This window comes from Nocardia implantans (genome assembly GCF_035544775.1).
Lineage (GTDB): Bacteria > Actinomycetota > Actinomycetes > Mycobacteriales > Mycobacteriaceae > Nocardia > Nocardia implantans.
In genome coordinates, this window is the sequence record NZ_JAYKYQ010000023.1 from 1 (window position 1) to 47,824 (window position 47,824).

General features: G+C 69.4%; 46 protein-coding genes and 1 pseudogene. 23 read left to right on the forward strand and 24 right to left on the reverse strand.

The genetic code is table 11. From position 1 onward, the window contains the following. Positions 1-170 precede the first annotated feature (170 nt). Together U3653_RS32755 and U3653_RS32760 are read right to left on the reverse strand one after the other, a co-directional pair. Positions 171-458, reverse strand: coding sequence for a 4a-hydroxytetrahydrobiopterin dehydratase (locus tag U3653_RS32755; RefSeq protein ID WP_195082608.1), 288 nt, complete (start codon positions 456-458; stop codon positions 171-173). Between the two features lie 52 nt (positions 459-510). Further along, the gene (locus U3653_RS32760; protein WP_085994939.1) at positions 511-687 is read right to left on the reverse strand and encodes a hypothetical protein; all 177 of its coding nucleotides are present in this window, start codon (positions 685-687) and stop codon (positions 511-513) included. 230 nt (positions 688-917) lie between these two features. On the opposite strand from U3653_RS32760, the gene typA reads away from it, so the two are divergent. The 6 genes from typA to U3653_RS32790 all read left to right on the forward strand — a co-directional run bounded on the left by typA (position 918) and on the right by U3653_RS32790 (position 8,607). Next, positions 918-2,816: a translational GTPase TypA gene (gene typA, locus U3653_RS32765; RefSeq protein ID WP_195082609.1), complete on the forward strand. Its 1,899-nt coding sequence runs from the start codon at positions 918-920 to the stop codon at positions 2,814-2,816. Positions 2,817-3,711: 895 nt separating this feature from the next. Beyond that, complete coding sequence (locus U3653_RS32770; RefSeq protein WP_323124755.1) at positions 3,712-5,439, forward strand: ABC transporter family substrate-binding protein; 1,728 nt, start codon at positions 3,712-3,714, stop codon at positions 5,437-5,439. Next, positions 5,436-6,320, forward strand: coding sequence for an N-acetyl-1-D-myo-inositol-2-amino-2-deoxy-alpha-D-glucopyranoside deacetylase (gene mshB / locus U3653_RS32775; protein ID WP_195082611.1), 885 nt, complete (start codon positions 5,436-5,438; stop codon positions 6,318-6,320). Before U3653_RS32770 ends, mshB begins: the two co-directional genes overlap by 4 nt. Positions 6,321-6,508: 188 nt before the next feature. Further along, positions 6,509-7,978, forward strand: a complete 1,470-nt coding sequence (locus U3653_RS32780) for an amino acid permease (protein WP_195082612.1) — start codon at positions 6,509-6,511, stop codon at positions 7,976-7,978. A 36-nt stretch (positions 7,979-8,014) separates the two neighbouring features. After that, on the forward strand, positions 8,015-8,173 hold the full coding sequence (locus U3653_RS32785) for a hypothetical protein (protein WP_169332723.1): 159 nt from the start codon (positions 8,015-8,017) through the stop codon (positions 8,171-8,173). Next, positions 8,170-8,607, forward strand: coding sequence for a hypothetical protein (locus tag U3653_RS32790; RefSeq protein WP_323124754.1), 438 nt, complete (start codon positions 8,170-8,172; stop codon positions 8,605-8,607). Before U3653_RS32785 ends, U3653_RS32790 begins: the two co-directional genes overlap by 4 nt. Position 8,608: 1 nt before the next feature. Here the strand turns inward: U3653_RS32790 and U3653_RS32795 are convergent, their stop codons facing one another. The 3 genes from U3653_RS32795 to U3653_RS32805 all read right to left on the reverse strand — a co-directional run bounded on the left by U3653_RS32795 (position 8,609) and on the right by U3653_RS32805 (position 12,593). Further along, positions 8,609-10,441: an APC family permease gene (locus U3653_RS32795; protein WP_435406615.1), complete on the reverse strand. Its 1,833-nt coding sequence runs from the start codon at positions 10,439-10,441 to the stop codon at positions 8,609-8,611. 62 nt (positions 10,442-10,503) lie between these two features. Next, positions 10,504-12,099, reverse strand: a complete 1,596-nt coding sequence (locus U3653_RS32800; RefSeq protein WP_195082614.1) for a PH domain-containing protein — start codon at positions 12,097-12,099, stop codon at positions 10,504-10,506. Further along, positions 12,096-12,593 carry a PH domain-containing protein gene (locus U3653_RS32805; RefSeq protein ID WP_195082615.1) on the reverse strand — a complete coding sequence of 166 codons (498 nt, stop codon included), beginning with the start codon at positions 12,591-12,593 and terminating at the stop codon, positions 12,096-12,098. Before U3653_RS32805 ends, U3653_RS32800 begins: the two co-directional genes overlap by 4 nt. A gap of 377 nt (positions 12,594-12,970) precedes the next feature. Here U3653_RS32805 and U3653_RS32810 point away from each other — a divergent pair, with 377 nt between their 5' ends. From U3653_RS32810 to pruA, 4 genes are all read left to right on the forward strand, one after another. Next, positions 12,971-15,586 carry a bifunctional FO biosynthesis protein CofGH gene (locus U3653_RS32810; RefSeq protein ID WP_195082616.1) on the forward strand — a complete coding sequence of 872 codons (2,616 nt, stop codon included), beginning with the start codon at positions 12,971-12,973 and terminating at the stop codon, positions 15,584-15,586. Positions 15,587-15,870: 284 nt separating this feature from the next. Beyond that, a complete protein-coding gene (fdxA, locus tag U3653_RS32815; protein ID WP_014987978.1) occupies positions 15,871-16,194 on the forward strand; it encodes a ferredoxin in 324 nt (107 codons plus the stop codon). A gap of 8 nt (positions 16,195-16,202) precedes the next feature. Further along, positions 16,203-17,312 carry a succinyldiaminopimelate transaminase gene (gene dapC, locus U3653_RS32820; protein ID WP_195082664.1) on the forward strand — a complete coding sequence of 370 codons (1,110 nt, stop codon included), beginning with the start codon at positions 16,203-16,205 and terminating at the stop codon, positions 17,310-17,312. A gap of 120 nt (positions 17,313-17,432) precedes the next feature. Then, on the forward strand, positions 17,433-19,067 hold the full coding sequence (gene pruA / locus U3653_RS32825) for an L-glutamate gamma-semialdehyde dehydrogenase (protein WP_195082617.1): 1,635 nt from the start codon (positions 17,433-17,435) through the stop codon (positions 19,065-19,067). Here pruA and U3653_RS32830 read toward each other — a convergent pair whose 3' ends face one another. Further along, positions 19,068-19,931 carry an oxygenase MpaB family protein gene (locus U3653_RS32830; protein WP_195082618.1) on the reverse strand — a complete coding sequence of 288 codons (864 nt, stop codon included), beginning with the start codon at positions 19,929-19,931 and terminating at the stop codon, positions 19,068-19,070. It lies immediately after the preceding gene. A 168-nt stretch (positions 19,932-20,099) separates the two neighbouring features. On the opposite strand from U3653_RS32830, the gene U3653_RS32835 reads away from it, so the two are divergent. Then, positions 20,100-20,732: a TetR/AcrR family transcriptional regulator gene (locus U3653_RS32835; RefSeq protein WP_195082619.1), complete on the forward strand. Its 633-nt coding sequence runs from the start codon at positions 20,100-20,102 to the stop codon at positions 20,730-20,732. A gap of 1 nt (position 20,733) precedes the next feature. Here the strand turns inward: U3653_RS32835 and U3653_RS32840 are convergent, their stop codons facing one another. After that, positions 20,734-21,453 carry a hypothetical protein gene (locus U3653_RS32840; protein WP_195082620.1) on the reverse strand — a complete coding sequence of 240 codons (720 nt, stop codon included), beginning with the start codon at positions 21,451-21,453 and terminating at the stop codon, positions 20,734-20,736. A 99-nt stretch (positions 21,454-21,552) separates the two neighbouring features. Then, positions 21,553-22,404: an oxygenase MpaB family protein gene (locus U3653_RS32845; RefSeq protein WP_195082621.1), complete on the reverse strand. Its 852-nt coding sequence runs from the start codon at positions 22,402-22,404 to the stop codon at positions 21,553-21,555. Positions 22,405-22,541: 137 nt separating this feature from the next. On the opposite strand from U3653_RS32845, the gene U3653_RS32850 reads away from it, so the two are divergent. Together U3653_RS32850 and U3653_RS32855 are read left to right on the forward strand one after the other, a co-directional pair. After that, positions 22,542-23,957, forward strand: a complete 1,416-nt coding sequence (locus U3653_RS32850) for an acyl-CoA synthetase (protein ID WP_195082622.1) — start codon at positions 22,542-22,544, stop codon at positions 23,955-23,957. 47 nt (positions 23,958-24,004) lie between these two features. Then, a complete protein-coding gene (locus U3653_RS32855; protein ID WP_195082623.1) occupies positions 24,005-24,391 on the forward strand; it encodes a PPOX class F420-dependent oxidoreductase in 387 nt (128 codons plus the stop codon). Positions 24,392-24,459: 68 nt separating this feature from the next. On the opposite strand, the gene dapD is transcribed toward U3653_RS32855, so the two are convergent. Then, on the reverse strand, positions 24,460-25,407 hold the full coding sequence (gene dapD, locus U3653_RS32860; protein WP_195082624.1) for a 2,3,4,5-tetrahydropyridine-2,6-dicarboxylate N-succinyltransferase: 948 nt from the start codon (positions 25,405-25,407) through the stop codon (positions 24,460-24,462). Positions 25,408-25,718: 311 nt separating this feature from the next. Between dapD and dapE the strand changes: the two genes are divergently transcribed. The 6 genes from dapE to U3653_RS32890 all read left to right on the forward strand — a co-directional run bounded on the left by dapE (position 25,719) and on the right by U3653_RS32890 (position 32,276). Next, a complete protein-coding gene (dapE, locus tag U3653_RS32865) occupies positions 25,719-26,822 on the forward strand; it encodes a succinyl-diaminopimelate desuccinylase (RefSeq protein WP_195082625.1) in 1,104 nt (367 codons plus the stop codon). Between the two features lie 262 nt (positions 26,823-27,084). Continuing rightward, positions 27,085-27,894 (forward strand): LOG family protein, encoded by an 810-nt coding sequence (locus U3653_RS32870; protein ID WP_195082626.1) that lies wholly within the window; start codon positions 27,085-27,087, stop codon positions 27,892-27,894. Then, complete coding sequence (locus U3653_RS32875) at positions 27,888-28,457, forward strand: LOG family protein (protein ID WP_435406614.1); 570 nt, start codon at positions 27,888-27,890, stop codon at positions 28,455-28,457. The genes U3653_RS32870 and U3653_RS32875 overlap by 7 nt, the downstream gene beginning before the upstream one ends. A gap of 4 nt (positions 28,458-28,461) precedes the next feature. Beyond that, a complete protein-coding gene (locus U3653_RS32880; protein ID WP_195082628.1) occupies positions 28,462-30,231 on the forward strand; it encodes a long-chain-acyl-CoA synthetase in 1,770 nt (589 codons plus the stop codon). A 225-nt stretch (positions 30,232-30,456) separates the two neighbouring features. Continuing rightward, positions 30,457-31,341: a dihydropteroate synthase gene (gene folP / locus U3653_RS32885; protein WP_195082629.1), complete on the forward strand. Its 885-nt coding sequence runs from the start codon at positions 30,457-30,459 to the stop codon at positions 31,339-31,341. After that, positions 31,338-32,276: a glucosyl-3-phosphoglycerate synthase gene (locus U3653_RS32890; protein ID WP_195082630.1), complete on the forward strand. Its 939-nt coding sequence runs from the start codon at positions 31,338-31,340 to the stop codon at positions 32,274-32,276. Before folP ends, U3653_RS32890 begins: the two co-directional genes overlap by 4 nt. A gap of 28 nt (positions 32,277-32,304) precedes the next feature. Here U3653_RS32890 and U3653_RS32895 read toward each other — a convergent pair whose 3' ends face one another. The 7 genes from U3653_RS32895 to sigE all read right to left on the reverse strand — a co-directional run bounded on the left by U3653_RS32895 (position 32,305) and on the right by sigE (position 38,353). After that, complete coding sequence (locus tag U3653_RS32895; RefSeq protein ID WP_195082631.1) at positions 32,305-32,640, reverse strand: hypothetical protein; 336 nt, start codon at positions 32,638-32,640, stop codon at positions 32,305-32,307. 413 nt (positions 32,641-33,053) lie between these two features. Further along, positions 33,054-33,422 carry a hypothetical protein gene (locus tag U3653_RS32900; protein ID WP_195082632.1) on the reverse strand — a complete coding sequence of 123 codons (369 nt, stop codon included), beginning with the start codon at positions 33,420-33,422 and terminating at the stop codon, positions 33,054-33,056. Between the two features lie 486 nt (positions 33,423-33,908). Then, positions 33,909-34,766 carry a hypothetical protein gene (locus tag U3653_RS32905; RefSeq protein WP_195082633.1) on the reverse strand — a complete coding sequence of 286 codons (858 nt, stop codon included), beginning with the start codon at positions 34,764-34,766 and terminating at the stop codon, positions 33,909-33,911. Between the two features lie 52 nt (positions 34,767-34,818). Next, entirely contained in the window at positions 34,819-35,235 is a 417-nt protein-coding gene (gene tatB, locus U3653_RS32910; RefSeq protein ID WP_067804157.1) for a Sec-independent protein translocase protein TatB, read from the reverse strand. Positions 35,236-35,684: 449 nt separating this feature from the next. After that, complete coding sequence (locus U3653_RS32915) at positions 35,685-37,223, reverse strand: S1C family serine protease (RefSeq protein WP_195082634.1); 1,539 nt, start codon at positions 37,221-37,223, stop codon at positions 35,685-35,687. A 10-nt stretch (positions 37,224-37,233) separates the two neighbouring features. Then, positions 37,234-37,632, reverse strand: a complete 399-nt coding sequence (locus tag U3653_RS32920; protein ID WP_195046890.1) for a hypothetical protein — start codon at positions 37,630-37,632, stop codon at positions 37,234-37,236. Positions 37,633-37,693: 61 nt separating this feature from the next. Beyond that, positions 37,694-38,353, reverse strand: coding sequence for an RNA polymerase sigma factor SigE (gene sigE / locus U3653_RS32925; protein WP_323124753.1), 660 nt, complete (start codon positions 38,351-38,353; stop codon positions 37,694-37,696). Between the two features lie 286 nt (positions 38,354-38,639). On the opposite strand from sigE, the gene U3653_RS32930 reads away from it, so the two are divergent. The 3 genes from U3653_RS32930 (at position 38,640) to U3653_RS32940 (ending at position 40,043) form a co-directional block, all read left to right on the forward strand. Further along, positions 38,640-39,272 (forward strand): O-methyltransferase, encoded by a 633-nt coding sequence (locus U3653_RS32930; RefSeq protein ID WP_371855915.1) that lies wholly within the window; start codon positions 38,640-38,642, stop codon positions 39,270-39,272. 75 nt (positions 39,273-39,347) lie between these two features. Next, on the forward strand, positions 39,348-39,581 hold the full coding sequence (locus U3653_RS32935) for a hypothetical protein (RefSeq protein ID WP_195082635.1): 234 nt from the start codon (positions 39,348-39,350) through the stop codon (positions 39,579-39,581). A 231-nt stretch (positions 39,582-39,812) separates the two neighbouring features. Continuing rightward, on the forward strand, positions 39,813-40,043 hold the full coding sequence (locus U3653_RS32940; RefSeq protein ID WP_195082636.1) for a hypothetical protein: 231 nt from the start codon (positions 39,813-39,815) through the stop codon (positions 40,041-40,043). 16 nt (positions 40,044-40,059) lie between these two features. Here the strand turns inward: U3653_RS32940 and glgC are convergent, their stop codons facing one another. After that, on the reverse strand, positions 40,060-41,274 hold the full coding sequence (gene glgC / locus U3653_RS32945) for a glucose-1-phosphate adenylyltransferase (RefSeq protein WP_195082637.1): 1,215 nt from the start codon (positions 41,272-41,274) through the stop codon (positions 40,060-40,062). A 137-nt stretch (positions 41,275-41,411) separates the two neighbouring features. On the opposite strand from glgC, the gene glgA reads away from it, so the two are divergent. Continuing rightward, positions 41,412-42,566, forward strand: a complete 1,155-nt coding sequence (gene glgA, locus U3653_RS32950) for a glycogen synthase (protein ID WP_195082666.1) — start codon at positions 41,412-41,414, stop codon at positions 42,564-42,566. Between the two features lie 9 nt (positions 42,567-42,575). On the opposite strand, the gene U3653_RS32955 is transcribed toward glgA, so the two are convergent. The 7 genes and pseudogenes from U3653_RS32955 to U3653_RS32985 form a co-directional block, all read right to left on the reverse strand. Next, a complete protein-coding gene (locus U3653_RS32955; RefSeq protein ID WP_195082638.1) occupies positions 42,576-43,451 on the reverse strand; it encodes a putative RNA methyltransferase in 876 nt (291 codons plus the stop codon). Next, complete coding sequence (locus U3653_RS32960; RefSeq protein ID WP_011211259.1) at positions 43,452-43,619, reverse strand: DUF3117 domain-containing protein; 168 nt, start codon at positions 43,617-43,619, stop codon at positions 43,452-43,454. A 141-nt stretch (positions 43,620-43,760) separates the two neighbouring features. Then, positions 43,761-44,345 (reverse strand): DNA-3-methyladenine glycosylase I, encoded by a 585-nt coding sequence (locus tag U3653_RS32965; RefSeq protein WP_323124756.1) that lies wholly within the window; start codon positions 44,343-44,345, stop codon positions 43,761-43,763. A gap of 5 nt (positions 44,346-44,350) precedes the next feature. Further along, on the reverse strand, positions 44,351-44,671 hold the full coding sequence (locus U3653_RS32970; RefSeq protein ID WP_195082640.1) for a DivIVA domain-containing protein: 321 nt from the start codon (positions 44,669-44,671) through the stop codon (positions 44,351-44,353). A gap of 284 nt (positions 44,672-44,955) precedes the next feature. Then, a complete protein-coding gene (locus U3653_RS32975; RefSeq protein ID WP_195082641.1) occupies positions 44,956-46,092 on the reverse strand; it encodes an Mrp/NBP35 family ATP-binding protein in 1,137 nt (378 codons plus the stop codon). Between the two features lie 19 nt (positions 46,093-46,111). Continuing rightward, positions 46,112-46,969 (reverse strand): lytic transglycosylase domain-containing protein, encoded by an 858-nt coding sequence (locus tag U3653_RS32980; protein ID WP_195082642.1) that lies wholly within the window; start codon positions 46,967-46,969, stop codon positions 46,112-46,114. A 113-nt stretch (positions 46,970-47,082) separates the two neighbouring features. After that, a pseudogene (locus U3653_RS32985) lies at positions 47,083-47,824 on the reverse strand (lytic transglycosylase); the annotation flags it as partial.

Here is a 47,824-nt window from a genome sequence, read left to right on the forward strand (position 1 = left end):
CCAGCCACACGCAACCACAGGTTTCGAGCGACGATAGACCTAGAATCCGCCGTTCGCGGCCCGGCTCGCGTCCGAGTGACCGCCGTGTCCGCGACGAAGGAGCAAGCGGCGGTCACTCGGACGCGAGCCACAAGGGGCCGCGAACACGCAGCGCCGCAGGCGCTGCAAATTCAACACAGCCGATCTATTTCGTGTGCCAGCGCGACGTCCAAGGCGGTGAGGCCGCCCGCGGAGTGGGTGGACAAGCTGAAGGTGACCTTGCGCCAGCGGATATCGATGTCGGGATGATGGTTGGCCTCCTCCGCGACTTCGGCGACCCGGCGCACCAGCTCGATGCCCGCGGGGAAGGTGGCCGCTTCGACGGTGCGGATCAGGGTGTCCCCTGATCTGGACCACTCCGGCAATTCGGTGAGCGCTTCGGCGATTTCGGTATCGGAGAGCAGTGTCTGCTGCGCCATAACACTCCTTACTACTCGCCTCGGGCCGCCCCGGAAAGGGTGGCGGCGGGGGTCAGGCAGCGCGCGCCTGCTTGAGTGCCTTCTTCAGATCCTTGCCGGTCACACCGGCCGCTTCGCACTTCTTCATCCGCATGATGACCACGGGGCACTTCAGGCAGCGCGTCTTCTTCCGACAGCACTTCTTCTTCGGTTTCAGGCTCGAAACCTTCTTGGCTTTGACCTTGCCCACGGCGGTTAGCATACCCTTAGTACAAAGGCTGAAACGGTGCCACGAGTGGACTGCCGGTAGGGTGTAGTTCGCCGCGATGCCTGGTGAGTTTCGATTCTCCCCTGTTCTGCAGGGAGCCCGGCGCGTGCGTCAGGCCCCGGAGGCGGCAGCCTGCGTAACCACGGAGAGTCCGTGCGCGCCGGACACCGAGCACCGTCGGCTCCAACACCGAACAGCAGGAGGATTCAGGCGTGTCGTCTGCACGCGATTTTCGCAACGTCGCCATCGTGGCCCACGTCGACCACGGCAAGACGACCCTGGTCGACGCCATGCTGCGCCAGTCGGGCGCCTTCGCCGAGCGGGCCGAGCCCGTCGATCGCGTGATGGACTCCGGCGACCTGGAACGCGAGAAGGGCATCACCATTCTCGCCAAGAACACGGCGGTGCACCGGCACCACCCGGACGGATCGGTCACCGTGATCAACGTCATCGACACCCCCGGCCACGCCGACTTCGGTGGCGAGGTCGAGCGCGGGCTGTCCATGGTGGACGGCGTGGTGCTGCTGGTGGACGCGTCCGAGGGGCCGCTGCCGCAGACCCGGTTCGTGCTGCGCAAGGCGCTGGCCGCGTCGCTGCCGGTGATCCTGGTCGTGAACAAGACCGACCGTCCCGACGCCCGCATCGAGGAAGTCGTCGAGGAGAGCCACGACCTGCTGCTCGACCTGGCCTCCGATCTGGACGACGCCGCCGCCGAGGCCGCCGAACTCGCGCTGGATCTTCCGGTGCTGTACGCCTCCGGGCGCGAAGGCAAGGCGTCCAAGGAGCGTCCGGACAACGGCAACGCTCCGGACGCGGAGAACCTGGACGCGCTGTTCGACGTGCTGCTCGAGCACATCCCCGCGCCGAAGGGCGATCCGTCCGCGCCGCTGCAGGCGCACGTCACCAACCTCGACGCCTCGGCGTTCCTCGGCCGCCTCGCGCTGGTGCGCATCCACAACGGCGAACTGCGCAAGGGGCAGAACGTCGCGTGGATGCACGCCGACGGCGTGAAGCAGGTGAAGATCACCGAACTGCTGCAGACCGTCGGCGTGGAGCGCAAGCCGGGTGAGCTGGCCGTCGCGGGCGACATCGTCGCCATCGCGGGCATCCCGGAGATCATGATCGGCGATACGCTCGCCGATATCGACAACCCGGTCGCCTTGCCGCGCATCACCGTCGACGAGCCCGCCATCTCGGTCACCATCGGCACCAACACCTCGCCGCTGGTCGGCCGGGTGCAGGGGCACAAGCTGACCGCCCGCATGGTGAAGGCGCGCCTGGACCAGGAACTGGTCGGCAACGTGTCGCTGCGCGTGCTGGACATCGGGCGCCCCGACGCCTGGGAGGTGCAGGGCCGCGGCGAGCTGGCGCTGGCCATCCTGGTGGAGACCATGCGCCGCGAGGGCTTCGAGCTGACCGTGGGCAAGCCGCAGGTGGTCACCAAGCAGGTCGACGGCAAGGTGCACGAGCCGTACGAGGAGCTGACCATCGACTGCCCGGAGGAGTACCTCGGCGCGATCACCCAGTTGCTGGCCGCGCGCAAGGGCAAGATGGTGCAGATGAGCAACCACGCCGCGGGCTGGGTGCGGATGGAGTTCATCGTTCCCTCGCGTGGCCTGATCGGCTTCCGCACCGACTTCCTCACCGAGACCCGAGGCACCGGCATCGCCAACGCCGTGTCGCACGGTTACGCGCCGTGGGCGGGCGAGATCCGGGCCAGGCACACCGGCTCGCTGGTTTCCGACCGGGCGGGCACGGTGACGCCGTTCGCCATGATCCAGCTCGCCGACCGCGGCCAGTTCTTCGTCGAGCCGGGCGCGGACACCTACGAGGGGCACGTCGTCGGCGTCAACCCGCGCGCGGAGGACCTGGACATCAACGTCACCCGCGAGAAGAAGCTGACCAACATGCGCAGCTCCACCGCCGACGTGATCGAGACCCTGGCCAAGCCGTTGCAGCTGGATCTCGAAGGCGCCATGGAGTTCTGCGCCGCCGACGAGTGCGTCGAGGTCACCCCGGAGGTGGTGCGGGTGCGCAAGGTGATCCTCGCGCAGAACGAGCGCGCACGGGAACTGTCGCGGCGCAAGGCACGCGACCGCGCCGCGCTGTAATCGCTTTCGCCGCAGGGTATTCGGTGTCGCGGCGAGTGGCACCGAATACCGGGCGGAACCGCAGGTCGCGGCCGTGCGCGCCCGTGGTGAGCCGCGGGCTTGCTTTCGATTCGTGCGCATCCGGATGCCGCCGGAATACATCGCGATCAGGAGGCGTCGCGGTGGCGATCGGAAGAATTACGTTGCCGTGATGTGTTGCGGTGAAGCGGGGTGCGGCGTCATCGAAAAGTTCCGGTTGCTCTGTGCATATTTTTGATCAGTTCGGTGTTCCGATGCGGAATCGGCGCCTGCGCACGAATTGGTTCCCGGATACGCTCGACCGGTCGGAAATATTCTGGAATTCTTTACCGCGGCTTGCATTGATGTCTTGCGCGGTTCGATCGAGATAAAAGGGTGGGCGCTTTGCTTATCGCGCCTCGTTCGTCCCGGGTAGTCTCCGCCGCGAGCTTTCTCCGCCGACGGACGACTAGCTGTGGTCGGACCAGGTAGAAGGCGTGGTCGTCCGCCGTACCCGCCGGATGGTGTGCCGGCGAATCGCGGTCGCCTTGTGTTCAGCGTGTCGGCGTGACTGTTCACTTCCAGCTCGAAGTCCATATCGCTCGACGTCGCACGAACGAGCCCGATGCGTATCGAATTGCCGAACCGCTTGCGCACCGGCACGGCCTGCTATTGCATCGGCAAGGTATGCCCGGAATTTGCCGGGGTTCCGGACGGTACGGACGATCCATGCCGACCCCGTGGCGCTGTTGTGTTTCCGCTCCGCGATATCCGCGCGACCGCGTTGTTTCCCTGCCCGGCACAGGAATCTGGGAACGGACTCGAGCGTGCGGTAGAGTTCCCGAGCGTGAAAGTGGGCGCAGGAAAACGCGCAGCGTGGCGCACGTTGTTGCCGGCCGTGGCAGTGCTGACGTTGATCAGCAGCTGTGCGGCGAATCCGCCGCCGCCCATCGAGAGCACCGACAGCCCGAAGACCACCCCGGTCAAACCCGCGGAGACGACCGTGGTCGTCGCGTTGGACACCATCGGCACCGCGTTCAACCCCCACCTGCGCTCGGACCAGTCCGCCGCGACCTCGGCGATCGCGTCGCTGGTGCTGCCGAGCCCGTTCCGGCCGGTGCTCGATCCGGCCCGGCCGGGGGCGACGGCCTGGGTGCCGGATTCGTCGTTGCTGGTCTCCGCCGAAGTCACCGCGCAGGAACCGTTCACGATCACCTACAAGCTGCGCAACGAAGCGTCCTGGTCGGACGGTGCGCCGATCGCGGCCGAGGACTTCCGCTACCTGTGGCAGGAGATGATCTCCGAGCCCGGGGTCGTCGACCCGGCGGGCTACCGGATGATCTCGGACGTCAATTCCTCTGCGGGCGGCAAGACGGTCACCGTCGTGATGACGCAGCCCTACCCGGGCTGGCGCGAGCTGTTCACCGATCTGCTGCCGTCGCATCTGCTCAAGGACGCCCCCGGCGGGTTCGCCAGGGGAATGAACGGTCAGGTCAACGGCGTCCGAGTGTCCGGAGGGCCGTTCGGCATCCGCTCGGCGGATCCCGGCCGCGACGAGATGCTGCTGGAACGCAACGACCGCTTCTGGGGCACACCGGCGATGCCGGGTCAGATCCTGCTGCGCCGCGGCGGCACGCCCGCGCAGCTGGCGGGCTCGCTGCGCACCGGCGACGTGCAGATGGCGCTGGTGCACGGGGGCGTGGCGACCCAGGCGCAACTGGGGGCGATCCCGTCGGTGCGGACCGCGATCATGCCGCAGTCCCGGGTGCTGCACATGGCGCTCAACGGGCGCAAGGGCGATCTGAGCGACCCCAGGGTCCGCTCGGGTGTGCTCGCCCTGCTGGATCCGGCCCTGCTGGCCACGGTCGGCGCGCAGACCGGCAATTGGGTGGAACCCGCTCGCGCGCAGGTGCTCGCCCCGTCCGATCCCGGATATGCCCCGACCGCTCCGCCGCGGCCGTCGGCGGAGGAGGCGTTCGCGCTGCTCGCCGCCGCGGGGTACGGCCGGGCGCCCGAGCCGCCGCCCGTCGCATCCCCGACCTCGCCCGCCCCGCAGCCGCGCACCGTCGGCAAGGACGGCAAGCCGCTGACCATCCGCATCGGCGCGGTCGATCGGGACGCCACCGCGCTGGCCGTGGCCAATACCGCCGCCGACCAGTTGCGCAGCGCGGGCATCGACGCGACGGTGCGCAGCGTCCCCGCCGACGAGCTGTACGGCAAGGAATTGCTGGAGGGCACGGTCGACGCGATCGTCGGCTGGGAGGTGGCCGGTTCCGATCCGGCGACCGTGCTGGCGTCCCGATACGGATGCCCGCCGCCCGCGCTGCCCGGCGTCACCGGCCCGGCGCAGGCCATCGCCGAGGCGGCGCAGCGAGCGCCGAGCAACCTGTCCGGCGTATGCGATCCGACCCTGCAACCCGCGATCGATGACGCGCTGCGGGGCGGCGACGTGGGACGGGTGCTCGCCGAAGCGGAGCCCAAGCTGTGGGCCATGGCGACGGTGCTGCCGATCGTGCAGGACAACGCCGTCGCCGCGTCCGGTCCCCGGCTGGACGGCGCCTCGCTCAGCGGCGCGATCCAGGTCGGCATCTTCGGCGACGCGTCCATGTGGCGCAGGATCCCGTGACCGCGGCGACCGGTGGGCTGCTGCTGGTCCACGCCCACCCGGACGACGAGTCCATCACCACCGGCGGCACGATCGCGCACTACCGCCGTCGCGGGGTGCCGGTCACGGTGGTGACCTGCACCCTCGGTGAGGAGGGCGAGGTGATCGGCGACGAGTGGGCGCTGCTCGTCGCGGACCACGCCGACCAGCTCGGCGGGTATCGCGTTCTCGAACTGACCCGCGCACTGGCTGCGCTGGACGCCGGGCCGCCGCAGTTCCTCGGAGGCGCGGGACGCTGGCGCGACTCCGGGATGGCGGGCACGCCCGCCGCGAACAAGCCACGCACGTTCGCGCGCTCCGGCGACGAGGCGGTACGGGCGCTCACGGACGTGGTGCTTCGCCTGCGACCCCGCGTGGTGGTCGGCTACGACCCGAACGGCGGCTACGGCCACCCGGACCACATCCGGGCGCACGAGATCACCGCGGCCGCGGTGCACGCCGCCGCAGGCGAGGGCTGGGACGTCCCGAAGTACTACTGGACGGTCACCGACGCCGACATGCTGCGTCTGCACACCGCCGCGCTGGCCAGGCGCACGGCCGCAGGCCTGCCGGGCGCGTTGCCGCCCGGATGGCGGCTGCCGGCCGAAGGGGAACTCGCGAGCGTGCCCAGCGACGCGGTGACCACCACGATCGACGTTTCCGAGGTGCTGGCGGCCAAGCGCTCCGCGCTGCGGGCGCACGCCACCCAGATCACCCTCGCGCCGTCGGGCCGGGAATTCGCCCTGTCGAACAACGTCGCTCAGCCGGTGCTTCCGGAGGAGCATTTCATTCTGGTGCGGGGCCGGCGCGGTCCGCTCGGGCCGGACGGGCGGGAGCACGATCTGTTCGCCGGACTCGAGTGACGAAATCAAGCGGTGCCGACGCGGGCGCCGTGCACGATTTCGGACATTTCACATAATTCGCCCGTCTGTTCCGGAACTTGTCCGGGCAGCGTGGTCCTGTACCCCCAGGGCTGGCAGTGGGCCGCATCGAAACGGCGGGTACCGTTCGGCGTGATCTCGCGACATCGAAACGGAGGATCCGTCGGTTCATGACAGCGCCCGGCGACAACGCCCACCTCGGCATCGAGGACCACGGGTACCACAAGAGTCTGAAGCCGCGGCAACTGCAGATGATCGCGATCGGCGGCGCCATCGGCACCGGCCTGTTCCTCGGCGCCGGTGGCAGACTGGCCAGTGCCGGACCGGGATTGTTCCTGGTCTACGGCGTGTGCGGGTTCTTCGCGTTCCTCATCCTGCGCGCGCTCGGCGAACTGGTTCTGCACCGGCCGTCGTCCGGGTCGTTCGTGTCCTACGCGCGCGAGTTCTTCGGTGAGAAGGCGGCGTTCGTCGCAGGCTGGATGTACTTCCTGAACTGGTCGATGACCGGCATCGCCGACACCACCGCGATCGCGCAGTACTTCCACTACTGGTCGGGGTTCTCCGCCGTTCCGCAGTGGCTGCTGGCGCTGGCCGCGCTGGTCATCGTGCTCGGCATCAACCTGGTGTCGGTGAAGTGGTTCGGTGAGATGGAGTTCTGGGCCGCGCTGGTGAAGGTGTTCGCGCTCAGCGCGTTCCTGATCGTCGGCACGATCTTCCTGCTCGGCCGCTTCACCGTGCAGGGCGCCGCGACCGGGCCCAGCGTCGTCACCGATCACGGCGGCCTGTTCCCGACCGGCGTCATGCCGTTGGTCGTGGTGGTGTCCGGTGTCGTGTTCGCCTACGCCGCCGTGGAACTGGTCGGCACCGCCGCGGGTGAGACGGAGCGCCCGGAGAAGATCATGCCCCGGGCGATCAATTCGGTGATCCTGCGGATCGCCGTCTTCTACGTCGGCTCGCTGATTCTGCTCGGGCTGTTGCTGCCCTACACGCACTACACCGCCGACGAGAGTCCGTTCGTCACCTTCTTCACCATGCTCGGCGTCCCCGGCATCGGCAGCGTGATGAATCTGGTGGTGCTGACCGCGGCGTTCTCCAGCCTGAACGCCGGTCTGTACTCGACCGGCCGCATCCTGCGCTCGATGTCGATGAACGGCAGCGCCCCGGGATTCACCGGGGTGATGGGCGGCAACGGCGTTCCCTATGGCGGCATCCTGCTCACCAGCCTGATCGCGCTGGTCGGCATCGCGCTCAACGGCCTCGTCCCGGATCAGGCGTTCGAGATCGTGCTCAACATGGCCTCGCTCGGCATCGTCGCCTCTTGGGCCACCATCGTGTTGTGCCAGTTGCAGTTGTGGCGCTGGTCGGTGCGCGGACGCGTCCAGCGGCCCGCGTTCCGCATGTTCGGCGCGCCGTACACCGGTCTGCTCACGCTGGTGTTCCTGTTCTTCGTCGTCGTGCTGACCGGTTTCGACTATCCGGTGGGGACCTGGACGGTCGCGACCATCGCCCTGATCGTCCCCGCGCTGATCGTCGGCTGGTTCGCCGCGCGTAAGCGGGTGCTGGCCATCGCCGCGGAGCGTGGCGGCTCCACCGGCGAATCCTGCGTGGTCGCCGCCGTGCCTGCCGACCAGGAGAATTGATCATGCGCCCGGTCGAGCCGGAATAGACTCGGCAGTATGTACAACTGGGAGGTCCAGAACGCGATCGCGGCGTTCGTCGACAGCATGCGGCCGCACTGGCAGGAGCAGCACGACCTGTATATGACGGTGCTGTACGCGTTCGCCGACATGCAGAGTCACCTGTTGACCCTCCTCGGCTACCCGCCGGTGCCGTGACGACCACGGTCGACGACCCCGCAGGCGATCGCGCTTCCGTGGCATCCGGCGCCACCCGACTCACCGTCGGCTTGCTCGGCCCGCTGATCCTCGTCGTACTGATCGTGGATGCCCTGCTCACTTTGGCGCTCGAGGTGCTGTATCTGCCGACCTATCTGGGCTCGGTCGCGTTCCCGGTCTCCGCCGTGCTGGCCGGAGTGGTGAACGTCCTGCTCGTCATGGGCGCGCGATCGGTCACGCGGCGTCCCGCGCTGCTCGGCCTTCCGGTCGTCGCCTGGGCATTCGGCTTCCTGGTGTGCGCCAGCGCCGGACCGGGCGGTGACGTTCTGCTCGGCAGTGATTGGCGGACGGCGCTGTTGCTGTTCGCCGGGCTGTTGCCGCCGCTGGCCTATCTCTATATCCAGGCGAACGCGCGCGTCTTCGGCCGAAGCTGACTCACGCGAGCCGGACCGCCAGGGTCGCGATCACGGCTTCGGTGCGAACGCGCAACGCGGCGGTGAGCACCGGTCCGCGCGGATTGTGCAGCGGCCGTTGCCACCAGTGCCTGGCTTCGACGTGCGCGAGCAGCACGGTGACGCCGAGCCCGGCGTCGGTCTGCTTGCGGACGTAGCCGACGAGGGTGGCCACCAGGCTGCGATGCGGGCACGGGAGCACCGCGAGCGGCACGCCCGGGTCCCACTGTTTCCACTGGGCGCTGAGCCGTTTGGTCGTGGCGGGATCGATGTCGGCGGCCACCGCGACGATCTCCCCCCGCATGCGCAAGGCGGCTTCCACGGCGCGATAGGTCACCTCGCTCATGGTGACCACCGGGACGACGACCAGTTCCTTCGCCTCCGGCGCGGGTCGCGGCTTCGGCGGGATCTCGCGCAGCCGCAGCTGGCCGGCGACCTCGCCGTAGTAGTTCTCGATCCGGAAGAAGAGGGTCACCAGCGCGGGAACGATGAGCAGCAGCAGCCACGCGCCCTCGGTGAACTTCTCCGCCAGCAGCACGACGCCCGCGACGGCGGTTAGCGTCGCGCCGAATCCGTTCAGCAGCGCGCGCGGCAACCACCCGCGCTCACGTGCGCGCCACCAGTGCAGCACCAGGCCGCTCTGGCTGATGGTGAACCCGATGAAGACGCCGATCGCGAAAACCGGTAGCAGCCGGTGGGTTTCGGCGTCGACCGCGAGCAGCACCAGCCCCGCGAGCAAGGCAAGGGCGCTGACACCGTATCGGAAGACCGGACGTTCGGACCGCAGCGCGAACAGCGACGGCGCCCTTCGGTCCTCGGCCAGCAGTGCGAGCAGGACCGGAAGCCCGCCGAAACTGGTGTTCGCCGCGAGCAACAGCACGGCGGTGACCGCCAGGTTGGCGAGGTAGAACAGCCAGCCGGTGCCGAACGCCCCTGCCGCCAGCTGGGCCAGGATGGTCACGTCCGGGCGCGGCGTCACGTGGTGCGCGCGGATCAGCACGGCCAGCCCGAGCAGCATCGCGCCGAGCAGGATGCCCAGCGCCACCTCGGTGTGCTGCGCGCGGCGCACGGCGGGGGTGCGGAATGCGGGCACGGCGTTGGCGATCGCCTCCACACCGGTCAGCGATGAGCATCCCGCCGCGAAGGCTTTGAGCAGCAGGACGATTCCGAGCGCCTCGACCGGCTCGATCGGGCCGGGGTCGCCGCCGATCAGCGCGACCGGCTCCGGCCGCAGCAGTCCTACGACGATGACGCCGCCGATGAGGAGGACGAACAGGATCGCGGGCCCCATCAGCACCCGCGCCGATTCCGCCACCCCGATCAGGTTGATCACGGTCAGCGCCGCGAGCCCGATCAGCGTCATCGGCAGCAGTTCGTCGGCCAGGGCGGGGAACGCGCTGGCCAAGCTGGCCGCGCCCGCGGCGAGGCTGACCGCGACGGTCAGCACGTAGTCCACGACCAGGCTCGCGGCCGCGAGCAGGGCGGCGGGCCTGCCGAGCTGTTTCTTGGCGACCGCGTACGCGCCGCCGCCGTCCGGGTGCACCGCGATCACCTGCCGGTAGGAGAGCACCAGCACCAGCAACAGCGCGGCGATCGCGCAGGCCACCGGTAGCGTCCAGGAGACGGCCGCCGCTCCCGCCGCCATCAGCACCAGCACGATCGCCTCCGGCCCGTAGGCCACGCTGGACAACGCGTCCAGCGAGAGCGCGGCGAGCCCGCCCACCGCGGTCAGCCGGAACTTGTCCGCCCGCTGCATCTGCCGGAGCCTGCGGTCGGCGATCCGTGGCTCCGCATGGTGCGGCTCGGTCTTGGTCACCACGGCGTCCATTGAACTCTGCCGTCGATCGGCAACCGATCAGCGACACTTGCCGGGTGGCTTCAGCGCGCGCCGGACAGTCCCGGTGTGACGGCTTCGACGAGTTCCCACGCGCGGTCGGCGGGAAGGTCGACCACCGCGTAGCGTTTCTTGCCCGCGGCGGTGGCCGCGATGACGGTGGCGACTCCTGCGCGGCGTTGGAAGAAGGTCTGGCGCACGGTCCAGCCGATCACGCCGGGGGCCTCCAGGCAGTCGCGGTCGCGGTCGAGCGATCCGGCCCGCGTGATCAGCCAGGCGGGGTTGTCGGTGGTGCGGGGCAGCACCGCGTGCCCGAGGCCGCGGTAACGATCCTCGGCGAGGGCGAGCGCGAGCGGCAGCGCCAAGCCGGGCAGCAGCCACCACCACGGCGAATAGTGCTGCCCCGCAAGCGAGATGACGGCCGGCGCGGCGGCGATGAGCACGACCGGCGCGAGTGCGCGGGTATGTCTGCGTCGCCGGGCGGCCGCGCCGTGCGCGATCAGCGGGGCGCTGCCGGGCGCAGGGACGGTGTGCGCGTCCGCCGCGCCGGCACCGGTGGGCAGCGCGTCCGTACGGACGGGAATGTCGTTGTCGCGCAATTGTTCCGGGGCGAGCAGATGGCCGAGGGTGTGCTCAACGGCGCCGCGCGGGGACTGCGGAAGGATCCGCTGCCGGGGGTTCTCGCCGGTCATGATCGCCTCGAGCTCGGCGCCGCCCGCCAAGCGCAGCAGCAGCGGCTCGGACACCGTCGCTCCGCGCAACCGGGCCCGGTCGAGGGTGATCTGGCGGGTGGTGAACAAGCCGTGGCGCAGCTGCAAGGTCTTGCCGTCGTCTCGGACGCGCAGTCCGAAATACGTGGACAGGTAGTGCGCGCACGCGGCAGCGCTGACCACGACGACGATGACGCCGAGCAGCGCGACCCCGGCGAGCGCGAGGACGAGCACGCCGCCGTCTTCCACGTCGTGCACCGCGTCGGACCGGAAGACGATCTCACCGAGCCCGTATTGCAGCGCGAAGCCGACGATCGGCGCGATGATCGCGAAGCCGGTCAGCGACAGCGGGGCGTAGCGCACCCACGCCGGACGCCAGTGCCCGATCTCGCGCGCCCGGGTGCGCGCTGCGGTGAAACCGCCGGATTCGTTGTGCTGCGGCTGTTTTCGGGCCTCCTCCGCAGCGCCGCGGTCCGCCGTATGGGCGAGCAGCGTGGCGCGCAACGGCGGGACGACGCGGGCGTCCAGCGCGTCGAGCTTGAACTTCTCACCCGAATCCGCCTGCTGGCCGGTACCGATCGCCAGCACCGCCAGCCCGAGGGCCCGGTGCAGCAGGTCGGCTTCGATGTCCACCGAGCGGATCCGCGACCGGGGCACCGACAGTTTCTTGCGTTCCAGCAGCCCGGTGCGCAGCTCGACGTGCGTCGGCCCGACCCGATACGTGGTGGTGAACCAGCGGGTCAGCGCGAACCCGACGATCAACGCGAGCGGGATGACGCTCCACACGTGGTTGCCGCTGCTGGTCCCGAGGATCACCGAACCGATCAGCACCGGGATGAACTTCACCACCTCGGTGATCGGGTGCACCAGCAGCATCCGCTTGTCCAGCCGCTGCCAGGGCTGCCCGGCGTCGGTCGCGTCGGCGCTCATGTCGCGTCTCCGCGGTGCTGGGCGGCGATCCGGGTCAGCCGCGTCACGGTGTGTTCGGCGACCGGCAGGTCCAGCGCGCTGATCTGCACCGCGCCTGCGGAGGACGCGGTGGTCACGGTGACCGTCGCCAGCCCGAGCAGGCGTTCGAGCGGTCCGCGTTCGGTGTCGACGGTCTGCACCCGCGAGATCGGCGCCACACGGCTTTCCTGGGTGAGCCAGCCGACCCGGGTGTACACGGCTTCGTCGGTGACCTCCCAGCGGTGCACCGCGTACCGCCACCACGGCGCGACACCGATGTTCAGCGCGGCGGGCACGAGCGCGACCAGGAAGAATCCGAGCTGCCACCCGCGATGCGCGGAGTCGAGCACCGCCCACACCAGCAGGGCCGCGAACGGGATCACCCACGCGATGGCGGCCTGCACGGTCCACAGGAGCTTCGCCTTCGGACTGGGGCGCCAGGCCGGATCGGCCATGATCGTGCGCGGCTGCGACATGCTGCCAATAGTTGCACGAAGACAGGGTCGCTGTCGCAGTCGACGATGGGCGGCTCATGCTGACACCGCCGCCCGCGCAGGTGGGTGGCCGGGTGCTTCCCCTTGCTGGACGACATCGACTGCGCGCCAACCCGATCGAGCATGACTCCGTCGTCGGTTCGCGGCGCGACAGGAGACCGCGTCGTCCGGGCGGGATCGACTCCCACCGTCGCGGACCGAGCGCGGGGCGGCGGCACGGAATAGCCTCGGCTACCGCGCAGTTGTCAACGCTCGACGGCGCTCCGCGTCCCCGCGTGGGCTCCGTGGCGAGCGGAGCCGTGGCCGGCCCGCTTCGCCGCAACCAGCACTGGAGGGAGACAGTTCCGGATGTGTAGCGCATGATCGAGGGCGTGACCGACCTACCGAACCCGAGCGTCCCATCCGCGCCGCCCAGTCCTTCGGCCATGCGCCGGGCGCTGCGCAGGGCCCGCGACGGTGTCACGTTGAACGTGGACGAGGCCGCCGTGCTGCTGCACGCCACCGGCGACGACCTGGCCGATCTCTGCCGCAGCGCCGCGCGGGTGCGCGACGCCGGGCTGGCCTCAGCCGGGCGTCCGAAGACGATCAGCTATTCCCGCAACGTCTTCATCCCGCTGACCCGGCTGTGCCGGGACAAGTGCCATTACTGCACCTTCGTGACGGTGCCCGGCAAGTTGCGCGCCGAGGGCAAAGGCATGTTCCTCGAGCCCGACGAGGTGCTCGACATCGCCCGCAAGGGCGCGGCACTGGGGTGCAAAGAGGCGCTGTTCACGCTGGGCGACCGGCCCGAGGACCGCTGGCCGGAGGCCGCGCAGTGGCTGGACGAGCGCGGATACGACTCCACGCTGGACTACCTGCGCGCCGTGTCGATCATGGTGCTGGAAGAGACCGGCCTGCTGCCGCACCTGAACCCGGGCGTGATGTCGTGGGAGGAGATCGCGCGGCTCAAGCCGGTGGCGCAGTCCATGGGCATGATGCTGGAGACCACCTCGTCGCGGCTGTTCACCGAGAAGGGCAACTGCCATTACGGCAGCCCCGACAAGGACCCGGCCGTGCGGCTGCGGGCCATCACCGACGCCGGACGGCTCTCGGTGCCCTACACCACCGGCATCCTGGTCGGCATCGGTGAGACGATGGCGGAGCGGGCCGAGTCGATCATGGCGATTCGCAAGCAGCACAAGGCTTTCGGGCACATCCAGGAAGTCATCGTGCAGAACTTCCGCGCCAAGGACGACACCGCCATGCGGGACGTGCCGGACGCGGGCCTGGAGGAATTCCTCGCCACCATCGCCGTCACCCGCATCCTGCTCGGGCCGGACGTGCCGGTGCAGGCGCCGCCCAACCTGGTCTCGCACGCCGAGTGCCGCGCGCTGATCGATGCGGGCATAGACGACTGGGGCGGCGTCTCGCCGGTGACGCCCGACCACGTGAACCCCGAGCGGCCGTGGCCGAACCTGGACACTCTGCGGGAGATCACGGAGGCGGCGGGCTATCAGTTGGTCGAGCGGACCTCCGCGCACCCGAAGTACGTGCGCGCGGGCAACCCGTGGGTCGATCCGCGAATCGGCGCGCACGTCGCCGCGCTCACCGACCCCGCCACAGGGCTGGCGAATCCGGACGCGATCCCGGTCGGCCTGCCTTGGCAGGAGCCGGACGAGTCCTGGGAGTCGGCCGGACGCGTCGACCTCAACACCGCCATCGACACCGAGGGCCGCAACACCGAGGCCCGCAGCGATGCCGCGCTCGGGCAGGACATCGTCGGCGCCTTCGGTGACTGGGACACCATTCGCGAACAGGCTCGCGACCTCGCCGTCGCCCCCGCGCAGCGGCTGGACTCCGACGTGCTCGCCGCGCTGCGCGCCGCCGAACGCGATCCGGCCGGGCTCAGCGACGCCGAGTACCTCGCGCTGGCCACGGCCGACGGCGCGGAACTGGACGCGGTCGCCGCGCTGGCCGATCAGCTGCGCCGCGACACCGTCGGCGACGATGTCACCTACGTGGTGAACCGGAACATCAACTTCACCAACATCTGCTACACCGGGTGCCGGTTCTGCGCGTTCGCCCAGCGCAAGGGCGACGCGGACGCGTTCACCCTGAGCACGGAAGAGGTCGCCGACCGGGCCTGGGAGGCGCATGTCGACGGCGCCACCGAAGTCTGCATGCAGGGCGGCATCGACCCCGACCTGCCGGTCACCGGGTACGCGGACCTGGTGCGGGCGGTCAAGCAGCGGGTGCCGTCGATGCATGTGCACGCGTTCAGCCCGATGGAGATCGTGAACGGCGCCTCGCGCGGCGGTCAGAGCGTGCGGGACTGGCTGGTCGCGCTGAAGGAGGCGGGGCTGGACACCATCCCCGGCACCGCCGCGGAGATCCTGGACGACGAGGTGCGCTGGGTGCTCACCAAGGGCAAACTGCCCACCTCGGCGTGGATCGACGTGATCACCACGGCGCACCGGGTCGGCATCCGGTCCAGTTCGACCATGATGTACGGCCACGTGGACAACCCGAAGCACTGGGTCGGGCACCTGCGGGTGCTGCGCGGCATCCAGGACGAGACCGGCGGTTTCACCGAATTCGTGCTGCTGCCGTTCGTGCATCAGAGCGCGCCGCTGTATCTGGCCGGCGCCGCGCGGCCGGGGCCGACCAACCGGGACAACCGCGCCGCGCACGCCCTGGCCAGGATCATGCTGCACGGCCGGATCCACAACATCCAGACCAGCTGGGTCAAGCTCGGCATCACCGGCACCCGGGTGATGCTCAACAGCGGAGCCAACGATCTGGGCGGCACGTTGATGGAGGAGACGATCTCCCGGATGGCGGGCTCGCAGCACGGCTCGGCCAAGACGGTCGCCGAGCTGGTGGAGATCGCCTCCGGCATCGGACGGCCGGCCCGAGAGCGGACGACGACCTATGGCGTCCCGAAGCACAGGGGATCGTCCGTCTCCCCGGGGCTGCAGGCGGTACTGGTCGACTGATACGCCGATCGCTTCGGGTTCCGGCGACAACAAGAGGTTCCAGCTCGAGGGTGCGGGCGGCCGGGACCGGCGCAATTCCGGCCCCGCCGCCGCGCGCTCCGGCGCTACCTCCCGCAACGTGGTCCCCGGCGCGCACGGCGGGTGGCGGAGTCCGAATCGTGCCTCGCGTCGGCGTGCGCCGGGCCCGAAGTTAGGGCAGGCTGACCAGTAGTAACGTGGGGTGCCGGGATAGGGTTTCGCCGGGCGGACTATCCCGCAGGCGAGGACAGACTAGGAGAGCGGCAGTGCCGTACATCATCGCTGAACCGTGCGTTGACGTGAAGGACAAGGCATGCATCGAGGAATGCCCCGTGGACTGCATCTACGAGGGCGGTCGCATGCTGTACATCCATCCCGACGAGTGCGTGGACTGTGGTGCATGTGAGCCGGTGTGCCCGGTGGAGGCGATCTTCTACGAAGACGACACCCCGGACCAGTGGAGCGGATACGTGAACGCCAACGTCGATTTCTTCGACGAGCTGGGCTCGCCCGGCGGCGCGACCAAGGTCGGCAAGGTCGACTACGACCCGCCGTTCATCAAGGAACTGCCCCCGATGGCGAGTGAGTGAGATCTGACGTGTCACCGCGTGGCCGGGTCAGCAGTCTGCTGCCCGATTTTCCCTGGGACACCATCGCTTCGGTGAAGGCTCGGGCGGCCGCCCACCCCGGCGGGATCGTCGATCTGTCCGTCGGCACTCCGGTCGACCCGGTCGACCCGCTGATCCGGACGGCGCTGAACTCCGTCGCCGCGGTCCCCGGTTACCCGACCACGCACGGCACCCCCGAGCTCCGCACGGCCGCGGTCGACGCGCTGAAGCGGCGCTACGGGATCACCGGACTGGAGCCCGCGTCCGTGCTGCCCGCGATCGGCACCAAAGAGCTGATCGCGGGGCTGCCCCGGCTGCTGGGACTCGGCGCGGGCGACTTGGTCGTCATCCCCGAGGTCGCCTATCCCACCTACGAGGTCGGCGCGCTGCTGGCGGGTGCGCAGGTGCTGCGCGCGGACGGACTCACCCGGCTCGGTCCGCAGACGCCCGCGCTGATCTACGTGAACTCGCCGTCCAATCCCACCGGCCGGGTGCTCGGCGTCGACCATCTGCGCAAGGTGGTCGCCTTCGCCAGGGAGCGCGATGTCATCGTCGCCTCCGACGAGTGCTACCTGGGCTTGACCTGGGAAGGGCGCGGCGTCTCCTTGCTCGACCCCGAGGTGTGCGACGGCGACCACACCAACCTGCTGGCCGTGCATTCGCTCTCCAAGACCTCCAATCTGGCCAGCTACCGCGCCGGATTCGTGACCGGCGACCCGGAGCTGATCGCGGAACTGCTCGAAGTGCGCAAGCACGCGGGCATGATGGTGCCGTTCCCGATCCAGGCCGCGATGACCGCCGCGCTCAGCGACGACGCGCACGAGGCGCGCCAGCGGGAGCGCTACCGCGCCCGCCGCGAAGTGTTGCGCACAGCGCTGGAGGCCGCGGGTTTCCGGATCGATCACTCCGAGGCGGGCCTGTATCTGTGGTCGACGCGCGGGGAGCCGTGCCGGACCACGCTGGAATGGCTCGCCGATCGAGGCATCCTCGCCGCTCCCGGCGACTTCTACGGCCCCGGCGCGAGCGAGCACGTGCGGATCGCGCTGACCGCGACCGACGAGCGGATCACGGCGGCGGCCGAACGGCTGGCCGCGGGCTGACGCCGGCATCGCCCGGCTCCGGCGAGCGCAGCAAACGCTCAGGCGGCTGGTCGCCGCACCACCTTGTGCAGCGGCGTGTCGGCGTCCGCGTCGGCTCTGTCCGGCGAGCTAGCCTGAGGTATGGACGCTGTCACGGTTGTCCCTACGCCCGCCAATGAACCGGTGCACTCCTACGCGCCCGGAAGTCCGGAACGGGAGCTACTGCTCGGCAAGCTCGCCGAGCTGTCCGCCGAGTCCGTCGACGTGCCGCTGGTGATCGGCGGCAAGCATCGGCCCGGTCTCGGCGAACGGCACGATATCGTCGCCCCGCACCGGCATCGGCACGTGCTGGGGACCTACACCCAGACGACGCATTCGGAAGCGCACGCGGCCATCGACGCCGCGACGGCCGCCGCCCCGGGCTGGCGAGCGCTGCCGTTCGAGGAGCGCGCCGCGGTGCTGCTGCGCGCCGCGGACCTGCTGGCCGGGCCGTGGCGGGAGACGATCGCGGCGGCCACCATGCTCGGGCAATCGAAATCCGCCCAGCAGGCCGAGATCGACGCGCCGTGTGAACTGGTCGACTTCTGGCGGTTCAACGTCGCGTTCGCGCGCGAGATCCTGGAGCAGCAGCCCCGCTCCAGCGCCGGGGTGTGGAACCGGATGGACTATCGGCCGCTGGAAGGATTCGTCTACGCCATCACGCCGTTCAACTTCACCGCCATCGCCGGGAATCTGCCGACCGCGCCGGCGCTGATGGGCAACACGGTGGTGTGGAAGCCCTCGCCGACGCAGACGTTGTCGGCCTTCCACACGATGCGGCTGCTGGAGGCGGCGGGCCTGCCGCCCGGCGTGATCAACATGGTCACCGGTGACGGGGCGCAACTGTCGGAGGTGGCCTTGGCCGATCCGCGGCTGGCCGGTATCCATTTCACCGGCTCCACCAAGACGTTCCAGTATCTCTGGCAGCAGGTCGGCGCGAATATCGGTCGCTATCACGGCTATCCGCGCCTGGTGGGGGAGACCGGAGGCAAGGACTTCATCGTCGCGCACTCCTCGGCAGACCCCGGCGCGCTGCGCACCGCTCTGATTCGCGGCGCCTACGAATACCAGGGCCAGAAATGCTCGGCGGCCTCGCGGGCCTACATCGCGCGGTCGGTCTGGCGCGCGATGGGCGATGAGTTCTTGCACGACGCCGACGGGCTCACCTACGGCGACGTGGCGGATCTGTCGAATTTCGGTGGGGCGCTGATCGATCGGCGCGCCTACGACAAGAACGTGGCGGCCGTCCGGCGCGCCGCCGACGCGGGCGTCGCCATCCCGGTCGGTGGAACCTACGACGACAGCGAAGGCTGGTTCGTGCGGCCGACGGTTTTCCTGACCGACAACCCGCGCGACGAATCGTTCGCCACCGAGTACTTCGGGCCGATCCTCTCGGTGTACGTCTACGACGACACCCAGCCCGGCGCCTACAGCGCGATACTCGCCGAAGTCGAGTCGGCGGCGCCCTACGCGCTGACCGGCGCGGTGTTCGCGCAGGACCGGTACGCGATCGAACAGGCCGACGCCGCATTGCGTTTCGCGGCGGGCAACTTCTACGTCAACGACAAGCCGACGGGCGCGGTGGTGGGGCAGCAGCCGTTCGGCGGAGCACGCGCCTCCGGCACCGACGACAAGGCGGGCTCGCCGTTGAACCTGCTGCGCTGGGTAGCGCCGCGGACGATCAAGGAGACGTTCGTGCCGCCCGTCGACTTCCGCTATCCGCACATGGACAGGTGATCAGACCAGCGGCTTTCCCTGTCGCAGGCGCCTGCGCAGGTCGAACAGATAGGCGTTGAGCGGGAACATGCGCGCCGCGCGCGGCAGCCGTCCGTGCACGGCTCCGATGACCCGCAACAGCCGGTCCAGCCGCCGCTGGTCGCGGTCGGTCCAGGTCATGCCCATCTCGTTGCGCAGGTGCTGCGGAAGCAGGCCGGTGACGACGAAACGCTGCAACCCGGCGAAGCCCACCTGCACCGGTCGCGGCATCATCTTCAGGTCGATCAGGCCGTTGAAGTATTCCCGCAGCTCCGGCTCGATGCCGCGCAGTTTCAGGTTCTCCTCCCAGTACCGCTGGAACTCGGCGCGATTCGCCGGCCACATCTCCGGCCGCATCTGGAGGGTAGTGCCCAGGCGCGCGGCGTAGGCGTAGAAGGCGTCGGCGGCCGCGTCGTCCATCGGGCCGTGCATCCGGGTGTAGAGGTCATCGATGCCCCAGTACAGGCACGCCGCGACCCACAGCTGGAGATTCGGGTCGAAGGCGTTGTACTTGACCGGGCTCGCGGCGGTGGAGCGCACCGACCGGTGCGACACGTTGACGGCCTCGCGGTAGGCGTCGCGTTCCTCGTCCGACCCGAGCAGCGCCACGGCGATGTAGGTCAGGGTGGTGCGCAGCCGCTTGATCGGATGCAGGGTGACCTTGCCGCTGTCGACGGTGCTCTCCAGGACGCCCCGGCCGACCGGGCGCAGGCTCAGCTGCATGATGACGTTGGCGGCGCCGCCGAGGAAGGCGGCGATGCCGTCGACGTACTGCGCGGCCGTCTCTGGGGTGAGGGTCTGGCTCGGATCCGGTTCCTGCTCGGCGGTGCGCAGCGGCGCGGTCATCGTCGACCTCGTCTTTCGTGTCCGCCCGATCCCAGCGGATCGGTCGATGAGAAGATTATGCCCTAACCATCTCATCGACTCGGAAGCCTGTCAATCGCCGCGAGGCGGTGGTGACGGTGTGCGATGCTGAAAGTGTCATCGTGTCGCCGTTGCGGATAGGGTTGAGGTATGGCCAGGCTGACCAGACTGCTGCCGTTGGTGCGCAGCGCTGCCCCCGAGGATCGCAACCAGGCGCGGGTGCTCGACGCGGCGCTGCTGGCGTTCCTCGACTTCGGCATCAAGCGGACCAGCATGGTGGAAGTGGCCCGTCGCGGCGGCCTGTCCCTGGCCACGCTCTACCGCCGCTTCGCGAGCAAGTCCGATCTGATCAGGGCCGTCGGGCTGCGGCAGACGCGCGAGTTCATCGAGGAGGTCGACGCCGCGCTCCAGCGTCAGGTCGACCGGGACGCCGGCGCGGAGGAACAGATCGTCGAACTGTTCGCCGCGTTCATCAACGGCCTGCGCGGCAATCAGCTGATCCACCGGCTGCTGGCCACCGAACCCGAACTCGTGCTGCCCTACCTCACCACCCAGGGGGCGCCGGTCATCGAACTCGGCCGGGATTACGTCGCGGAGTTCGTCACGCGTTTGCAGCGCGAAGGCAAGCTGCCCGACTACGATCCGGCGCCGTTGGCCGAGATGATCGCGCGCACCGCGCTGTCACTGGCGCTCACGCCGCAGACCGTCATCCCGCTCGGCGACGACGCGGCGATCCGGCAGTTCGCGCGCGATCACGTGGTGGTGTCCTTCCGCGTGCGCTGACTCAGCGGTGCTGCGGCAGGCCGAACAGCATGGCTCCGAGCGCGGCCATGACGTCCGCGGTCTGCTCGGCCGCAGTGCCGCGGGTGTGCGCGGTCACCGCGAAACCCGGACCGAAGGACGTCGAGGCGACCTCCGGCTCACCCAGATCCGACCAGCCCCACTTGGTGCCCTGGACGAACGGCCACCGGGCGGTGCCCCAGTCCTGTTCGGTGCCGTCTTGCGCCGTCGATCCGGCGGCGGCCATCCATTCGAAGATCGGCGATCCTGGATCGGTGCGCAGTTTCACGGCCAGGAAGTCGGACACATTCGCGACGCTGGTCGCCCCAGCGCCCCAGCCGGGGCCGGGCACGGTCTCGGTGAGTCCGTATTCGGCGGCGACGGCCGCGATGGCCTGGGGATACTTGGCCTCCATCGCGGTCGCGGCTCCGTCATCGGAGTAGCGGATCATTCGCTCACCTAGCGCACGGTCTTCGGGTGAGCCGTCGCCGTGGCGCAGGGCGTAGTCGGTGAGGAAGAGTTTGGCCAGCGACAGGCTCGAACGGGACTCGTGCTCGTTCGGTGTACCCCAGCCGATGCCGATCGCGGTGCGCACGGAGATCGCCGTGCGCGGCGGCACTGCGGCGACCTCGGTTTCGGCCGAGTCCTCCGCACCGGCGACCGGTGCGGACAGCGCCAGGAACGCGAAGGCGATCAGCCCGGTCAACGTCGTTCGGTAGCCCATCGTCTCCTCCTGGCCGGTGGCGCCGGATCGCGTCGCGGGCGCGATCAGCAGTACGAGATGCGATTGCCCAGTGATAACTGTGGTGAAACGACGGACGGTTCAGACCAGCCGGAGCCCGAGGCGGCGCCGGATGCGCATATCCAGCAGATAGGCGTTGAGCGGGAACATGCGGACCGGTCGCGGAAGCCGGGACTGGGTGGCCCCGACGGTGCGCAGGATGTGACCGAGTACGCGCTCGTCGCGGTCGGTCCAGGTCATCCCCATCTCGTCGCGCAGATGCTGAGGCAGCAAGCCGGTCACGAAGAAGCGGTGCAGGCGGCCGAGGGCCACCTGTGCGAGCCGGGGTAGCATGCGCAGGTCGATGAGGTCGTCGAAGTAGGCCCGGACCGTCGGGTCGATGCTGGTCTCGGCGAGATGCGCGGCCCAATACTCGGCGAAGGCGCGGCGGTCGGCGGGCCACATCGCCTCGGGCATCTGGAGAGTGGTGCCGAGCCGGGCGCCGAGACGGTGGAACGCGTCGGCGGTCGCCTGGTCCATCGGCCCGTGCATGCGCTCGTACAGATCCTGCGCTCCCCAGTGCAGGCAGGCCGCGACCCACAGTTGCAGCGTGGGATCGAAGGCGTTGTAGCGCACCGGACTCGCGTCGGTGGAGTGCACCGGACGATGCGAGACGTCGACCGCCTCGCGGTAGGCGGCGCGTTCCTCGTCGGTCCCGAGCGTCGCCACGGCGAGGTAGGTCAGCGTGGTGCGCAGCCGTTTGATCGGATGCAGCATCACATTCCCGCTGTCGACAGTGCTCTCCACGACGCCGTAGCCGACCGGAGGGTTGCTCAGCTGCATGACGACGTTCGCGACGCCGCCGAACAGGCCCGCCACGCCGTCGATGTATTGCCCGATGTCGAAGGAATCCGGCGGTTCGGGACGATGCGTCGCGGGAAGTGGCCTGGTCATCGTCGACCTCGCAGTGCTGAGAAAGCTGTACGACAACGTTCTCACCACGTCAGCGCGAGTGTCAACCGTCACGTTCGACGTCGGTTCAGGCGGGATGCCGCGACGCCGGCGTCCATTCGGCGAAGTAGCGTGAGCGAATGCCGTTCGGTCCGCCGCTGCTCAGCTCCCTGAACCCGCTCGCCGTCGCAGGCGGAGCGGACATCCCCGACGCCGTCACCATCGACGGGACCACCCTCTCACGCAGTGATCTGCTCGGCGCGGCCACATCGGTGGCCGAGCGCGTCGCGCGCGCGGAACGGGTGGCGGTGCTGGCCGAACCGACCGTGCAGACCGTGCTCGCGGTGGTGGGTTGCCTCATCGCGGGCGTCACGGTGGTGCCGGTGCCCCCGGACTCGGGAACCGCCGAGCGGGCGCACATCCTCGCCGATTCGGGTGCTCAGGCGTGGTTGGGGAAAGCGCCCGATGGCGCCGAGCTGCCCGTGGTGCCGGTGCGGCGGCACGCCAGGTCCTGGCACACCTATCCCGAACCCGATGCGGGCGCCACGGCTTTCGTCCTCTACACATCGGGGACCACCGGGCTGCCCAAAGGGGTGATACTCAGCCGCGGCGCGATCGCCGCTGGTCTGGACGCCCTCGCCGAAGCATGGGCGTGGACCGCGAACGACACGCTGGTGCACGGGCTTCCGTTGTTCCATGTGCACGGGTTGATCCTCGGCCTGCTCGGACCGCTGCGGGTGGGCAGCCCGCTGATCCACACCGGCAAGCCGACGCCGCAGGCGTACGCGGCGGCCGAGGGTTCGCTGTATTTCGGGGTGCCCACCGTGTGGTCGCGCGTGGTGGAGGATCCCGACGCGGCGAAGCGATTGGCCGGCGCGCGGCTGCTGGTCTCCGGTAGCGCGCCGCTGCCGGTGCCGGTGTTCGAGCGGCTGCGCGAGCTGACCGGGCACGCGCCGGTCGAGCGCTACGGCATGAGCGAAACCATGATCACGCTGTCCACCCGGGCCGACGGTGAGCGCAGGCCGGGCTGGGTCGGCACGCCGGTGCGCGGCGTGCGCACCAGGATCAGGGACGAGTCCGGGTCTCCGGTGCCGCACGACGGCGAGAGCATCGGCGGTCTGGAAGTCTCCGGGCCCATGCTGTTCGACGGCTACCTCAACCGCCCGGAGGCGACCGCGCAGAGCTGGACCGAGGACGGCTGGTTCCGGACCGGCGACGTCGCCGCCATCGACCCGGATGGCTTTCATCGCATCGTCGGCCGGGAATCGGTGGATTTGATCAAGTCCGGCGGTTACCGGGTCGGCGCGGGCGAGGTGGAGACGGTGCTGCTCGGCCATCCCTCGGTGGCGGAGGCCGCGGTGGTCGGCCTGCCCGACGACGACCTCGGCCAGCGCATCACCGCGTTCGTCGTGCTGCGCGACGCCGCGACCGAACGCGAGCTGATCGACCATGTGGCCGGGGAACTTTCGGTGCACAAACGCCCGCGTGAGATCCGCGTGGTCGACGCGCTGCCGCGCAACGCCATGGGAAAGGTGCAGAAGAAGCAGCTGGGCTGACCGCGAACGATTGACCTCGAGCTAGGTAGAGGTTCTACGGTCGGCGCATGACTGCGACCCTGACCCCCGAACAGATCGACTACCTGAGCACCCAGCGGCTGGGCCGCCTGGCCACCGTCCGCCCCGACGGCTCCCCGCAGAACAACCCGGTCGGCTTCCGCTACAACGCCGACCTCGGCACCATCGACATCGCGGGCTGGAACATGGGCGCCTCGCGGAAGTTCCGCAACCTCGCCACCAACGACCGCGTCGCGTTCGTCGTCGACGACGTCGCGTCGGTCCAACCATGGCGAGTCCGCTGCCTCGAGATCCGCGGCACCGCCGAACCCCTCACCGACGTCGACCCCTACATCCCCGGCGTCTCCCGCGAAATGATCCGCATCCACCCGCACCGGATCATCGCCTTCGGCCTCCCGGCCCAGGCTCCCGCCTGATGAGAGCTTCGTGAGTGGCACACGGTTGCGAGAAGACCTCTCCACCATGTGCCACTCGCGGAAGTGGTTCAGTCGTTGGCGTGGAGGTCGGCGTTGAGTTCGATGCCGGTGCCCTTGCGGGGGACCACTTCGACGGCGCCGGTGGTGGAGTTGCGGCGGAACAGGAGGTTGTCGCGGCCGGCCAGTTCGGCGGCCTTGATCAGGGTGCCGTCGGGGGTGGTGACCTTGGTGCCCGCGGTGAGGTAGAGGCCGGCTTCCACGACGCAGTCGTTGCCGAGGGGGATGCCGAGGCCGGAGTTCGCGCCGAGCAGGGACCGTTCGCCGATGGAGATGACCGTGGTCCCGCCGCCGGACAGGGTGCCCATGGTGGACGCGCCGCCGCCGATGTCGGAGCCGTCGCCGACCACGACGCCCGCGGAGATGCGGCCCTCGACCATGGACGCGCCGAGGGTGCCCGCGTTGAAGTTCACGAAGCCCTCGTGCATGACGGTGGTGCCGGAGGCCAGGTGCGCGCCGAGGCGGACCCGGTCGGCGTCGCCGATGCGGACGCCGGAAGGCAGCACGTAGTCGACCATGCGCGGGAACTTGTCCACGCTGTACACCGTGACCGGCCCGCGGGCGCGCAGCTTCGCGCGGGTGGCCTCGAAGCCATCGACCGCCGCAGGGCCGTGGTTGGTCCACACCACGTTGGTCAGCAGGCCGAACTGGCCGTCCAAGCTCACCTCGTGCGGCTTGACCAGGCGGTGCGAGAGCAGGTGCAGGCGCAGGTAGACGTCGTGCGCGTCGACCGGGGCCGCGGCCAGGTCGGCGATCGTGGTGCGCACCGCGATCACGTCCACCCCGCGCGCGTCGTCGAAGCCGAGCAGCGCCGCGTACTCGGCGGGCGCCTCGTCCAGCCGCTTGGTGCCGGTCTCGGCGAACTCGCCCAGCTGCGGGTTCGGGTACCACGTGTCCAGCACGGTCCCGTCCGCGGTCACGTTGGCGATACCGATGGCTGCTGCTCCCTGGATACTCACGGCCTAGAGGTTACCGACCCGTGCCGGGCAATGGTGCGGCTGCTCCGGCGACCCCGATCACCAGGCTCGATACACGTCCGGCTGCCGGACCGGTGGGCCGAGTGTCCTGGTGGGGACCTGCTGCTGCGCACGTGTCGGTCCGCCCACCGGGCCGCGCCGTCCGCGTAGCGGCAGGTTCCGACCATGCCGCTGATATATCGCCGACCCGGTGGTTGCCGACGTCGTCCGCGCGGACGGCTATCCCGGGCGAGGGGCGGCACACCGGCCGGTACCGGCGGCCGTGGTGGGGGACCGGTCGTAGGGTGAAGCGCGTGACCATCGACCTGCATGCCGACCCGATCACCTTGACCGCCGCGCTCGTAGACATCCCGAGCGTCTCGCGCGACGAGGCGGCCGTCACCGATGTGGTGGAGCGCGCGCTGCGGGAGCAGACCACGGGGTTCGAGATCCTCCGGCACGGGAACGTGGTGCTGGCGCGCACCCATCGCGGGCTGCCCACCCGGGTGATCCTGGCCGGGCACCTGGACACCGTGCCGATCGCCGACAACGTGCCAGGCCGGTTCGCGGTGAACGAGGCGGGCGAGCGAGTCCTCTACGGCTGCGGCTCGGTGGACATGAAATCCGGCGACGCGGTCTTCCTGCACCTGGCCGCCACCGTCGCCGACCCGGTACACGACCTGACCCTGATCTTCTACGACGGCGAGGAGATCGCCGCCGAGTTCAACGGCCTGGGCCACATCGAACGCGACCTGCCCGAGTGGCTCACCGGCGACCTCGCCGTGCTCGGCGAACCGTCCGGCGGCTGGATCGAGGCCGGTTGCCAGGGCGCGATGCGTATCGGGCTGCGCACCTCCGGCGTGCGCGCGCACGCGGCGCGGGCCTGGCTGGGCGACAACGCGATTCATCGGCTGGCTCCGATACTGGGGCGGCTGGCCGACTACCGCGCCAGGGAAGTGGACATCGACGGCTGCGTCTATCGCGAGGGCCTGTCCGCGGTGCGGGTCGAGGCCGGAGTAGCGGGCAACGTCGTGCCGGATGCCGCCGAGCTGGAGGTCAACTTCCGTTTCGCGCCCGACCGCACCATCGACCAAGCCGTCGAGCACGTGCGCGAGGTCTTCGCCGGGCTCGAGCTGTCCTTCGAGGTGATCGACGCGGCGCCGGGCGCGCTGCCGGGGCTGACGGCCACGGCCGCCAAGGACCTCATCGCCTCGGTGCAGCGCCACGGCGGCGGCGGTGTGCGCGCGAAGTACGGCTGGACCGACGTCTCGCGTTTCGCGGCTCGCGGCATCCCCGCCGTCAACTTCGGCCCCGGCGATCCCAACCTCGCGCACAAGCGCGACGAGCACGTGCCGGTCGACCAGATCACCGCCGTCACCGCGATGCTGCGCAGCTACCTGAGCGGCACACCGGACTGACCCGCTGCGGCGTCGTTCGTGGTTGGCGCCCCCGCACTCCGACGCGGCTCGGACCGGTGTCCGTCGCGTGGCACCGACGACACCCCCGAGATCGCGCGCGACCGCGCGGCACGGTCACCGCAACCGGTGATCAGCGCAATGACATGCGCACCGAGCGATGAGATTGCGACCGCGTCTCACCCCGCCTGCGTCCGGCTGAACATCGGACGACTTCTCCCGTCCAGCCCGGGAGACCCCCTTGCCGGGCGGTAGCGTGGAACGCATGTCCACCGACGCCGCGGACCGTGAGGTCACCAACAAACCGAAGTCGACACCGAAGTTCCGCGGGCCGATCATGTTCCGCCGCGACCGGGCCGACGGTGTCAGCACCGCCGACCGGAACTTGCTGGACAAGCGCGGCGACACGGACTGGGTGCACACCGATCCCTGGCGGGTGCTGCGTATCCAAGCCGAGTTCGTCGAGGGCTTCGGCGCTCTCGCCGAGGTCCCCCGAGCGGTGACCGTCTTCGGCTCCGCGCGCACCTCCGCCGACCATCCGGAGTACCAGGCCGGGCTGGCCATCGGCGCCGCGCTGGCGCGTGCGGGTTTCGCGGTGATCACCGGCGGCGGTCCCGGCGCGATGGAGGCCGCCAACCGCGGCGCCTGCGAGGCGGGCGGCTACTCGATCGGCCTCGGCATCGAGCTGCCGTTCGAGCAGAGCCTCAACGACTGGGTCGATCTGGGCATCAATTTCCGGTACTTCTTCGTCCGCAAGACGATGTTCGTGAAGTACTCGCAGGCGTTCATCTGCCTGCCCGGCGGCTTCGGCACGCTCGACGAGTTGTTCGAGGCGCTGACGCTGGTGCAGACCCACAAGATCACCCGGTTCCCGATCATCCTGTTCGGCACCAGGTATTGGTCCGGGCTGGTCGATTGGTTGCGCGATTCGCTGGGCGGCTCAGGCAAGATCTCCCCGGGCGACCTCGGACTGCTGCACGTGACCGACAGCGTCGACGAGGTCGTGGACATCATTCAGGCCGCCGCGATAGCAGGCGGCGCCGAGGACGCGATCGGGACGGAGGATCAGTGGTGAGCGAGCGGCCTTTCGCCGTCTGTGTCTATTGCTCGGCGAGCACGACCGACCAGGACCACCTGTCGCTTGCCGCCCGGGTGGGCACCGAGATCGCCCGGCGCGGTTGGGAATTGGTGTCCGGTGGCGGGCACGTCTCGATGATGGGCGCGGTCGCCACCGCGGCGCGCGCCGGCGGGGCGAACACGATCGGCGTGATCCCCAAGCACCTGGTGCATCGTGAGGTCGCCGATGTCGACGCCGACGAACTCGTCGTCACCGACACCATGCGCCAGCGCAAGCAGGTGATGGAGGACCGCGCCGACGCCTTCCTCACCCTGCCCGGCGGGATCGGGACGCTGGAGGAGTTCTTCGAGACCTGGACCGGCGGCTATCTGGGACAGCACGGGAAACCCGTTGTTGTGCTTAATCCCAATGGATTCTTCGACGGTTTGTTCTCCTGGCTGGACGAGCTGTACGAGCGGAAGTTCGTGCCCCAGACAGCACTGTCCCGGATTACCGTGGTGACCGATCTCCCGTCCGCCTTCGCGGCGCTGGAGGCGCGCCTACCCCGTGAGGAGAACTGAAGACGTGAGCACCGCTGCCCGCTCGACGGTGAGTTTGGCCGACCTCGCCCGGCATCTCCCCGCGATGGCCATGGACGCGCCTGGCATGCTGCGCAACGCGCTCAACATGCTCGTGACACCGGATTCCAAGTCGTCGGTGGGCCTGTACTTCCAGCGCAACGCCCACCGGCATCCCGACCGCCCGTTCCTGCGGTTCGAGGGCTCGGTCTACACCTACGGCACGGCCAACGCGGAAGTCAACCGGTATGCGAGCGTGCTCGCTGCGCGAGGGGTGCGGCGCGGCGACGTGGTGGGCGTGCTGATGACCAACCGGCCGGAGACGCTGTTCGTCGTGCTGGCCACGGTCAAGCTCGGGGCCACCGTGGGACTGCTCAACCATCACCAGCGTGACCAGGTGCTGGCGCACAGCATCGGCCTGCTCGACAGCGTGCTGAACGTGGTCGGCGCGGAATGTGCCGATGCGATCGACTCGCTGCCCGAACCGCCCGCCAACGTCCTCGCGGCCGACGAACTCCGCGCGGCCGCCCGCGACGCCGACGACGGCGACCCGCCGAGCTGTGCGGAAGTCACCGCGCGCGAGCGGGCGTTCCTCATCTTCACCTCCGGTACCACCGGACTGCCGAAGGCCAGCGTGATGACCCATCTGCGCTGGACCAAGAGCATGGCCGGACTGGGTGGCCTCGGTATCCGCCTGCGCGGCAACGACACCATGTACTGCTGCCTGCCGCTGTACCACAACAACGCCCTCACCGTCGCGTTGTCCGCGGTGCTCGCCTCCGGCGGCACGTTCGCGCTCGGCCGGAGTTTCTCCGCGTCCCGGTTCTGGGACGAAGTGATCCGCGAACAGGCCACGGCGTTCATCTACATCGGCGAGCTGTGCCGCTACCTGGTCAATCAGCCCGCCAAGCCGACCGACCGGCAGCATTCGATCCGGCTCGCCGTCGGCAACGGATTGCGTCCGGAACTGTGGGACGAGTTCAAGTCCCGGTTCGGCATCGACCGCATCGTGGAGTTCTACGGCGCCAGCGAGGCGAACATCGCCTTCGTCAACGCCTTCGGCGTGGACCGAACGGCGGGTTTCGGCCCGCTGCCGTATGCGGTCGTCGAATACGACGAGGAGACCGGAAAGCCCAAGCGCGACAAGAGGGGCCGCCTGCGCCGTGTCGGCACCGGTGGCGTCGGCCTGCTGCTGGCGAAGGTGACCGACCGCTCCCCGTTCGACGGTTACACCGACAAGGACGCCTCCGAGGCCAAGCTGGTGCGCGACGGCTTCGAAGCGGGGGACGTCTGGTTCGACACCGGCGATCTGGTGCGCGACCAGGGCTGGCACCACATCGCGTTCGTGGACCGGCTCGGCGACACGTTCCGCTGGAAGGGGGAGAACGTGGCGACCACCGAGGTGGAGGGCGCGCTGAGCAAGGCGGAGTCGATCGAGCAGGCGGTGGTCTACGGCGTGGACATCCCCGGCGCCGACGGTAAGGCGGGCATGGCCGCGGTGACGCTGCGGCCCGGCGCCGAATTCGACGGCGCGGCGGTGGCGAAGCTGGCCTACGAGCGATTGCCCGGGTATGCCGTTCCGCTGTTCGTCCGGATCGTGCACGAGCTGGAGCAGACCTCGACGTTCAAGAGCCGCAAGGTAGAACTGCGCAAGCAGGGCTACGCCGATGACCCCGACAGCACGCTGTACGTCCTCGCTGGCCGCACCGAGGGCTACATCCCCGCCTACGCCGATTACGCCGCCGATGTAGCGGCGGGGCGCGTCCCGAAGAGCTGACGGTCACCCGCGGAAACAGCCTGGTGGCGGTGGTCGCCACCGCGGTGCCGCAGGACTGCGCGCTGATCTTGTGGCACTCGACTGGTACGGTCTGGGAATTAGGAGACGACCGGTTTCGCGAACACTTGGTCACCCGGCGGGTACCCCCGGACCCGCCGCACGACTCGACCGCGATCCTGTTTCCTGATTTGTACGGCCTGATTCGCGGAGAGGCGGGACAGCGACATGTTCAGCTCGACCGCGGCGCCGCTTCCCACGCTGTGCGGACGGCCGGTGGCGACGGATCGAGCGCTGGTGATGGCGATCGTGAACCGCACCCCGGACTCGTTCTACGACCGCGGCGCCACCTTCACCGACGCGGCGGCCATGGATGCCGTGGCACGCGCGGTGGACGAGGGCGCCGACCTCGTCGACATCGGCGGAGTGAAAGCCGGGCCGGGTGATTCGGTGGACGCCGCCGAGGAAACGCGCCGGGTGGTGCCGTTCGTGGCGGCCATCCGCGCGAAGTACCCCGAGCTGCTGATCAGCGTCGACACCTGGCGCGCCGAGGTGGCGGCGGCCGCGGTGGGCGAGGGAGCGGACCTGATCAACGACACCTGGGCCGGTGCCGATCCCGACCTGATTCCGGTGGCCGCCGCGCACGGCGCGGGTGTGGTGTGCAGTCATACCGGTGGCGCGGTGCCGCGCACCAGGCCGCACCGGGTGCGCTACGCCGACGTGGTGGGCGAGGTCACCGACACGGTGGTGCGGGCCGCGGAGAACGCGCTCGCGGCGGGGGTGCGCCGGGATTCGATCCTGATCGATCCGACGCACGATTTCGGCAAGAACACCTACCACGGTCTCGAACTGTTGCGCCGAGTCGACGTTCTTGTAAAAACCGGATGGCCAGTCTTGATGGCGCTGAGCAACAAGGATTTCATCGGGGAGACTCTAGGTGTCGGTCTTTCCGAACGGCTGGAGGGCACATTGGCGGCGACAGCGTGGTCGGCGGCGGCAGGCGCCAGAGTCTTTCGTGTCCACGAAGTCGCCGCGACCCGGCGGGTCGTGGACATGATCGCCGCTATCCAGGGCATCCGGCCCCCCGCACGAACCTTGCGAGGTCTGGCATGACATTTCAACACCGTGAGCCCGCTTGGGCGACGACCAATACCTGGGACACCCCGAACTGGCGCGTGGACGAGCTCGTCTGCGCGAAGGCCGGGCGCACCGTGTCGGTGGTGCTGCCCGCGCTGAACGAAGAACGCACCGTGGCCGACGTGGTGGCCAGCATCCGGCCGCTACTCGGCACGCTGGTGGACGAGCTGATCGTGCTCGACTCCGGTTCGACCGACGCCACCGCAGAGCGGGCCCGCGCCGCGGGCGCCGAGGTGATCAGCCGCGAGCAGGCGGTGCCGGAGCTGGAGCCGGTCGCGGGCAAGGGCGAGGTGCTGTGGCGCTCCCTGGCGGTGACCAGCGGCGATCTGATCGCCTTCGTCGACTCCGACCTCATCGATCCCGATCCCGCCTTCGTGCCGAAACTGCTCGGCCCGCTGCTCACGGTCGATGACCTGCACCTGGCCAAGGCGTATTACCGCAGGCCGTTGCGGCAGGGCGGCGCGGTGGACGCGCACGGCGGCGGCCGCGTCACCGAGCTGGTCGCCCGGCCCCTGCTCGCGGCGCTGCGACCGGAGCTCTCGCAGGTATTGCAGCCGCTCGGCGGCGAATACGCGGGCACGCGCGAACTGCTCACCTCGGTGCCGTTCGCACCGGGCTACGGGGTGGAGATCGGGCTGCTGCTCGACACTTACGACCGGCTGGGCATGTCCGCGATCGGCCAGGTCAACCTCGGTGTGCGCACGCATCGCAACCGGCCGCTGGCCGACCTGGGCGTGATGAGCCGCCAGATCCTCGGCACCGTGCTCGGTCGCAGCGGCATCCAGGACTCCGGCGCCGCGCTGACCCAGTTCCCGCTGATCGGGGACGAGTTCACCGCGCATCGCACCGAGGTCTCCCTGCTGGACCGGCCGCCGATGAACACCCTCCGGCCCGCCTGCGCCGCGGCCTGACCCGTTCTCACGCCGTACGCGGGTGCGGTCAGACCCCTTCCGCATGCGGATCGCGCATGTATCCGGCCTCGATCAGGGTGCGGAAGGCCGCGTACTTGTAGACGCACGCGGCGGGTTCACAGATCCGGTGGCGCTGCATGATCTCGTGAGCTTCCGCCACGGTCAACGGCTCGACCAGTGCTCGCTGCGGCCTGCCGATCGGACAGGTCGGCAAGGCGGGGACGGGCAGTTGTTCCGCGATCGCGTGCTCGGCGACGCCGACCCGGCGCCTTCGAGTCGCCGGTCCGTGCAGCAACACAATGGTGGCGACCAGGCTCGCTGCGCCGACGAGCGAGCAGAGGACGGCGATCTGGGTGGCGGTCACGGCGCATTCTCCTCTCGGTGGGGCGGGCCGGGCAGAACGTGGCGGGGCCGAAGCGCAACGCACCGTCACCTACATGCAGTTAACTTGTAGCAAATCAAGTGTGGGCCGAGCGGGCTCGCCATGCAAGTGGAATCGGGAGGCGCGGGGGGCCGGTCTCGGCTCTGTCGCGGGTATGCCCGTCGGCTGGCGGACCAATCCGCCGCGTGGGCGCAACTTTGGCGATGGTCGGCGTTCTCCGCAGCTGAAGCGGGGTGAAGTCGCTGTCACCGGCTTCGCTTAGCCGGGGGGTGAGCAGATGTCCGAGTGTTGCGGGCGCGGAAACGGCCCGTCCGGGAGGTGGGCTGGCCGCGGTGCGTCGGGCTTGGTGTGATCGTCGCATCTTCCGCAGCGCCGCGCGTACGGTTAACCTCAGGCTACTTGTCGTGGCGAAGGTGATCCGGCAGCAGCACCTGGTCCGCCGCTTCGCCGTGGGCCGGATCCGCGGTCGCGTCGCGGGGTTCATCAGCGGCAGGCGATTGCTCGCGTTCCTCGAGCCCGGCATCGGCCGACTCGGCGTCGGCCGACTCGGCGTCGGCGGATCGCGGTTCGTCGGATCGCGGTTCGTCGTCCACCGGGCCCTCCGTCTCGGGCGGCATGGCCGACTGCTCCCGCTCGAGCCGGGCCTGGAGATCGGCGACGGTGACGCGCGCCTTCGACCCGGCCGGCCGCAGCAGCACGCTGATGATCAGGCCGACCATGCCCACCGCCAGGACGGCCCCGCCGATCAGCAATAGCGGATTCACGATTTCCTCCTAGCCGGACGCTCACATGTCCGTTTCGCGGAGAGTGGTTATCGTCCAGCTATTCAATCATCCGTGTATAAACTCGGTGGGGGCAGGGCTGGTGACCGGCGCCACATCGAGTAGGTCGGGCTTGTGGAGGCTGTCAGAGTTGCATCTGCCAGGTAGCGAACGGGTGCGCTGCGTTTGTTGGTGGATTGGGGACTTCGACCGTTGGTGCGGTCCTGCGCTCGCATGCGGTGACCAGATATTTGCTGAAAGTTATTGCGTCAGTGGGTCGGACACGCGCGGGAAATCTCGACACGCGGACTCGGTCTCTTCCACTTGCCGATAACGAGATCGAACATCCGGCGGTCGGTGCAAGGGGACGCGAGATGCGGCGCCGCAGCGTCCGGCCGGACGGGAACGTCGATTGTTCGGCTGGCGCACCCGTGCTCCGCGCGAAGCCGAGCCGATCGCGGATCGGCGGGTTTCCGCCCGGGTCGCGGCTCAGCGGCGCAGACCCGTTGCGGGCGATCTGTTCTCCGGATCGTGGCGGTAGACCGGCGTGAGCAGTTCGGCCTCCAGCGGTTCGCCGGTGGCGCGGTCGAAACGGCAGGCGATCAGCACCGAGAACAGGTGGTTGCCCGCCCGCTCGTGCAGGGTGGCCAGCCGGGTGGCGAGCAGCCGGATCGCGCCGAGCGAACCGGGCGGATGCATGCCATCGATCATGAGCACGCTGCCCCGCCCATCGGGCCTGGGAAGCCTGCCCAGGTAGGCGATGTCGTGCGGTTCGGGTCCACCCGGCCGGTACACCCGCCGCGCCGCCCGATCCTCGATGCCCCGGCGCGCGTCGCCCATTCTGGCCACCGCGCGGCGCAATCGCGGGTCGGCGGCGACCAACTGACGCAGACTCGGGGAAAGCTCCGGCCCGCCCAGCACGATCAGGCCGTCGCGCCGCAGGTCGATCGGACGGCCCGGTAGGAAATGCTCGACCGCCACGTTGAACCCGAGTTCGCGTAGCAGCTCGGCCAACCGTTGCGGCGCCGCGGGATCCGGCGCGCCGATCACCCGCCCGGCCCGCACCTCGGGGACGAGCACGGTGAGCGAACCGTGCCCGAAGAACAGCCCTTCCGGCGCGGGCCCCTGCGTACTCACCTGGTGGATGCGGGCCCGGGAAAGTCCGGCCGCCGCACCGATTCTGGCGAACGTCCAGCCTTCGGCATGGAGCTCCCGGATCACGGCACGCCGAATCCTGGTCAGTTCGTTGATGGTCTGCTGGGCCGCCGCCACCCCGTCGGTGGCCGCCTTCAGTCGCTCGACCTTGTCCTCGATCGCGAACACGCGCGCCACGTCATCGGCCGACATGTGCGAAGTCTAGACAGCTGAACAGCTCAATGCGTCTAGTCTGCTTGACGACTCAGGTGGCGTCGGTGTCGATCGGGGGACGCTCGTTGCGCTCCAAAGGCTTATCCAACTTGGGCATCGGATAGTCCGGCATCCCGCTGTTCGTGCTGTAGAGGTCCTTGGGATCGGGCAGCGCGCTGTCGAAATCCCGGAACAGTGAATCGTCGCCGTTGAGAAGATGTTTGGTCACCATCGCCCGCGGCGTCATACCGCGCAGCTGATTCAGGTCGGCCAGCGGCTTGCGCAGATCCTCGAACTCCGGCCCCAGCTCCTCCTTCAGTTGCGAGGTGGCGCCGCTCGCGTAATCGCGCACCTGCCGCAAGCTGCGCGTGGTCCAGCGCACGGCGCCGGGCAAACGCTCCGGGCCGAGAATCACGAGGGCGGCGACGAGCAGGATGACCATCTCGCTCCAGCCGATGTTGCTGAACACGTATCCAGGCTACCTGGCCAGCTCGGCAGGCCGTCCATTGATAGCCGACCGGGAAATGAACGGTGGGTGTTGTTCGGGCTTTTCCAGGCCCCGCAAACACCCACCGCGCACACCAGACAATGACCTATGTGGGGTAGATCACAATCTTGCCGTTGTGTATTCCGCCGTAGCAGTACTCCACGCCGTCCGTCGCCACCGCGGTATGTCCCCCACCGGGGCGGCAGTCGAACCAGTCGACGTACGTGTCGTTCGTGGTAGCGCCGGCCGAGGCTCCGGAAAGCCCCATGGTGGTGACCGCCGCCATAGTGGATCCGAGAACGAAAATGGCGAGATGACGCATTGAACCCCCCATGCTGCTCGATTTCGACAGCGTGACTCTATCCGATGCGGTTTTACGGGATCCAGCGAAAATCAGGGGGTTCGGCGATATTCGTTGCCGCGGCGAACGGCTAGTCGGATTCCAGGGTCACCGGGACGTCGACACGGCGGCCTTCGCGGATGAGCTGGACCACCACGGTCTGTCCGATCTTGTTGGACTGTTCGGCCACCGTGAACTCATCGGAACTGGTGACCTCCCGATCGCCGACCCGCACGATGACATCGCCTTCCACGATGCCCGCCCGCGCGGCCGGACCGTTCGGTGAGACGTCGGCCACGGCGGCTCCGCTCATGACGTCGTTGGCGACCGTCTTGCTGCGAGCGGACAGGCCCATGGTCGGGTGGTGCACCACGCCGTCGCGGATCAAGGTCTGCGCGACCTCGGTCATCTTGTCCACCGGGATCGCGAAGCCGAGGCCGACCGAGCCGCCGGTCTCGCTGCGGATGGCGGTGTTGATGCCGATGACCCGGCCGTCCATGTCCACCAGCGCGCCACCGGAGTTACCCGGGTTGATCGACGCGTCGGTCTGCACGGCGTCGATCACGGCCTTCGTGTCGCTGCCCTCGCCCTCCAGCTTCACGGGCCGGTGCAGCGCGCTGACGATGCCCGAGGTCACCGTCTTGCTCAGGCCGAGCGGCGAACCGATGGCCAGCACATCGTCGCCGACCTGGACGTTGCCGGACTTGCCGAGCTGGGCGACGGTGAGATTCTTCACATCGACCTTCAGCACCGCCAGGTCCGTCTTCGGGTCGCGGCCGACGATCTGGGCGGGCACCCGGGTGCCGTCGGAGAACTGCACCTGGATCGCGGAGCGGTTGGTCTTGTCCTGCGCGGCCATCGAAACGACGTGGTTGTTGGTGACCACGTAGCCGCCGCCGTCGATCACCACGCCGGAACCGGTGGCGCCGTTCTCGCCGACGGTCACCCGGATGGACACGACCGACGGCAGCACGGCGTTGGCGACCTGGGCGATCAGCCCGTGCGGACGGTTGCCGTCGCCGCCCTGCTCGAGCGTCACCTTGCGCGAGGTGAGGGTCGATGCGGTGTCCGCGGTCAGGCGCCCGACCAGCCCGCCGAGCAGGCCGATGACGAGCGCGACCAGGGCGAGCAGCGCCAGCGCCTTCGGCGCGACCCTGGAGCCGAACAGCACTTCGCGGGCGCTGAGCTTCTCGGCCCGCGGCAGCGCCTCCGGCTTCGGCGTCGGCACCGCGGGAGCGCCGAGGCGCGCGACGGCCTCCGGATCACGCCACGGATCGGCCGGTCCCGCGACGGGAGCCTGGCCACCGGCCGCGTCGGGATCGCGCTGCAGGAGTTCGGTGGAGCCTTCGGGGCGGCCGAAGGCCTCGGCCAGCACCGCGTCGGGCGGCCGGTTCTGCGGTTCGGGACCCGACTGCGGCGCGGGCCCCGCCTTGCGCAGCGGCAGTGGATCGGCGAACGAACCGGACAGGCCGGACGGTCTGCGGAAGGCCCGCGCGGTGTGCGTGTCGACATGGGGCCGGTAGACCGGGCGCGGACCGAGCACGGGTGCGTCCGGCGGACGGAGATTCCCGCGGTTGGCCGCCGAATCCGAGGTGTCGGCCGATCCGGAATTCGTCGATTCGGTGGTCACTCGGGAAACTCTACTTGCGCCACCACGTGGTCCACCGGGTCGCGGTGAACGAATCGGTCAGAAAACCGAAAACCGCGTCGTTGCGCCCGGACTGACCGGATGCCGAGGACGGCGTGCGGCCACTGGACGCGCCGCCTGGCAGCTCCGCGAGGGGGATCCTGGTCAAGCTGTCGTGCAGCCCGGTCGGGATCGCGACCTGACCCGCGTGCCGCAGCGCGATGCGCGCCTGCTGCTGGGCGTCGACCTCCGCCGCGCACTCCGGACACAGCGAGAGGTGCTGAGCGGCGCGCAGGTAGGCGTTCATCCGCAACTCACCGTCCACGTACGCCGCGATCGCCTCACTCGCCAGATGCTCGGTGGGGCGAAAACGGGGCGGACGACGACCGGACGTGCTGAAGTCGCCACTCATTCGGTGCTCACCCTTCCAACCGACATCGACCGATGTTCGGGCGATGCCGGCTTCCGACGAATCACCCTATGTTCGCTTCAGCGGCGAACCGCTGCTCACTTCCATTATGCGCAAGGTAGTCGCGCAGGGCCTGGCGTCCACGGTGGATCCGACTGCGCACGGTGCCCAGTTTCACGCCGAGCGTAGCGCCGATCTCCTCGTAGGACAGCCCCTCGATGTCACACAGGACCACCGCGGCGCGGAACTCCGGCGCGAGCGAATCCAGGGCCGATTGCAGGTCGGGATCCAGTCGGGCGTCGTGGTAGGCCTGCTCCGGCCCGGGGCCGTCGGCGGGCACCCGGTCGTAGTCCTCCGGCAGCGCTTCCATCCTGATTCGGTTGCGGCGGCGCACCATGTCCAGGAACAGGTTGGTGGTGATGCGGTGCAGCCATCCCTCGAAGGTGCCGGGTTGATAGTTCGACAGCGAACGGAACACCCGGATGAACGTCTCCTGGGTGAGGTCCTCCGCGTCCTGTGCGTCGCCGGAGAGACGGTAGGCCAGGCGATAGACCCGGTCCGCGTGCTCGCGGACGAGTTCGTCCCACGTGGGCATCGCCGACCGGTCACCGGTGGCATCGAAGGCAGCAGTCCCGCTCAGCTCGACCGCGTCCTCGGCGGACTCGGCCTCGACCGGCAGGATCTGCTCGGGCAGGGTGGCGTATTCGCGCGCCGCATCGACCATGTGGATGGGGCTACCTCCTACTAGGGACCGCAAACGTAGGGAACTCGCTCCGGACCGGGTCTACGGTCCGTCACGTACGGATACAACCGACAACCGGTATGTCGTTGTTCCCGCGTCCCGTGTAAACACGGTCGGTGGTCTTGCGTTGCCCATACTCTTTCTGGTCCTGATATGGCCGGGTTATGGAGATCCTGAGGGTCGCCTGAGAAAACCGGCGGCGGAAATGGCGGGCGGCGCGTGTTGTCCGGAACGCCGAGATCACCCGCCCGGCGTTAGCCTCATACCCGTGGCATCGAATCTGGAGCGGAATCTCGCCTATGTGGAGGAATCCGTCGTGGAAGACGAAATCCTCGTCAGCGCGCGGGAACGGGCCACCGAACTCGGCGCGGTGCCGGTGCCGCCCTCGGTGGGCGCGCTGCTGAGCATGTACGCGCAGTTGCTCGGTGCGCGGGCGGTGGTCGAGGTCGGTACCGGCGCGGGGATCAGCGGGCTGTGGCTGCTCGACGGCATGCGCGAGGACGGCACGCTGACCACGATCGATTCCGAGCCGGAGCATCAGCGCGCGGCCAAGGAGGCGTTCCGCGCCGCCGACATCCCGCCCGCGCGCACCCGCATGATCAACGGGCGCGCGCTGGACGTGCTGCCCCGGCTGGCCGACGGCGCCTACGACCTGGTCTTCATCGACGCCGCGCCGCTGGAGCATCCGGAGTACGTCGCCCAAGCGGTGCGTCTGCTGCGCGAGGGCGGCGCCATCCTGCTGCACAACGCGCTGCTGGGTGGGCGCGTCCCCGATCCGGCGCAACGCGATCCGGCCACGCAGGCGGTGCGCGCCGCGACCCGCGCCATCGCGGAGAATCCGGAACTCACCTGTGTGCTGATCCCGGTCGGCGACGGGTTGCTCTGCGCCGCACGAGGATAGCGGTTCGCGGGCGTTCTGATTTCATCCCGGAATCCGGGGTATGCGCTGAGAAAGAACTCAGTGAGGAAAACTGTTATGCGTGAACTAACTCCCCTCGAAGTAGCGGCGATGGGGGACGTCGTGACCGAACGGCGAACGAGTTGGCTGCGGCCGACGATGTTGGCCCTGCTGCTCGTGATTCTGGGAGCGGTGGCGGTCATGATCGTGGTGAGCAACACCGATTTCGACACCGGCCCCGAGAAAACCACTCCGCCCCCCGGATCCTGCGAGCCGTTCTGCACCCAGAACGTCGCCCCGCCCGCACAGTAATCCCGCCGTCGGCAGCGCCCCTCCGGCCGAATAGGCCCGCCGCCGAAGTATTTCCGGACTTCCGGGCCGCGCGCCAGCTTCTCATCGCGATGGCGCCACCCGCCGGTGACCGGCGGCGTTCGCGGAAAGCCCACCCTGGCGCCACGGTTCGGCGCATGATGCCGCGAAATCCGAAAGATCGCCGATACTGGTAAAGGTCACGTTCCGAATGGATCGGGAAGCGGGTGCGGCATGGTCATGATGATGTTTCTCTGGGATGAAGACGAGCGTCGTCCCAAGCCCATCCATTGGGGCCGGACCATGATCGCGTTCGCCGGGGTGCTGCTGTTCGCCGTGCTGGTGGTCTATTTGGTGAGTACCGCCGATTTCGGCGGCGCTTCGAAATCCACCGTGCCACGCACGCCGGGCCCTTGCGCGCCGTTCTGCATCAATTCGCCCGCGCCGCAGCCGGGCACGCCCTAGGAACGGTCCGGGACTGTCACACCCAGACGCCCTTGCCCACCGTGACGACGCCCCCGTTGCTGACGGCGAAGCGGCTGCGATCACGCGCAAGGTCCACCCCGATGATCTCGCCCTCGCCCACGACGACATTCTTGTCCAGGATGGCGCGCCGCACCACCGCGCCGCGCCCGATCCGCACGCCCGGCATGAGCACGCACCCTTCGACGGTGGCGCCGTCGTCGACCATGACGTTGGCGCTGAGCACCGAGTTGCGGACGGTGGCGGCCGACAGGATGCTGCCCGCGCCGACGATGCATTCCTGCGCCAGGCCGCCCTGGGCGAACTTCGCGGGAGGCAGGTTCTCGGCCGCCCCGCGGATCGGCCAGTGGCGGTTGTAGAGGTTGAACACCGGATGCACCGAGACCAGGTCCATATGCGCGTCGTAGAACGCGTCGATGGTGCCGACATCGCGCCAATAGCCGCGGTCGCGATCGGTGGCTCCTGGCACCTCGTTGTCGGCGAAGTCGTAGACACCCGCCTGCCCCGCCGCCACCAGGGCCGGGATGATGTCACCGCCCATGTCGTGGTCGGAATCGGAGTCGTCCGCGTCCGCCCGGATCGAGTCGACGAGCACTTTGGTCGTGAAAACGTAGTTGCCCATCGACGCGAACGTGACATTGGGGTCGTCCGGGGTGCCGGGCGGATGCGCGGGCTTCTCCAGGAACTGGGTGATGCGGCCGGACTCGTCGCTGTCGATGCATCCGAACGCGCTCGCCTGGCTGCGCGGCACCCGGATGCCGGCCACGGTCACGCCTGCGCCGGATTCGATGTGATGGCGCACCATCTGCTCCGGGTCCATCCGGTAGACGTGATCGGCGCCGAAAACCGCGATGTATTCCGGGTCCTCGTCGTAGATCAGGTTCAACGATTGCAGGATCGCGTCCGCGCTGCCGGTGTACCAGCGCGGTCCGAGCCGCTGCTGTGCGGGCACGGGGGTGATGTACTCGCCCGCGAAACCGGACAACCGCCAGGTCTGTGAGATGTGCCGGTCCAGCGAATGCGACTTGTACTGGGTGAGCACGCACAGCCGCAGGAAACCCGCGTTGACCAGGTTGCTGAGGACGAAATCGATGAGACGGTAGGCGCCGCCGAACGGGACGGCGGGCTTGGCGCGGTCGGCCGTGAGTGGAAAGAGTCGCTTGCCCTCACCACCGGCGAGCACGATTCCGAGTACGTGCGGCTGGCTCCTCACACCTGCCAAACTACCGGGTGAAGCGTCTGTGAGTGGCCGCCGCGGAGCCGAACGTCTAGTTTGGATCGGTGAGTTTCGGCACGAACGGCGGGCACTCGGCGGTGGATTCCGGCGAGCGGGACCGGCTTCGCGTCGCGATGCTGACCCGCGAGTATCCCCCCGAGGTGTACGGCGGAGCGGGCGTGCACGTCACCCAACTGACGGCGCATTTGCGTCACCTGTGCGAGGTGACCGTGCACTGCATGGGAGTCGAGCGCGCCGACGCCGTGGTCCATCAACCGGATTCCGCGCTCTACGCCGCCAACGCCGCGCTGCAGATGATGTCGGCCCAGCTGCGGATGGCCGACGCGGTGGGTGAGGTGGACGTGGTGCACTCGCACACCTGGTACAGCGGCTTGGCCGGTCATCTGGCCGCGGCCCTCTACGGCGTCCCGCACGTGCTGACCGCTCATTCCCTGGAGCCGCGCAGGCCGTGGAAGGCCGAGCAGCTCGGCGGCGGCTACCGGCTCTCGTCCTGGTCGGAGCGCAACGCCGTGGAACACGCCGACGCCGTCATCGCGGTGAGCGAAGGCATGCGCCACGACGTGCTCGACGCCTATCCCTCGGTGGACCCGGACCGCGTGCACGTGGTGCACAACGGCATCGACGGCGCCGTCTGGCATCCCGGCCCACCGGCAGGTGACGAACCGCCGGTGCTGGCTGAACTCGGTGTGCGGACCGACCTTCCCATCGTCGCCTTCGTCGGCCGCATCACGCGCCAGAAGGGCGTCGGCCATCTGCTGGCCGCGGCCCGCGACTTCGACCCCGACATCCAGCTCGTGCTGTGCGCGGGCGCGCCGGACACGCCCGAGCTGGCGCAGGAGGTGGCCGCGGCGGTCCAGGAGCTGCGACGCCGGCGCGGCGGCGTGTTCTGGGTGCGCGAGATGCTGCCCACCGAGCGGATCAGGCAGATCCTCGCCGCCGCGTCGCTGTTCGTGTGCCCGTCGGTGTACGAACCGCTGGGCATCGTGAACCTGGAGGCGATGGCCTGCGCGACCGCGGTGGTCGCCTCCGACGTCGGCGGCATCCCCGAGGTGGTCGACGACCGCAACGGACGACTGGTGCACTACGACGCGGGCGCCGCCGCCGACTACGAGCGCGGGCTCGCCGCCGCCGTGAACGAGGTGGCCGGTAACCCGGAGCTGGCCGCCCGGCTGGGCGCAGCGGGGCGCGAGCGCGCCGTCTCCGAGTTCGACTGGGCGCGCATCGCGGCCCGCACCGTCGCGGTCTACGACGAGGTCAGGAAGGGCTGAGCCGCGCGATCACGCCGCCCGGCGGTAGGTGCCGACGACGACCGACGCGGTCACCTCGACCGTCTCCGGCAGCAGCGCCAGCCGCTGCGCTCCGGCGGCGGCGTGATGCGCGGACGGACCCATGCCGACCACATGGCCGACGTCGGTCCTGGCGAGCGTCATCGGATACTCGACCAGCGTCCGGTCGACGGGCTCGAGATGTCCCGCCATCGCCGCGTCGAGCCTGCTGTTCTTGTCGGGGTCGACGCGCACCATGTCCAGCGGCTCGATCAGCTCGCGCAAGTGGCCCGCGGTGGGCGTGGCGACCACGAAGCGACCGTCCTCGGCGAGCACCCGGGCGATCTCGCCGGGGTTGCGCGGGGCGAAGACGGAAAGTACGCAGGCCAGCGCGCCGTCGCGGATCGGTAACCCGCGCCATGCGTCGGCGAGCACGGCCGCGGCGCGCGGGTGCGCGCGGGCGCACCGGCGGACGGCGGGTTTGGCCACGTCCAGCCCGATGCCGACGGCCGGGGGAGCGGCGTCGAGTGTCCGGGCGAGGTAGTAGCCGGTGCCCGCGCCGATCTCCAGTACCGGGCCGTCGGTCCCGCGCGCGGTGGCGGCGCGCGTCACCGCGTCGGCGATCGGCGCGAAGTGGCCTTCGCTCTGAAAAGCGGCGCGGGCGTCGAGCATGGCCGCGGTGTCCCCGGTCATCTTGGTCGACGCACCGGTCAGCAGGCTGACGTAGCCCTGTCTGGCGACGTCGAAGCTGTGCCCGCGACCGCAGCGCAGTGCTCGATCCCGCGGCTCGAGCGCGAGCGGCGCGGCGTCCCGGTGCGCCCGCGAACATTCCGGGCAGGCCAGGACGCCGGCCGCGGCGGCGAGCGCCGAGGGGTCAGCCGGGGCCACTCAGCTCGTGACGCTCTTCAGTTCGTCACCGAGCGCCGCTGCTTCGTCCGGCGTGAGTTCGACGACCAGACGCCCGCCACCCTCGAGTGGAACCCGCATGACGATTCCACGCCCTTCTTTGGTTGCCTCGAGGGGACCGTCCCCGGTGCGGGGCTTCATGGCCGCCATCCTCTGCTCCCTCCAGATCTGCGCGGTCCTTTGCGCACTTTCTTGGAACTCCAGTTGTCACCAACCAGTGAGCTCGCCGGCGTTTGGCGAGCTACACCCGTCCCATTCTTCCCTATCGCCGATGTGGACGGATAGCTGAGTTCAAAAAGTGACCGGTCGGCTCGTGTCGGGCCGGGCGCTGCCCACCCAGCAGTCGGCCACATGATCATCGACCATTCCGGTCGCCTGCATCAGGGCGTAGGCCGTGGTCGGCCCGACGAACCGGAAGCCACGGCGCTTCAATTCTTTTGCCATAGCGATGGATTCGGGTGTGGTGGCCGGTACCTCGGCGCCGGAGCGCGGGCGCGGGCGCGGCGGCGGGGCGAACGACCAGAGCAACTCGTCCAGGCCGACGTCGAGGTCACGGGCGACGCGGGCGTTGGCGATGGCCGCGTCGATCTTGCTGCGGTTGCGGACGATGCCCGCGTCGGCCATCAGCCGGGCGACGTCGTCGTCATCGAACTCCGCGACTCGCGCGATCGAGAAATCGGCGAACGCGGCGCGGAAGGCGGGGCGTTTGCGCAGGATGGTCAGCCAGGACAGCCCGGATTGGAACGCCTCCAGGCAGAGTCGCTCGAACAAGGCGTCGTCGCCGTGCAGGGGCTTGCCCCACTCGTTGTCGTGATAGTCGCGGTAGAGCTGAGAATCCAGCGGCCACGCGCAGCGGACCAGCCCGTCGTCGGCGATGGCGCTCACTTCGACTCCGGCGCGATCGGCGTCTGCCAGTGGGCCGCGCGAGCCTCGGCCAGCTGGTGCTGGAGCTCATCGATCCGCGCGGCCAGCCGGGCCAGCGCCCAATCCACTTCCCCGGCTTTGTAGCCGCGCACCACCTGCTGGAATCGCAACGCGCGCACGTCCGCCCCGGTGATCCCTTCCACCGGCAACACGGTGGCCGTCGTGCCCTCCGGCAGCGGCCCCAACTCCTCCGACCGCCCGAACACCGCACTGGCCAGTAGGAACAGGACCGCGGCGACCAAGCCGACGATCAGCACGTACAACAGCATGGTGAGCATGGCACGAGCTTATTAGTGCGTGCTGTGTTTGTTTTCCAGCGCCTGCGGCGCTGGGTGTTCGCGGCCCGGCTCGCGTCCGAGCGACCGCCGCTAGCGACTTCGTCGCGGACGCGGCGGCCACTCGGACGCGAGCCGGGCCGCGAACGGCGGATGCTCGGTCTCGCTTCGCTCGAAAGACGGGGTTGAGGTGAGCTGGGCGCGTCGGCGTTGGACGGCGGCACTTCGATGTGGGTGACTTACCCGACTTGGGTCCGGTGCGGCCTCTACTTGGTTCCGGTGCGGCGTTACAAGTGCCGGGTGGTGTCGATGCCGAGTGACATGCCGGCGAGGCCGCGGCGGCGGACGGCGAGTTTGTCGGCGACCTCGGCCAAAGCCTTGGCGGCGGGGTTCTCGGGGTCGCGCAGCACGATCGGGGTGCCCTCGTCGCCCGCTTCGCGCAGCGCCTGTTCGATGGGGATCTGGCCGAGCAGCGGCACGGTCGCGCCCACCGCGCGGGTGAGCCGGTCGGCGACGGCCTGCCCGCCGCCGGAGCCGTACAGGTCCATCCTGGTGCCGTCCGGCAGGTCCAGCCAGGACATGTTCTCCACCACGCCCGCGATGCGCTGCCGGGTCTGCAGCGCGATCGCGCCCGCCCGCTCGGCCACCTCGGCGGCGGCGGGCTGCGGTGTGGTGACGACCAGGATCTCGGCGTTCGGGATCAGCTGGGCGATGGAGATCGCGACGTCGCCGGTGCCGGGCGGCAGATCGAGCAGCAGGATGTCCAGGTCACCCCAGAACACGTCGGCGAGGAACTGTTGCAGCGCCCGGTGCAGCATCGGGCCGCGCCAGACCACGGGGGTGTTGCCCTGGGTGAACTGCGCGATCGAGATCATCTTCACGTCGTGCGCGATCGGCGGCATGATCATCCGCTCCACCTGCGTCGGCCTGGCGTCGGTGCCGAGCATGCGGGGGATGGAATGACCGTAGATGTCCGCGTCCAGCACTCCGACGGACAGGCCGCGCGCGGCCATGGCGGCGGCCAGGTTCACCGTGACGCTGGACTTGCCGACACCGCCCTTTCCGGAGGCGACGGCGTAGACGCGGGTGAGCGAGCCGGGCTGGGCGAAGGGGATGACCGGATCGGCGGAGTCGCCGCGCAGCTGCTTGCGCAGTGCGGTGCGTTGCTCGTCGTCCATCACGTCGAGGTCGACGGTGATCGCGCCCACACCGGGCACGTCGGCGATGGCCTTGCTCACCCGCTGCGTGATCTCGGTGCGCAGGGGGCAGCCCGCCGTCGTCAGATAGATCTCCACGTGGACATCGCTGTCGGCGCCGATGACGACGCTTTTCACCATGCCCAGCTCGGTGATCGGCTTGCGGATCTCCGGGTCGTCGACCTTCGCGAGGGCACCCCGCACATCCGATTCCGTAACCACTGGCATGGCAGGAATTTTAGGCGTGTCAAATTTTCGGCAGGTCTCCGGCCCGGGGTGCGACCCCCGTGCTGTAGGAGGTCTCCCATGCCATGACGTTCGCGACGTAGGCCATCGAGTGGTTGTAGCGGAGGATCGCCTTGGACTGTTGGGCCAGGTCACGCATGTTCAGGCCGCCGTCGCAGAGGTAGCGTCCCGCTGTCAGCGCGGCGTCGAAGAGGTTCTGCGGATCGGCGATGCCGTCGCCGTTGCCGTCGGCCGCGTAGCGCTTCCAGGTGTCGGGCAGGAACTGCATCGGGCCGATCGCGCGGTCGTAGCCGTCCAGGCCGTCCAGCGCGCCGTCGTCGGAATCGCGGACGACGTGGTTGCCCGTGAGCGAGCCGTCCAGCACGGGGCCGTAGACGGGGCTGAGCGGGTTGCCGTCGGCGTCGGCTTTGCCGCCGTACGCGTGGGTGGACTCGACCCGGCCGATACCGGCCAGCAGCGACCACGGCATGCCGCACACCGGATTCTCGGCCGCGAGGATCCGTTCGGCGTTCTCGTACGCCGCGACGGCGACGCCGGGGATGCCGAGCGGCCCGGCCGGCATCGCGGCGGCCTGCCGGCCGCTCGGCAGGGCAACGGTTTTCACCACGGGCGTCGCCGTTGGCGCGGCCTTGGCCATGGCGTGCGCGGCGAATTCTGCCCCGGCGACGGGCTCGGCGAGCGCTTGCGCGGCGCCTTGGACGTCGTCCTCCGGGATGTGTACGGCGGTCGCGAGCGGCGCGGTGTCGCCCACCTCGGAGGCGGCCGTGACGGATACCAGCCCTGCGGGAACCAATCCGGTCAACGCGATGACGGAACTCCGTCGGACGGTGGCAGGCGGTTGTTTTCGATGACGCCCCACGGTGTGGTGACCCTCCCATGACTCGCTGTGAGCCCTTTGTTATGGAACCAAGGGAAGGGTACCGCATCCGAGATCTTTTTGTTACTGCTTCGTGATCTGATGCAAGGTTTGAATCACTGCTGGGGCGCGGCCGGTGGCGCGGGAAGGGGGATGACGATGCCGAAGGGCAAGGTGATGCCGGGCGGCGGCGTGGGTGTGGGCTCGGCGGCGGGGGCCGTTTCGGGCTCGGGTGCGGGCGGTGTGGTGGTAGCGACTTCGGATTCGCGGCGGGATTCGTCGCCGGGGGCAGGTAGGTCCGCCGGGAGGGGAGTGGGCTCCGCGGTGGCGAGCGTGGTGTCGGGCTGTCCGCATCCGGCGGCGAGCTGGTCTTGGGTGCCCGGCTGTTCGGCGGCGCCGGGTTGTGCCGCGACGCCGGGCTCCGCGGGCTTGCCCGCCAGGGCGGGATCGGAGTTACGCGGCTCGGCCGGCGCCGCGCCGTAGGACTGCTGTGGCGCCAGCGGTACGCGGGCGGTCCCGGGTAGGTCCGGGAACGGCATCGGTGCTGGAACAGATTGCCCCGCACACGGATTCACCTGCGGCGGAGCCGGGCAGAAGATCCCGCACGGGATCGGCGGCAGACCGGGCAGCGTGATCATCACCTGCGTGGGCTGCGGTCGCGGCCGCGGCGTCCGGTACTGTTCGGCCGGCTCGGTGGCCGGGGTGGTGGTGCGCACCGCGGTCATGTCGGCGCCAGGCCCCACCGGCGGCAACGACCCCGGCGCCACCAGATCCGGCGACACCCGCACCGGCGTCGGCGAACCACCCGTCCGATACGCCCGCGCCCAACTCAGCACATTCGCCGCATACGCCATCGAG

Excerpts from the sequence above, each read along its gene's own strand:
- U3653_RS32755 (WP_195082608.1), bottom strand. The coding sequence starts at position 458 with ATGGCGCAGCAGACACTGCTCTCCGATACCGAAATCGCCGAAGCGCTC.
- U3653_RS32780 (WP_195082612.1), top strand. The coding sequence starts at position 6,509 with ATGACAGCGCCCGGCGACAACGCCCACCTCGGCATCGAGGACCACGGG.
- U3653_RS32785 (WP_169332723.1), top strand. The coding sequence starts at position 8,015 with ATGTACAACTGGGAGGTCCAGAACGCGATCGCGGCGTTCGTCGACAGC.
- U3653_RS32800 (WP_195082614.1), bottom strand. The coding sequence starts at position 12,099 with ATGAGCGCCGACGCGACCGACGCCGGGCAGCCCTGGCAGCGGCTGGAC.
- U3653_RS32805 (WP_195082615.1), bottom strand. The coding sequence starts at position 12,593 with ATGTCGCAGCCGCGCACGATCATGGCCGATCCGGCCTGGCGCCCCAGT.
- U3653_RS32810 (WP_195082616.1), top strand. The coding sequence starts at position 12,971 with ATGATCGAGGGCGTGACCGACCTACCGAACCCGAGCGTCCCATCCGCG.
- pruA (WP_195082617.1), top strand. The coding sequence starts at position 17,433 with ATGGACGCTGTCACGGTTGTCCCTACGCCCGCCAATGAACCGGTGCAC.
- U3653_RS32830 (WP_195082618.1), bottom strand. The coding sequence starts at position 19,931 with ATGACCGCGCCGCTGCGCACCGCCGAGCAGGAACCGGATCCGAGCCAG.
- U3653_RS32835 (WP_195082619.1), top strand. The coding sequence starts at position 20,100 with ATGGCCAGGCTGACCAGACTGCTGCCGTTGGTGCGCAGCGCTGCCCCC.
- U3653_RS32840 (WP_195082620.1), bottom strand. The coding sequence starts at position 21,453 with ATGGGCTACCGAACGACGTTGACCGGGCTGATCGCCTTCGCGTTCCTG.
- U3653_RS32845 (WP_195082621.1), bottom strand. The coding sequence starts at position 22,404 with ATGACCAGGCCACTTCCCGCGACGCATCGTCCCGAACCGCCGGATTCC.
- U3653_RS32850 (WP_195082622.1), top strand. The coding sequence starts at position 22,542 with ATGCCGTTCGGTCCGCCGCTGCTCAGCTCCCTGAACCCGCTCGCCGTC.
- U3653_RS32855 (WP_195082623.1), top strand. The coding sequence starts at position 24,005 with ATGACTGCGACCCTGACCCCCGAACAGATCGACTACCTGAGCACCCAG.
- U3653_RS32870 (WP_195082626.1), top strand. The coding sequence starts at position 27,085 with ATGTCCACCGACGCCGCGGACCGTGAGGTCACCAACAAACCGAAGTCG.
- folP (WP_195082629.1), top strand. The coding sequence starts at position 30,457 with ATGTTCAGCTCGACCGCGGCGCCGCTTCCCACGCTGTGCGGACGGCCG.
- U3653_RS32890 (WP_195082630.1), top strand. The coding sequence starts at position 31,338 with ATGACATTTCAACACCGTGAGCCCGCTTGGGCGACGACCAATACCTGG.
- U3653_RS32905 (WP_195082633.1), bottom strand. The coding sequence starts at position 34,766 with ATGTCGGCCGATGACGTGGCGCGCGTGTTCGCGATCGAGGACAAGGTC.
- U3653_RS32920 (WP_195046890.1), bottom strand. The coding sequence starts at position 37,632 with ATGAGTGGCGACTTCAGCACGTCCGGTCGTCGTCCGCCCCGTTTTCGC.
- sigE (WP_323124753.1), bottom strand. The coding sequence starts at position 38,353 with ATGGTCGATGCGGCGCGCGAATACGCCACCCTGCCCGAGCAGATCCTG.
- U3653_RS32935 (WP_195082635.1), top strand. The coding sequence starts at position 39,348 with ATGCGTGAACTAACTCCCCTCGAAGTAGCGGCGATGGGGGACGTCGTG.
- U3653_RS32940 (WP_195082636.1), top strand. The coding sequence starts at position 39,813 with ATGGTCATGATGATGTTTCTCTGGGATGAAGACGAGCGTCGTCCCAAG.
- glgA (WP_195082666.1), top strand. The coding sequence starts at position 41,412 with ATGCTGACCCGCGAGTATCCCCCCGAGGTGTACGGCGGAGCGGGCGTG.
- U3653_RS32960 (WP_011211259.1), bottom strand. The coding sequence starts at position 43,619 with ATGGCGGCCATGAAGCCCCGCACCGGGGACGGTCCCCTCGAGGCAACC.
- U3653_RS32970 (WP_195082640.1), bottom strand. The coding sequence starts at position 44,671 with ATGCTCACCATGCTGTTGTACGTGCTGATCGTCGGCTTGGTCGCCGCG.
- U3653_RS32975 (WP_195082641.1), bottom strand. The coding sequence starts at position 46,092 with ATGCCAGTGGTTACGGAATCGGATGTGCGGGGTGCCCTCGCGAAGGTC.